Annotated in this window: 39 protein-coding genes and 1 pseudogene (1 of these 40 running past the window's edge); 13 read left to right on the top strand and 27 right to left on the bottom strand. The window is 39.8% G+C overall.

The genetic code is table 11. The features are described from left to right. The 6 genes from L1283_RS20155 to L1283_RS20130 form a co-directional block, all read right to left on the bottom strand. Nucleotides 1-270: the start of a glycoside hydrolase family 2 protein gene (locus tag L1283_RS20155; RefSeq protein ID WP_286848127.1), read on the bottom strand. It extends 1,518 nt beyond the left edge of the window; 270 of the gene's 1,788 nt are visible here — the first part of the coding sequence; the start codon lies at nt 268-270; its stop codon lies off the left edge, out of view. Nucleotides 271-298: 28 nt separating this feature from the next. Then, the gene (locus tag L1283_RS20150) at nt 299-1,879 is read right to left on the bottom strand and encodes a DUF4832 domain-containing protein (protein WP_429626387.1); all 1,581 of its coding nucleotides are present in this window, start codon (nt 1,877-1,879) and stop codon (nt 299-301) included. A 452-nt stretch (nt 1,880-2,331) separates the two neighbouring features. Continuing rightward, nucleotides 2,332-4,890, bottom strand: a complete 2,559-nt coding sequence (locus tag L1283_RS20145; RefSeq protein ID WP_286848129.1) for a tetratricopeptide repeat protein — start codon at nt 4,888-4,890, stop codon at nt 2,332-2,334. A gap of 228 nt (nt 4,891-5,118) precedes the next feature. After that, on the bottom strand, nt 5,119-5,568 hold the full coding sequence (locus L1283_RS20140) for a nuclear transport factor 2 family protein (protein ID WP_286848130.1): 450 nt from the start codon (nt 5,566-5,568) through the stop codon (nt 5,119-5,121). Between the two features lie 348 nt (nt 5,569-5,916). Beyond that, nucleotides 5,917-6,552: a hypothetical protein gene (locus L1283_RS20135; RefSeq protein ID WP_286848131.1), complete on the bottom strand. Its 636-nt coding sequence runs from the start codon at nt 6,550-6,552 to the stop codon at nt 5,917-5,919. Between the two features lie 607 nt (nt 6,553-7,159). Further along, nucleotides 7,160-7,606 carry a nuclear transport factor 2 family protein gene (locus tag L1283_RS20130; protein WP_286848132.1) on the bottom strand — a complete coding sequence of 149 codons (447 nt, stop codon included), beginning with the start codon at nt 7,604-7,606 and terminating at the stop codon, nt 7,160-7,162. Nucleotides 7,607-8,191: 585 nt separating this feature from the next. Here L1283_RS20130 and L1283_RS20125 point away from each other — a divergent pair. Then, complete coding sequence (locus tag L1283_RS20125; RefSeq protein WP_286848133.1) at nt 8,192-11,662, top strand: TraB/GumN family protein; 3,471 nt, start codon at nt 8,192-8,194, stop codon at nt 11,660-11,662. Nucleotides 11,663-11,700: 38 nt separating this feature from the next. Here the strand turns inward: L1283_RS20125 and L1283_RS20120 are convergent, their stop codons facing one another. Beyond that, nucleotides 11,701-12,768, bottom strand: coding sequence for a S41 family peptidase (locus tag L1283_RS20120; protein ID WP_088160526.1), 1,068 nt, complete (start codon nt 12,766-12,768; stop codon nt 11,701-11,703). A 336-nt stretch (nt 12,769-13,104) separates the two neighbouring features. Between L1283_RS20120 and L1283_RS20115 the strand changes: the two genes are divergently transcribed. Continuing rightward, a complete protein-coding gene (locus L1283_RS20115; RefSeq protein ID WP_286848134.1) occupies nt 13,105-15,492 on the top strand; it encodes an ABC transporter permease in 2,388 nt (795 codons plus the stop codon). 38 nt (nt 15,493-15,530) lie between these two features. On the opposite strand, the gene L1283_RS20110 is transcribed toward L1283_RS20115, so the two are convergent. From L1283_RS20110 to L1283_RS20095, 4 genes are all read right to left on the bottom strand, one after another. Continuing rightward, nucleotides 15,531-16,346: a hypothetical protein gene (locus L1283_RS20110; RefSeq protein WP_286848135.1), complete on the bottom strand. Its 816-nt coding sequence runs from the start codon at nt 16,344-16,346 to the stop codon at nt 15,531-15,533. 94 nt (nt 16,347-16,440) lie between these two features. Further along, complete coding sequence (locus L1283_RS20105) at nt 16,441-17,763, bottom strand: BNR repeat-containing protein (RefSeq protein WP_286848136.1); 1,323 nt, start codon at nt 17,761-17,763, stop codon at nt 16,441-16,443. Between the two features lie 69 nt (nt 17,764-17,832). Next, entirely contained in the window at nt 17,833-19,074 is a 1,242-nt protein-coding gene (locus tag L1283_RS20100) for a DUF2264 domain-containing protein (protein ID WP_286848137.1), read from the bottom strand. Between the two features lie 13 nt (nt 19,075-19,087). After that, nucleotides 19,088-20,203 (bottom strand): glycoside hydrolase family 88/105 protein, encoded by a 1,116-nt coding sequence (locus L1283_RS20095; RefSeq protein WP_286848138.1) that lies wholly within the window; start codon nt 20,201-20,203, stop codon nt 19,088-19,090. A 323-nt stretch (nt 20,204-20,526) separates the two neighbouring features. On the opposite strand from L1283_RS20095, the gene L1283_RS20090 reads away from it, so the two are divergent. After that, on the top strand, nt 20,527-24,588 hold the full coding sequence (locus L1283_RS20090) for a hybrid sensor histidine kinase/response regulator transcription factor (RefSeq protein ID WP_083663508.1): 4,062 nt from the start codon (nt 20,527-20,529) through the stop codon (nt 24,586-24,588). Nucleotides 24,589-24,661: 73 nt separating this feature from the next. Here the strand turns inward: L1283_RS20090 and L1283_RS20085 are convergent, their stop codons facing one another. The 5 genes from L1283_RS20085 to L1283_RS20065 all read right to left on the bottom strand — a co-directional run bounded on the left by L1283_RS20085 (nt 24,662) and on the right by L1283_RS20065 (nt 36,007). Further along, nucleotides 24,662-27,844 (bottom strand): glycoside hydrolase family 2 TIM barrel-domain containing protein, encoded by a 3,183-nt coding sequence (locus tag L1283_RS20085; RefSeq protein ID WP_232475694.1) that lies wholly within the window; start codon nt 27,842-27,844, stop codon nt 24,662-24,664. A gap of 87 nt (nt 27,845-27,931) precedes the next feature. After that, nucleotides 27,932-29,686: a family 43 glycosylhydrolase gene (locus L1283_RS20080; RefSeq protein WP_075991415.1), complete on the bottom strand. Its 1,755-nt coding sequence runs from the start codon at nt 29,684-29,686 to the stop codon at nt 27,932-27,934. Nucleotides 29,687-29,843: 157 nt separating this feature from the next. Then, entirely contained in the window at nt 29,844-31,841 is a 1,998-nt protein-coding gene (locus L1283_RS20075; RefSeq protein WP_075991414.1) for a RagB/SusD family nutrient uptake outer membrane protein, read from the bottom strand. An 11-nt stretch (nt 31,842-31,852) separates the two neighbouring features. Further along, the gene (locus tag L1283_RS20070; RefSeq protein WP_088160521.1) at nt 31,853-35,053 is read right to left on the bottom strand and encodes a SusC/RagA family TonB-linked outer membrane protein; all 3,201 of its coding nucleotides are present in this window, start codon (nt 35,051-35,053) and stop codon (nt 31,853-31,855) included. 507 nt (nt 35,054-35,560) lie between these two features. Continuing rightward, on the bottom strand, nt 35,561-36,007 hold the full coding sequence (locus L1283_RS20065) for a nuclear transport factor 2 family protein (RefSeq protein WP_088160520.1): 447 nt from the start codon (nt 36,005-36,007) through the stop codon (nt 35,561-35,563). Nucleotides 36,008-36,637: 630 nt separating this feature from the next. On the opposite strand from L1283_RS20065, the gene L1283_RS20060 reads away from it, so the two are divergent. Next, nucleotides 36,638-37,054 carry a DUF5777 family beta-barrel protein gene (locus L1283_RS20060; protein ID WP_088160519.1) on the top strand — a complete coding sequence of 139 codons (417 nt, stop codon included), beginning with the start codon at nt 36,638-36,640 and terminating at the stop codon, nt 37,052-37,054. A 156-nt stretch (nt 37,055-37,210) separates the two neighbouring features. Here L1283_RS20060 and L1283_RS20055 read toward each other — a convergent pair whose 3' ends face one another. Together L1283_RS20055 and L1283_RS20050 are read right to left on the bottom strand one after the other, a co-directional pair. Continuing rightward, nucleotides 37,211-37,396: a CsbD family protein gene (locus L1283_RS20055; protein ID WP_046672091.1), complete on the bottom strand. Its 186-nt coding sequence runs from the start codon at nt 37,394-37,396 to the stop codon at nt 37,211-37,213. 128 nt (nt 37,397-37,524) lie between these two features. After that, nucleotides 37,525-37,920: a hypothetical protein gene (locus L1283_RS20050; protein ID WP_075991410.1), complete on the bottom strand. Its 396-nt coding sequence runs from the start codon at nt 37,918-37,920 to the stop codon at nt 37,525-37,527. Nucleotides 37,921-38,247: 327 nt separating this feature from the next. Here L1283_RS20050 and L1283_RS20045 point away from each other — a divergent pair, with 327 nt between their 5' ends. From L1283_RS20045 to L1283_RS20025, 5 genes are all read left to right on the top strand, one after another. Beyond that, nucleotides 38,248-38,613, top strand: coding sequence for a hypothetical protein (locus tag L1283_RS20045; protein WP_075991409.1), 366 nt, complete (start codon nt 38,248-38,250; stop codon nt 38,611-38,613). 79 nt (nt 38,614-38,692) lie between these two features. Further along, on the top strand, nt 38,693-39,223 hold the full coding sequence (locus L1283_RS20040) for a sigma-70 family RNA polymerase sigma factor (protein ID WP_075991408.1): 531 nt from the start codon (nt 38,693-38,695) through the stop codon (nt 39,221-39,223). Between the two features lie 42 nt (nt 39,224-39,265). Then, nucleotides 39,266-40,291, top strand: coding sequence for a FecR family protein (locus tag L1283_RS20035; protein ID WP_088160518.1), 1,026 nt, complete (start codon nt 39,266-39,268; stop codon nt 40,289-40,291). Nucleotides 40,292-40,316: 25 nt separating this feature from the next. Then, nucleotides 40,317-43,673, top strand: coding sequence for a SusC/RagA family TonB-linked outer membrane protein (locus tag L1283_RS20030; protein WP_075991406.1), 3,357 nt, complete (start codon nt 40,317-40,319; stop codon nt 43,671-43,673). Nucleotides 43,674-43,683: 10 nt separating this feature from the next. Further along, nucleotides 43,684-45,183, top strand: a complete 1,500-nt coding sequence (locus L1283_RS20025) for a SusD/RagB family nutrient-binding outer membrane lipoprotein (protein WP_075991405.1) — start codon at nt 43,684-43,686, stop codon at nt 45,181-45,183. Between the two features lie 167 nt (nt 45,184-45,350). Here the strand turns inward: L1283_RS20025 and L1283_RS20020 are convergent, their stop codons facing one another. From L1283_RS20020 to L1283_RS20005, 4 genes are all read right to left on the bottom strand, one after another. Next, complete coding sequence (locus L1283_RS20020; protein ID WP_075991404.1) at nt 45,351-46,136, bottom strand: hypothetical protein; 786 nt, start codon at nt 46,134-46,136, stop codon at nt 45,351-45,353. A gap of 151 nt (nt 46,137-46,287) precedes the next feature. Continuing rightward, nucleotides 46,288-47,094: a helix-turn-helix domain-containing protein gene (locus L1283_RS20015; protein ID WP_088160517.1), complete on the bottom strand. Its 807-nt coding sequence runs from the start codon at nt 47,092-47,094 to the stop codon at nt 46,288-46,290. Nucleotides 47,095-47,246: 152 nt separating this feature from the next. After that, a complete protein-coding gene (locus L1283_RS20010) occupies nt 47,247-48,137 on the bottom strand; it encodes a DUF6694 family lipoprotein (protein WP_075991402.1) in 891 nt (296 codons plus the stop codon). A gap of 361 nt (nt 48,138-48,498) precedes the next feature. Continuing rightward, a complete protein-coding gene (locus L1283_RS20005; protein WP_145327723.1) occupies nt 48,499-49,053 on the bottom strand; it encodes a hypothetical protein in 555 nt (184 codons plus the stop codon). A 301-nt stretch (nt 49,054-49,354) separates the two neighbouring features. On the opposite strand from L1283_RS20005, the gene L1283_RS20000 reads away from it, so the two are divergent. Continuing rightward, nucleotides 49,355-51,121, top strand: a complete 1,767-nt coding sequence (locus L1283_RS20000; protein WP_088160515.1) for a hypothetical protein — start codon at nt 49,355-49,357, stop codon at nt 51,119-51,121. Nucleotides 51,122-51,244: 123 nt separating this feature from the next. On the opposite strand, the gene L1283_RS19995 is transcribed toward L1283_RS20000, so the two are convergent. After that, nucleotides 51,245-52,180, bottom strand: coding sequence for a hypothetical protein (locus L1283_RS19995; RefSeq protein ID WP_088160514.1), 936 nt, complete (start codon nt 52,178-52,180; stop codon nt 51,245-51,247). A 251-nt stretch (nt 52,181-52,431) separates the two neighbouring features. On the opposite strand from L1283_RS19995, the gene L1283_RS19990 reads away from it, so the two are divergent. The 3 genes from L1283_RS19990 to L1283_RS19980 all read left to right on the top strand — a co-directional run bounded on the left by L1283_RS19990 (nt 52,432) and on the right by L1283_RS19980 (nt 54,876). After that, nucleotides 52,432-53,028, top strand: a complete 597-nt coding sequence (locus L1283_RS19990; RefSeq protein ID WP_088160512.1) for a porin family protein — start codon at nt 52,432-52,434, stop codon at nt 53,026-53,028. 72 nt (nt 53,029-53,100) lie between these two features. Then, entirely contained in the window at nt 53,101-54,138 is a 1,038-nt protein-coding gene (locus L1283_RS19985) for a histidine kinase (RefSeq protein ID WP_088160511.1), read from the top strand. Between the two features lie 9 nt (nt 54,139-54,147). Beyond that, nucleotides 54,148-54,876 carry a LytR/AlgR family response regulator transcription factor gene (locus tag L1283_RS19980; protein ID WP_198386042.1) on the top strand — a complete coding sequence of 243 codons (729 nt, stop codon included), beginning with the start codon at nt 54,148-54,150 and terminating at the stop codon, nt 54,874-54,876. Here L1283_RS19980 and L1283_RS19975 read toward each other — a convergent pair whose 3' ends face one another. The 4 genes and pseudogenes from L1283_RS19975 to L1283_RS19960 form a co-directional block, all read right to left on the bottom strand. After that, complete coding sequence (locus L1283_RS19975) at nt 54,877-55,785, bottom strand: DUF6268 family outer membrane beta-barrel protein (protein WP_075991392.1); 909 nt, start codon at nt 55,783-55,785, stop codon at nt 54,877-54,879. Nucleotides 55,786-55,923: 138 nt separating this feature from the next. After that, nucleotides 55,924-56,685, bottom strand: coding sequence for an SDR family NAD(P)-dependent oxidoreductase (locus L1283_RS19970; protein ID WP_088160510.1), 762 nt, complete (start codon nt 56,683-56,685; stop codon nt 55,924-55,926). 36 nt (nt 56,686-56,721) lie between these two features. Further along, nucleotides 56,722-57,060: pseudogene (locus tag L1283_RS19965) on the bottom strand (TraB/GumN family protein); the annotation flags it as partial. Nucleotides 57,061-57,210: 150 nt separating this feature from the next. Continuing rightward, on the bottom strand, nt 57,211-57,423 hold the full coding sequence (locus L1283_RS19960) for a hypothetical protein (RefSeq protein WP_075991389.1): 213 nt from the start codon (nt 57,421-57,423) through the stop codon (nt 57,211-57,213). Nucleotides 57,424-57,671 lie beyond the last annotated feature (248 nt).

The following is a 57,671-nucleotide window of genomic DNA, read 5'->3' as shown; positions in this document are numbered from 1 at the left end:
TTGACTGTTCCAATCTGAAGGTACATTTAAACGGAGACCATTCTCGAAAGCGTATTCATAAAAATCAGTCTTGCTTTCGGCTTTTTTATTCAGATAGATTTGGTTTTTTCTTCCCTGGTCGTATAAGTCTACAATAGCGTCCCACTTTCCATTTAAGGATTGAGCTCGCCTACCATACACATTGGCCATATTTTGCTGTGCAACAAGGTTGGAGGTTATCAGGCTAAAAAAAAGGGACAATATCAAAGATAGATTGATCAGCTTTATCATAATAGGTGTTAGTTGTTAATAAAATTTTCTATTTTACCTGCAATGCCGAAAGCTTTATCCAACCCTGAGCCGTCAAATCTCCATCAAGGGCAAGTTGAATAGCCGGCTTATTTTCCTTGGTCGTATCAACAATGGCGACTGCCCAGTTATATATCCCTGCAGGTAGATCTACTTTTGCATTTATTTTATAACTCGCAGCAGCACCTTTCAACCAAGCAGACGGTTCACTCTGACGATCTACAAAAATCTTTTTAACATTCCCTTTGGCATCTAACAGGGCAAAAGCAACTTTATATTTGTAATTCCATTGTGGAATATTATTAGGTAAATAGCCCCAGCCCATATTCTGCCAACGATGGGAGATTTGCGCTATCTTTCCCGACTTGATATCTTGAGGGAGGTTGATTTGGTCTGGATATACACGGTACCCCCCTTCTGTAATAAACCGTTGAACCAAATCAAAGGACTTAAACCAGGATTCAGTTTCTCCCCCCGCTCTAAAGTCCATCATATTGACATGGGCTTCGGCCGACAGGTCGAACTCACCTGTCCTCACATCCTCGTCATGACCTTCTCTATATTTTCCACTGGGGTCTGTCCAATAACGGTGCTTACCTGGGGCAATAATCCAGCCTCCTTCCATAATGATAGGACGCTTAAAATTCCATTTCTTGGCAAAATCCTTTTCCCAATTCTGGTAATAGCCAGTCATGCCAAAAGCATCTTGGCGAAGGCTATACCCCTTATCAATAGCTTTATCCAATAAGCGTTCACTATTCGGGTTGACTGCGCCCCAACTTTCGGGATGACCGACCAGACGATGGTAGTTGATAACCAAAGGAACTTTTGTAAATGTGTTAGCATATAAGCTGGTCACCCAGTCCAGGGTTTCTTCCTTTATTTTTTCAGTACTTTCGGGTGTTGCCATTTTGGGGTCTTCATAGACAACATAATGTGCTTCGCCCCATTTCCCCAAGCCATAGGCATCAATAAAAGAGGTCTTTTCAGGATCATTAAATTCCTTGGCCAAAGCTGTGATAAATTTGGTATAGTATTTTCTAAATACCGCATCCTGAGGATAAGGTGTTTGCCTATCGGGATGATTTTCATTTTCCAAATAATATTTGGCTCCGAGGTCGAACACAAATTTGGGTGTATTTTGACCTTGGTCGCGACCATCTACCACAATACGGAGCGCTATGGGCAACCCTCTCGTTTGTGCGCCTTTAAGGAGCTTTCCTATTTTAGAGTTTGGATCATCCCAGGCATAAACACCGTCACTGGGATTCAGCGAAGACCAGCTCGTGCGTACATAACATGCCGAAGCATAATCAATGACCTTTACCTTTTTACCCAATGCTGGCACAAAATATTCGATATCCCAATACGTATCATCGGCATTACGGGGAGCATACATTACCCAACCATTTAAAGGATTGCGCAAGACTGAATGACCATCGTATTTTGGCTTTAATAAAATATACCCGGTGTTGCCCGAACCGCTTTTCCCTTTATTTTTTTGAGAAAAACCAAGCAATCCAGAAGTGCACAATAAAAGCGTTAAAAAAAAATTTATTATCCAATTTGAGAATAGCTGTTTGTTTATCATTTCGTTTTTGAACATATTTTCAAGTCTATTGGTTATTTTATTCCTGTTGTGCCAGCGACTTCTATAGTTTATCATTTAGTGTGCTGATTCAACAAAACTGATTTATTGGGATACGGTACAAAATTAGCCACGACAGGCTACCGCTATGGTATTGATTTGTTCAGAAATGGTTCGTTTTTGTACAAAAATTAGGATTTAATCCGCTATGAAGGACGATGTGAATAAAATCATTTACTTATGGAGACTAAGTGATAAAGAAACAGCTCTTCTTCTTGGATTTTATACCGTTTATAACTATTAGGGAGGTTTCTTATCAGATTTATAGCAGTCTATTTAATGTAAAAAGCCCGATTGTTCTCGGGCTTTTTAGGTTCATGTTCCATACGATCCTCTTCATTCGAAAGAAATGAAAAATTCTATCACATCTGGCGTATGCCAAATTTTCAGAAGTATTACTTCAACTTCTGTAAGCGTTCTTTCGCTGCAGGCACGATATCATCGTTTTTGTCATAATTGTCAATCACACTTTTCAAGGTACTCTTCGCCTGGAAAGCATTGCCTTTGCGCGCATAGGCATCAGCAAGTACCAGGAAGCTCTTGGCAACCCAGTATTCTTGCGCTTCCCTATTGTTAATCACATCAAAGGCTGTTTCCAGCGCCTTATCATATTCCTTGTTATCGTACTGCAAAAGCGCTACGCGATACCGTGCTTCTGCGCCGATAGCCGATTGACTCTTCAGCGCAGCCAGGTTGAATTCTTTCATGGCAGACGCTACATTTTTTTCTTTCAACAAAGCTTTTCCACTGTACAAATGCGCTTTCGCTATTTCCTCCTCGGTTGCCCCGTTGTAATTTTTGACCAGACTCACATACTTAGCCATTTGCTCCATATCGCCGAGTTCGAAGTAACACACCATCAGGTTCGTTACCGCATAGCCATAGTTCTTTTTATATTCTTCGTTGAGCTCCAATTTTTTGAGGTGCACAATGGCTTCATTGTATTCTTTAAGATCCAGATATAGCGCAGCAACCGTCAGCAAGGTATTCTCTGAATATTTGCTCGTCCAGTCGTTCAATATGATATTTAGATCGTGTAATGCTTCCTGCGGATGCCCGGTGCGGTACGAACTCACCCCACGGATATAACGGGCGAATTTTTCTTGTCTGGGTTTTGGAAATTTATCAAAATAGGCGTTGATCGCTTCTACAGCCGCTCCATATTCTCCCCTGGCGAATAGCGACTGCGCCGCCTGGAAAGCCATGTTATCAAGCTCTGCGGGACTCAGATTACTGACATTGGTACCGACAGCGTAACGAATATAGCTCGAAGCATCCCCTTGATCGAGGTAGATGTTTTCAATGAAACGCATCGCCTGCTCCGCCTCGGCAGTTCGGGTGTATTTCTCCACCACCTTCTGGAAAGTCGCTTTCGCCGCTTCGGGCTCATCATTGTTGTACTGCACGAGTCCTATGGTCATTAAGGCGCGGGGAATATAACTACTGCGAGGGTACTTTTCGACCATTGCCTGTAACCCTTCGATCGCACGGCTATAATCACCCATCGTGAAATAAGTATAGGGAATTTCAAAGGCCGCATCATCTGCATAGTTCGAAGATGGAAATTGTTTCAACACCGACCGCAGCGTACTGAGCTTGGTTTCATTGTCGCCTTGCAGACCAAATAAAACACCGCGCTGGAATAAGGCATAATCCTGATTGGGCGCTTTGCTGTTGATCAGCTGATCGTAGTATTTGTTGGCACGGCTGTAGTCGCGCAGACACAGGTAGGAATCGCCCAGACGTGCAATGACATCATAGCGTATATTTTGATCCACCGCATTTCCTCCAGCAGTCAGAAAGCGTTCAAAATAATTGGCTGCCAACTCAAAACGGTTGTTTCGGTAGGCCGCATAGGCCAGCCCATAATTTGCATAATTATACAGGTCGCTATTCCGAGCGACGGGCAGGCTTAGAAATTGGGAGAAGTTTTCTACGGCTTCACCAAATTTGCGCACTTCATACATGGCCTCTGCTTTCCAATAGGTCGCAAGAGCGGCCATTTCAGCATTGACCGGAAACTTTTCAGATCGCATAAACATGGATATGCTATTTTCGAAAGCACGCTCGTTATAAAACTCCAGTCCGCGGTAGTAGGTGACCTTTTGATAGATCGCATTGACTTCCCGACCGCGCTCTTTTAGCGATTCCAGCATACTAACACCGGCATGGAAGTTGGTGGTCCCACGTAGGATTTCAGCGGATAGTGTTTCGGCACTTTCCTTTCTTTTTGAACCCGGATCGACAGGTTTCACTTCCTGCTCGATATATTTCTCGAGGACTTTTTGTGCCGCTTGGGTGGAGTCCATTGCAAACAAGATTTTAGCATAGTTAAATAGCGCATCGGCTTTCACTTGCTGGTCTAAATCCAGTTTTGTCGCTTTGACAAAAGCATTTCGTGCGGCTTGCTTATCGCCAGTCTCCAGAGCGATATGGCCCAATGTCATGATCGCCCCCTGATAAAAGGCATCCGAAGGTTTTATGGCCTCCAGCATACCGCTTGCTCTTTTATATTCTCCCGCCCCGTAAGCCAGATAGCTGATGCGATAATTATCGATATTACTTTGCGAAGCGTCTGGGTGCCGTTTCATCAATTCGTGATAATAGGCCTGTTTATATTTTTGCTGCGCTAAATAGGTAGCTGTGGCAATTTGACGCAGCTCCGTCTCAATAGCATCGCGGTTGATATGCGTCATATCCGGACTTCGGCGCACCTTGACCGCATCGGCCAGCATAGGCCGGTAGTCGCGTACGACATCAATGGAATCCATGGTTTGAACCTCTCCGCCGCCACCTTGCACACTATGTTGCTGTTGCTGTTGCTGTTGTTTCTCTTTCTTTTCTTTCTGTTGTTTCCCCACTTCCTGCGCATAACCTGTAACCAGCAAAGCCGAAAGCGTCCCAGTAAACAGGTATTTCAGGTAATTGTGACCGATTCTTTCTTTCAATATCATTGTTCGTCCGTATTTCTGAATTGTTCCAAACGTTCCTTTGCCGAGGAGACATAGGGTTATCCCTAACTAGTGTATTCAAAACTAAAGAATTTCAAGCACATTCGGTAATTTACACCTCATAGTTGCTTCGTTTCAACGATTTAGAACAAAACACGCTATTCCATTGCTCTATCGGCAACTGAATTTATACAATAATGGAGCCAAGAAGAAAAAATAAAAGAGTGGTTCTTACTGATAGGAATGGACTGACTTGGATACCTGCCAACTGCCATTCTCATAAACTAAAGTCACTAGGTCAGTCATGCTAAAGCTGTCAAATTTCAATACAATTTTTGCAATCATATAATCTGTGGATTTTTCGACAATCTTGATATGCGTTTTACAGTTCAGAATTTCTCCCTGCTGTTTTTTTAAAGATTTAATCAAAGCCTGGCGTCCGTAGTAGGTCTGTATATTGGAAGCCTGAATCCTTTGGCTGAAATCTTCCGCAAATAATTGCTCTAAACCCACAGATTCTCCAGCCGTCGTTACAGCAACATAATGCTGCAAAGCGAAGTCTGCTGTGGAAAGATTAATGCTAATTTTTTCTGGTTTTGATGCTGGCTTTTCAGCTGCCATGGCAACTGACGATAAGCAGATTAAAGCTGCTGCCGTGAATGTTTTTACGAATGCTTTCATACTATCTTTTTGTTCTATTGTGTTAGTCTATATACCCTTACTTGTTGATCCAAAACTAAAGTTCAATATATCTCTGGCCTATGGACTTTAGACCAACGGTATTTGAATATCGGTGAATGGCGGAAATGTAAAGGTGAATATAACAACCATCTTAGCTGCTGCATGCCAAATACTATACCAGTGGCTACAATAAAAACATTTGTGCCTCTCAGCACATTTAAAGGCATTTTCGAGATTCTTTACGAAAAAGAAAATGTGCGCATACGAACAGTTTCAAAATAGATTGTTCGCATACGCACACCGCATAAAAAGCCTAGCAAAAGATTACTGTCTGCTGACCAAGTTAATTTATTTCGCTTTCTTTATCGGTGTATCGACTGATATTGCAAAAAAATCGTCAGGAAGTTCCCTTGCTTCTATCTTTTGAGCTACCGATTCCATTTTGAATTGCTCATTATCGACCACAATTTTCAATGGAACAGACTTGGCTTTTGATAAATAGTAGTTCCAGTTTCCATAACTATGCATCTGATACTTCGTAAAATCAACAGGGTACTTTGATGTGTAGAAATAGGTTGTCTGCCCACCTTGCGTCTTTAAAATCAAGGCATCACAATCTTCCCCCAATATTTTCTCTTTATTCTTAACGAGCTCATAACTTATAACTGCATCTGATTTCACATCGGCATCAAACCAATAAAGTGTGTCGGATCGGCTCGTCTTATTGTAAAGTCTATTGGTTTCACCAATATATAACTGCATTGTTATACCGACACCATTTGTGCACGATTTATAATTCCCCGATTTAATAAAATATTCTTGCTTATCACCTAGAAGAATCTTCATTTGTTCACTAGTGACGCTTGAATTCTTACTTTGAAAGCTATTTTGATAAATAATTTCGCCTTCAAATGCTTCTTGAGCATAGCCTTTCAATGTGACGGATAGCAATAATAAAAATAACAATAATCTATTTGTGTTCATTTGATATTAACAAGCTTTTTATGCTATAACTATTAAAGTGGGAACTTCAACCGAGTGTCTAAACTAAATTGAATCACTTTTTGAATATAATACAGGTTAATGCCGCAAACTTAAGAATATTCGTCGTATTTCATTGATTTCACTCAATTAACTGATACACCACTATTGGTCAAGATTTAGTTAAAAAAGAGAATTTTTAATGAAATTGCTATGCTTATTCCTTGCTGATTCTTTGCCGGTTCTTTGGTGTTTCTTTGGTGTTTCTTTGCTCTTTGTTCGGGTCTTCTTTGGGATTGGCTTGGGCTTCGTCTGCTATTTCTTTGGTGTTTCTTCGGTGTTTCTTCGGTGTTTCATTGGTGTTTCATTGGTAAAAAAGCAAAGAAACAGCAAAGGGATACGTATCTATAAGATAACTTGGTTCCTGCCATAAGTGAGCATTTGTCCCGAAAGAAGCAAATGATGATTAGCAAATTCACGTATAACGATGCTGAATGTTAGCCCACGTTTCGTAAGTTAGAGTTAGAAAAACGAACTGTCCGCAATAAAATAAAAAAAGCCACATCTCCTGATGTGGCCCTACAACTTATATATTGAATTAAAATGACTCCTATTTATACGAATTGATCGATTTGGACACTTTCCAGTCATTTCCTTCACGGACAAAAGTCACTAGATCGGTCTTGGTGAAATCCTCAAATTTCAAGGTAACCCTGGCCACCATATAAGCTGCTGATTCTTCAAGAACGTCTGTATTCACTGTACAGTTTAGCTTCTCGCCTTTTTGTTTTTTCAAGGACTTAACCACTTCACTACGGCTATTTGACTTCAGGTTTGCCGTTTGGACCTTTTGATTAAAATCCTCAGCAAACAATTGTTCTACACCAGCCGATTCACCTTCAGTCATTACAGCAACATAGTGCTCTAAAGCAAAGTCTGCTGTTGATAGGTTAACGTTTGTTTTTGCTGATTTTGATCCGGGACCTTCAGCTGCCATAGCACATGTTGAAATTGCGATTAAGGCTGCTGCTGCGATTGTTTTTACTAGCGTTTTCATAATATCTTTATTTTATCGTGTAAGTTTTTTCTATTCTTATTTGTTGATTCAAAATTACTGCTCTAGATACTTCTTGCTCACAGACTTTAGATCAACAACGGGTAAAACTCGGTGAATGACTGAAATGAAAAGGTGAACTTCAAAATGCATAAAGAACATAAGATCAATTTTATTAGCTTCGTGCCAAATACTATACCAGTTGTCCTGTGCGTTCAATAACGGCTTCTATAGCCTTTTAAAGCATATTCCATATCTTTTTCAGAAAAAGTCGCTGTACGGAAGCGAACAGTTTATAGCGATATTGTTCAAATGCGTACACCCTATTAAATGCGGGCTAAAAGATGAATTATACTTCCTGAATTACGCTCATTTAATTAAAACTGAAAACCAGGATTCAACAATTGTGAACAAAAGATTTTAAAGGAGGTTCTGTTGCGCATCTACTGAAATTTATTTATTTTTAATAGATTATTTTGATTTTGAATCTTATACGATCAATTCAATTTTCAGCCATAGTAAGATATGCTACCAAGTAAATAGCTTTAGCTTCATTTCTTAGAACCATAATATTGATCTATCAACCAAATGTATAAATCTGTCAGCGCCACAAAATACACGCAACTCCTTTTATGGGTGTTTATTTTTTCCTGTCTCACTTCGTTTATAAGCAACGCTAATGCTCAAGAAACAAAATACACAAGCTTTTTATGGGAGATTACCGGAAAGGGGCTAACTAAACCTTCTTACCTGTTAGGCTCTGTACATTTAAAAGACCGGCGTCTGATCAATAGCAATGATTCTATATTTGTGGCTATTGCTAATACAGATGCACTGGCTTTGGAAGTACACCCCGATACGCTGTATAAACAGATATGGGATTTTCGATACAGCAAAAAATCAACACTTAAAAAGATAGCGCTTACCGAAGTACAAAAAAAAGAGTTTGTAAAACGCTATCAAAAGGAGTATGGTGTGATGCCGGATTCCCAGCAAATGGCTTCTCCGCTTATTGTTAAATATCTCATGAATCCCAGCAACGATAAACCGGACGATATTACCGCCGTACTGGATGCTTATCTCTATGGCCTAGCCAAATCGCAACGAAAATATATTGTTGGCCTCGAGCCAATAGAAAATCAACTGGATGTTGATGGTAGTAACGAATTGGTTCATCTCGCGAACAAAAGTGATAGTACAAAATACTATAAGTATCTGGAGGATATGATGCAACTGTATAGCTCTGGAGACCTGGCTGGTGTTTGGAACGCGATTTCACCCCATATTGATCTTGAAGAAATGCAAAGAAGGAATAACACGATGCTAAAAAATATAATTTTGCAGCTCGATAAAGGTACGCTCTGCGCGGTCGTGGGGGCCGCTCATCTTGCAGGTGACCTAGGACTCATCCACCTTTTACAAAATGAAGGCTATAAGCTCCGCCCCGTTAAGACAAAAAAAACAGATCTGGCTTCTAAATATAAAATAGACTTCAGTACGATGGAATGGATGCCCCAAAAGGACTCTATCTTTGGATATACTGTCCAATTACCAAAAAGTTATATCTACAGGATAAATACATTGGGTGCAACAAACATCATCTATGGTGATCTGAGCACAGAAACAGAACTGATGGTGTCGGCTCAATTTGTTGGTGATCTGAATGGACTTACTGCGAAAGAAATTTTAAAACAAGAATACGAAAGAAAAACTGCCAAAAGCAAGTTCCCTATTGTATCTCAGCAATTTCTTGAAAAAGATGGTGCCCAAGGTATGCAGTTGATCACCGCAAATAATGGCATGGAGGTTAAATGGGAATTCTGGCTAAAGAACAATACATTATATAGCTTATCGGCCTTTACCAGCAAAAGTCCATTAGACAGGTATTTGTCGGACCGCTTTTTCAATGGCTTCACAATCCTTCCTCTCGACCGCCCTGCTGAAATAGATGAATCTGTCAATGACATTGGTGCTTTTGCAATAAAAATGCCGACGCAAATTCAATACCTTTACCAGACAGGTTCAGAGCAGCTTGGAGATAAACAGCTCCAATATGGCATACATAATTATTTTTCAATGGATAGGGATCGAAAAATAAATTATATGGTTCAGTATCACGATTATCCGATTGGCTATATCATGACTGACAGATCCTTGATGCTGAAAACGCTCAAAAACAGCCTTAAAAAAAATCCAGCGCTTACCGTTACCTCTGTTGAGCCAAGGGAGAAGGAGAATATAACGGGCATGGCAATAAAAGCCCAATTGAACAAATCAAACCTATTCGCAGAAACATGGGTCCGCGGGAACCGAATTTATCAGGTACTTCAGGAAAACCTAGATAAGAATAATAAAGAAATGGATAGCGCTTTTTTTAATTCCTTCCGTATGGTTCCTTTTAAGGAAGCCGACTGGAAAGATTTCACCGTAAACAGTATGAAGCTAAAACTTCCTGCTACATCGTTGATAAAGATAAAAAATGAGGATGTAGCTGAGCAACTTGATAGCGAATCTCATATTTATGCCGCAGCCGACAGCAATTCAAGCACATCCTTTCTCTTGGAAATCACTAAACTGCCTAAATATTATCGGCTGGAAAAAACCGACAGTTTATATGCCGAAATACAGGCTACTGCAAAAAAGAAATCTGAGAAAATGGTCCATTACGACACACTACGATCCGACAATATAACCGCTGCAATCTACACAAGTAGCGATTCATTAACAGCTAACTATCATAAAAAAGCGATCTGGATCAGAGGCAATATATCCTATGGATTTGATGCTATCGGCACACAAGAAACAGTTGAAAAAATAGATATAAACAGGATTATCAAATCCGTCCGTTATACAGGTACTACAGCGAACTTTGACGTATATAGCTCAAAAGCAGCAACTCTTTTTGAAGATATCTATAGCGCTGATTCTCTCGTTAGCCAAAACGCAAAAAACACATTAGAGCTCAGTTACAAATTTGATAAAAATGACCTAGCACTAATTTATAAAACATTGGTCCGAAAACAGGTCGATGACGAGCAGAACAGTGGGCTTCGAAGAAACCTGATCTATAGTTTGGTAAAGAATCATGATGAACGGAGCATACCTCTTTTAAAAAATATACTTAAGGATCCGACAACACCAGACCTGATCAAAATCGCAATCTTCCCGACCATCTATGAAATAGATTCAACACAGCTTGAATGGTATCTCCAGGCATTAAATCATCATCGACCCGATGTTGATTACCAAGTATGGCAATTACTACAGCCTTTACGCACTTCCCATAAATACGTAGCTGAGAATTTAGAACAGGTCATTCCATTATTTGCTATCGATAATTACAGACCTACACTATTAAATATTTGTTTAGAAATCGCTAAGGACAGCACTATGCGCAATAGCCGTGAAATGGTAAAGGTTTATCTGCCGAATGTAATGAAATATCTAGCCAAAGACCTGTCCAAATTTACTTCCGAACAGGAATCAGAGGATAGTTTCGATCCTTATTGGATAAGCGATTATGTGAAAATACTGGGTTTATATGATCAAAAAGATTCACTACTAAAATATCAACATCAGTTGCTCGCTAATACACAAATAGGTTATCTGCGAGCCTCCACCGCAACTGAATTTTTGGTTCTCGGTCTGCCATTGAATCAAAAATTAATGGATAGCATCAATGTTAATATATCGCAAAGAGGAGTATTGATGAGGGGGCTTAAAGAGAAAAAACGCGAAGATTTGATAGCCCCCAGGTATAAGGAGCAAATTGAAATTGGAAAAATTGTTGTAAACGATTACATGGAATCCGAATGGGATATGCAGTCGCAACAAATTGATTATCTGGGACAATTGACCGAGAATAATAAAAAGTATTTAGTTTATGCATTTAAAACTGAGAACGATGAGCAAAGTTATCTCTCAATTTATTTACCAGATGACCAAATTAAAGAATGGTCTTATACTTATGAAAACTGTTATTCAGATCTTGAGCCCTTTATCGGAGACTGGAAAGAACAAGCTCTCAAATTGATCCAACAAATGCGTATTGAAGATTAAAACAATAAGCTGATAGCGAAAAAATGTTCTAATAGAAGTTAAATACCTCCAGAGGTTAAAAACTCAAGTGCCTTATTGATAAATATTGATTTATTTTCTAATATATATTGATGTTGTTCTTTACGGCTTTGAATATTCTCCGGATACGTAATCGTTATATCTGGATTTATTCGTTCTCCAACATCATACGATTTTCCTTTTCTATTGTGCAACAAGGCAGTCATTAAATTAATGGAATATCCTTTATCTACATAATAAAGTTCATTACCTGATGTTAAACCAGCTGACTTTGTTCCGATGACGGTCACATTCTTTTGTCCTAAAAAATGACATGCAGCAATCTCTCCTGAGCTTCCCGTTATTCCCGAAATCAAAATAATTACTGGTATCTTATTATTTACAAGCGGTAAGACTTGAACAGTATCAAATTTAAAATACTTTGCTTCCACATCATTGTCTATATATAAACCATTTTGGGGAATCTGAAATTTATCTACCAAAACCTCCTTTCCGTCTTTGTCCAATGTTCCATCAAAATAACAAAAGGTTTGTGTGGTATCTATGAGAGCATGAAAGGGAATGATCATCGGAGCACAACTACCACCTTCATTCTCCGTTAAATCAATAATCCAAGCCTTAGGTTGTTTTCCATCTAGTTCAAGCAACTGCTTTTGTAAAGTGTCAATATACATGCGATGTTCCAGATCAACACCAGGAACGTTAATGTATGCATATTTATCTTCGATCAATCGATGCTGAAAATTTGGCCCAGGCATCCCTAGTTGTGCGTAGGTTGTGGAAGCATACTTTTTAATTAACGCCAATTCATCTGTGGTACCTTTAACTCTATGTACACTCGAATGATGATCATTTAAACCTGCAACTATCTTTTTAAAAGTTGGCATTAATGAATCAGTCGAATTAATATTCCTGACGTTCAACTTTGTTTCTTGACGCATTTTATCGAAATCGACTCTACTACGCATAAAAGAATGAGCCTCTAGTGTATCGATGAATTGATCGACTAATTTGGTTACTTCCTTGTTTTGGGCACGACAGATATTGAATACAGAAAAACATACAATAAAAAAGATAATTTTACACATAAACTAACGATTAATAATTTATCAAAACTAAAAAAAACTGTAAAAACATTTGGTCAATTGTAGAAATTATTTCGTTATTTTCTTGACCTATAATATGTATTTCAGCGTATCTTCTAGAAGTAATCTAATTTTCCATTCTCCGTTCGCAAGCGAACAGTATTGTTCACAATCGAACAATTTAATACGGTTACAAAAACAAACAAAACACTGAACATCAAAAACTTAAAGTTTAGGCAAAACTATTGATGCGTTTAAAACCAATTGATCTCAAGCATGTTGCATGAGATAAAAATGACATGAAATGCAATGAATTTTTAAGATTAAAATTAGGAAATCATGTATAATTACTTAAAAGTCGGTTGGCGGAAATTGTTCAGAAACAAAATCTTCTCCTTAATCAATATACTAGGATTATCGTTGGGCCTAGCCGCATGTTGGATTATCCTCTTATTTGTGAATGATGAATTGAGTTATGATCGTTATTTTACGCAGGCAGACCGTATATATCGCGTTGTTTCTCACGGAAAATGGGATGGCGGTTCCTTTGATATAACAGGAACTGCAGGTCCCCTTGCAAATGTTATTAAAGATGAATTTCCCGGCGTAAAAGAAGCCACCCGATTCGATATCGAGGGCGGAGGCATAATTACCATTGATAATCAACAAACAAAAGTCAACGAAATCTTCCTCGCAGACAAGAATTTCTTCAATCTATTTGACTATAATTTTCTTGCTGGCAATCCTGCAAGGGCATTGGCTAATCCCCAATCTATTGTACTGACAGAAGACTTAGCCGTACAATTGTTTGGATCCGTAGAAACAGCAGTCAATAAAACGCTTTATTTCAATAAATCTGAACCCAGCCTTGTCACGGCTGTTATACAAAATGTACCTCAAAATACACATTTCAGCTTCAGAGCTATCCGTTCCTTTTCAAAAGACTTTAATCCTGATTGGAATCAACTTTACCTTTATACTTACGTACTATTAAAAGATCAGTCATACTTGCCCCAACTTCAAAAAAAACTTCCTTACATCGTAAAAAAATATATTCATGGACGGAATCTCGATTTTGATTATAAAATCGAATTACAACCAATTACGGATATCCATCTGCATTCTAATCTAAGTTATGAGCTCGGCAATAATAGCAATATCAAATATGTTTACATCTTTTCCATTGTCGGTGCATTAGTACTCTTAATTGCGATCGTAAATTATATTAATATCACGACGGCGCAGGCTTCAATAAGGATGAGAGAAATTGCCGTCCGGAAAGTAATCGGATCCAGCACTTTAAATCTAACCAAGCAGTTTCTTGTTGAAACGTCTTTAATCATCTTTTGTGCAGCATTGTTAAGCATATTGCTGGCCTCAACTTTTCTTCCATGGCTAAACCAAATGATCGGTAAGCAATTGGATTTATGGCATTTTGGAATAGGGAAAACCTTACTGTTTGTACTTCCATTTATCGTATTTTTAGTATTCACTACCGGTATTTATCCAGCTTTAATACTTGCAGGACTAAAGACTATTCCTTCGCTAAAAAATCAGATCGGAACACATGGCTTCCAACATCTACTGAGAAAATCACTTGTGGTTTTTCAATTTGTAATCGCAGTATTGCTTATTGTATCCACCATGGTGATTTTTCTACAATTGAATTTTATGACTACAAAAAACCTGGGTTTCGACAAAAATCAGGTCATGGTTTTCCATCTGGACAATGAATCCACTCGCAATAAAGGCGACGAGTTCAGAAATAGCTTACTTGAAGATAGCCATATCACAGAAGTAGCGTTCGCCAGCAATCCAATTGGGAAAAACGACATTGGCGTGGGAACTTTCAATGTTGAAAATAATGGAAAAATTGATCCCAACTTTACACTCGCCAATACCTTAAAAATTGACCCTAATTTTATCCCAGCAATGCATATTCAACTGGTTAAGGGAAGAAATTTCGACAGTACCATGCCAACAGATAGCGCCTCTGTCATTATAAACGCAGCATTTGCAAAAAAACAAGGCTGGACAAACGCGATAGGCAAAAGGATCGAATTTGGAAGAGACACAACTGGAAAATCTATCCTGAAATCTGTTATCGGGGTCGTCAGCGACTTTCATATTTATTCGCTTCAGCACAAAATAGAGCCTCTTATCCTAGAACTTCCAGCTAATAAAATGGAAATGGATAATATTTATATTCGCATGAAATCGACAAATGTAGACCATACAATTTCGCATATAAACAAAGTTTACAGTAAATATGTCCCCGATTATCCTTTAGAATACACATTTTTAGATAAAACCTTTGAACAGCAATACAATTCGGAAATAAAACAGGGTCAAATTCTCTTAATTTTTGCCTTATTGTCTATCGTTATTGCCTGTTTAGGGCTATTTGGTGTAATCACATTCGCTATCCAATTGCGAATAAAAGAAATCGGTATACGCAAAACATTAGGTGCAACACTCAGCAACCTCGTTTATCTACTGTGCTCTGATATGGTTAAACTGGTCGGTATAGCCCTGTTAATTGCACTGCCGATCGGATGGTTATTGATGAATCAGTGGCTGCAAGAGTTCGCTTATCGCATTTCGGTCAGCTGGTGGATACTTGTAGGTGCCGGGATCATCGCACTGGTAATTGCCATTCTAACCCTATGTACCAGAGCAATAGCCGCTGCAAAAGCTAATCCGGTCGACAGTTTAAAAGTGGAGTAAGAATTTGTATCCACTATACTTTCGCGTAATTATGATTGTTATTGATAAAATTCCTTGCGTACAAATTCGTTTTTATTGAGCTTATTTAGCGCTCTTATCAAATAATAGCGATGTAGAAAACCTGTTAAGACGACAATCTTTTTACCTGGATATATTCGAGCTATCTCATAGATGTTGGATGCCATTGTTTGATTTCTTAAATCCCAGAAGTCTGACATTAATCTGAATCCATCTTTATAACTGATCTTGTCTCCATCGGGTTTTGTGACAAACCCTTCTGAAAACTCAGACCTTGCATCTGTAATTTTCAGTAATTCTTGATATTGATAATATTGTCTTTTTTCAGCAATGCTATCCGTAGTATGATTATTGAAATTTTCGGGAGATAACGTGGCAATTTTTATTAAATCTCCCGTGATACGTTGAAATTCTTGGTAAATATTGGCTTGCCCGCCGGTCAATTTTTGAGCACGGTACAAACTGTCGATCAATTTAACGGTTAAGTTATCAGTAGGTACCATGCCTTTTTCTTTACGGTATTTGTTTCTTCCCTCAAAATCAAATGGAAATCTCAGGGTTTGTGGATTCTTCATCAAATAAAGATTGCTTGCTTTTATTTCATTTCCCTCGGGGCTATACTGAGCAGTTTCATATTCCTTCATCCCTTCACGGTCTACTTCATGAAGAATAATATCAGGCTCAATATGGTTAAGAATTCCAACCAAAATTTGAGCATTATAATTTGGAACACTATCGTGAATATTTCCGATTACATATAGGACTGTTTTACTTTTTTGTCCAAACACATGTGTAAAGATTAGAAATAACAAAACAAATACGGTTGAATGTTTCATAACGTGCGGTTTACTTTTTATGATTTTTTAATATTTTAGCGCTAGGGTATTAATAGTATTCTCTAATATAAAAAAAAACACAGCAATCTCTTTCTCAATCACGCCATTCTACTACCCGTATTGCTGTCGCGGGAGCATCAGCGAGTCCCTCGGCATCCTTTTGCACTGTAGACTGCACAAATAAAGCAACTTTACGTTTCTTTTGCCACAACTGGGTATCATATGTAGGTTCCCAAGCCCCTACCGACTGCTCACAAAGATCAATAATGTCATTTGCCTCTTGATGCATGCCATTCAACCTCAGTATCGAAGGTCGGTAACCGCGCTCTTGATCCCGAAAGACCAGCGTCAACATTATTTTATTATCTTTTCCGCGAACCAACACCTGGGGCCTGGCGATTGGAATATCCTTTGTTCCACCACCACTCAAACTAAAAGGTGTTTTTCTAAAATCAAAAGACCGGATCTTCCATTCACCCTCTTGTAAATAGATTACCTTATATTGCGGGATCTGTGTTCCTGCATCACGCCAGTAACTAGCGATAAAAGGATTCCCTTTTTCATCCGCAGCGATAGAGGTTTGATTAATCAATTCGTGCTGCTGGGGTATATGGGCCGCATACTCGACCGTAGATTCTTTCATGGGCAAATCGTACCGCATTCCATTACTCTTTTGCCAGGTTAATCCGCCATCTTTTGAACATGCATAAGCCATATCATGATTGCTTTCCACGTTGGGACTCTCCCGCCAGACCCAAGAAAGATGTATCGTCCCCCGACGATCCACATAACTTTGCCAATAGGCATTTCTCTGTCCCTCGCCATCAATCAGATTGCTATGCATCCGCTCCCATTTTTGCTGCTTACTATCGTACTTATTGACCACAAGATTACCGTGGCCGGATCCGCCGTCACGATATAAAAACAATAACTCGCCACTGGGTAACTTTAAGAATTCGGGGTAGGTTACCTTTGATTCATTTTTTCCTAGCATGGCTTGCTCATAACCCAGCACAAGACTATTGGGGTGAAGGGTACGTGCGTATCTCAACTTGCTGTCATGCTGATCCCAACAAACGTGGAGATATCCAGCCTTATCCACCATAATACTAATCACATTATGAGCATCCTTCACATGCCCGGTATAGCCGGTACGTCGCAACTTCCATACCTTGCCAGAAAGTAATCGCTGGCCTAAAACTACATATCCAGCTTCATCATAATAAGCGATATATTGGTATTTACCATTGCTGGTTAATGAATTTTTACGAAATACGGTTGTGTTGACTGTGTTCTTTGCCCAGCCATTTCCGACAAGCGTATTCTTAATTTTCTGCCCTTGTGCATTGTAAATAAACAAGAGACACGCGCAAGTGAGCATCCCCACTCTTACTAATTGATTTAGATATTGTTTCATTGAATTTTTTATACACTTGTTGAGCCCACCAGATCCTTTTGAAAGGAGACTTATTCCCGGAATTTGGGGTTATTGAATGGCTTTACCCTGATCTTTATGCCAGTCCTGTCCTGACCAGATACGCCGTGCACTCCAGTCGCTCGCTTCACTTGTCCAAAAAGAATCTCTGTCGGGTAATCCCAAAGGCAAAAAAATTACTGAACATAAATAGGGGCTCCCCTGATTATTGTATGGATCACCCAAGCCCGGCTGATTACCATACATACCCAGCGTCAACCAGCCATTTTCATACGTATTTGGGTTTTCGGTCGATTTTTTCAATACCGCAGACAGGGCAGCCTTCACCTGTCCTTCGCTAAGTTCCCCAGGGAGTCGTCTCTTGAACGCCATATCTGCAAGATGATGGAAAGCTGCCGCGCGATAGATTACGGACCTTCCTGTCGGAGGAAAACTACCGTCGGCATTGATCAACCGCTCCTGAATAATGGCATAGCGCTCATTTCGGAGCTTGATTTTTGCAAACATCCCATCATAGTTTTTAGTTTTCAACTGTATGAAATCCATAATTCCGGCCAAGAAGGGATGGATAACATAACTATTATAGTAATCAAACGCATAATGCGGACCATCCATATACATTCCATCTCCAACATACCACTGTTCCAATTGCTGCAGCGCATAATCAACGCGCATCACATCCCAATCATCCGAATATTTCGCTAAAAAAACTTCATTCATTGCTGAAAAGAGTAACCAATTTGAATAAGCCGGTCGAAATTGGCGCGTAATTTTTATAGATGCTACCAAATTCTTTTTTGTCTGATTGTCGATATGATCCCACAACCAAGGACTACGCATAAATCCCAAAGCGATAAACGAGGCATCAACAAGCTGTTGGCCACCGAGATCAAAACGCATAAAATCACGTGCATTGCTGTCCAAAGCATTTTTAAGTGCTTGAACAGTCCATGCTCTATATTGATCGCGTAACTTTATCTCTTCAGCCGAACCGCCATCCAAGGAAAGCCAGGGTGCTATGCCTGACAATACCCTTCCCAAGACTTCAACATATTGTACTTTGATGCGCTGTTCCTTATTATCCACGTGTTTAGAAGTCATTTGTGGCATAGTTAACCGCAGGCTATCATGGGCCAGACTGCGGAGAACGGGACGCAGCATATGATCCATTTCTTTAAGCCAAAAAGCTCTATCCGTCTCTTTTGTTGATGCAGGTTTCTTCTTCAAGCCCTGTCCAAAGACAGTATGGCCTGTCAGAAGAATAACAAAGAACAATAAAATCTTATTTTTCATTTTCAAATCCAATCTATTTTTGAACTAAATAACGATACATTTCCGAGCCGGCTAATAAAAACGCACCTACACCAAAAGGAGCTGTAGAGTTGGTATCCACCACCTGTCCGGGGATAGCTTTTTCACCAATAGGTTGTACATACCCAATTCTGCCATCGGGTTGTAAAGCGATCTCACTAAGATATTTCCAGCCTTTAACCGCAGCATCTTTAAATTTAAAATCGCTTAGCAAGCCATTATTTATTCCCCAGAGCAACCCATAAGTAAAAAAAGCCGTTCCGCTTGTTTCCCTGCCGGGAGCATGCTCGGGATCTAACATGCTTCGAGTCCAGAATCCCTCCTGCTGTTGGCAATTAATGATAGCGGCCGCCATATCCTTAAAGCGCTCCTGATAGTAGGTATAATGTTTATCCTCCTGAGGTAGATCTTGAAGAACCTTTGCAAATGCAGCGAACACCCAGCCATCGCCACGAGCCCAAAAATCCTTTTTGCCATGTAAACTCTGGTGTTTGGGGAAGACATATTTTGCATCGCGGTAATACAATTTCTCTTCCCGATCAAACATGATACTATCGGCATATTGTAAATAAGCATACATCTTATCCAGATAAAGTGAATTGCCTGTCAATTTGTACATTTTAGCCATCACGGGCATCACCATATACAAACCATCGGCCCACCACCAATAGTCCTGTTTATTGGAGTGGATCTGATATTCCATCACTTCCTGAGCACGTGCAATCTTTTCAGGGCTTGGCGATAAATGATAGAGATCGATATAGGTTTGAAAACAAATTTGCCAGTCACCAAAAAGAACGTGTTCGTCTGTTTCCCCATAGTTGTATTTCCAAAGTTGCGTATTGGTAGACTTGGCACCTTTCCAATCATTGTATCTGGCCCAATCCTCAGCATATTTTAAGTCGCCCGCTGATTTTGAAATCTTATAGAATTCCATATTTCCGGTATGATAAGCTGCCTGATCCCAAAAAGCCCAAACCTCGGGCTTATGATGAGACTGCCAGTATTGATTTGCCTTACTTAGCTGAGCAAGTACGGTTTCTTTGTTCAGTTGCTGTCCAAATGAAAAATGTCCTACAAACAATAGACATAAGATTAAATTGATCCGCATATATTTAGATGTATAGTATTTTTTGATAAACGAGCACAAAAGCTACTTTAAATTGGTTTGTACACTATTTAATGGATACACTCATTACTTTCTTCTCGATTTTTTTTGCTTTATAAAGCAACAATGTTAGCTGTAATACAGGCCCTTTTATATAAACGTACAATATACACTTATTTTAAAAAACAATCGTATCTTTAGCCATACAATCTTCAATTTGACTGTTTTCAATTGCAAATAGTCGTTTTCAAGATAATAACCTATGATAAGGATAAATCGATAATTTTACCTGATATCGGAAATACCATACGAACAAAACTGCTAACATGCCTAGTTTCAACAGACTCCCATATTCTCGTCAGGCCTTAATCCTGGTATTCGTTCTCATCCTTGTTCACTCAAGTATGCTGAGCCTAGCACAATTTCCCAAGGAGATGAATAGAGGTTTATCCAATAGTTCGGTGAAATCCATATTTCAGGATAGTCAGGGCTTTATGTGGTTCGGTACCTTCGACGGGCTTAACAGATTCGACGGTTACGATATAAAAACCTATAGAAACCAGCTAAATAACGAAAATAGCATTCCGCATAATTATATCTATTGTATAGCAGAAGACCACAATAAAAAATTGTGGATAGGAACCGGTCAAGGGATTGGAACCTACGACCGAAATTTTGATACCTTCTCCCGTTTAAATTATAGAGACCAAAAATCGAAACGGTTATATCATCTCAACGCTGACACAAAATCCATTCAAATCGATAGTGACAATAATATTTATATAGGCACAAACGGCTGGGGGCTATTTTACAAAAGTCATAAAGAAGCATATGCCATGCAAATCGCTTTTAAAGATTATAAATCGAACCTATCCAGCTTATACTACCATGTATCCGCCACACATATTGATGCGGCAGGCGGGGTATGGGTTTTTATAGAGGGAAGCGGATTATATGCTTTCGATAAAAAAACACAGCAGTTGCATCTTGTATCAAAGGTTATTACCAGTGCAACCTCTATGGTTAGTACAAACAGCGGTGAACTCTTTATTGGTAATTACGAAGGATTATTTGTTTGGAAAATCAAAGACGGCATGCTTTCGACATTGTATCCGCAGGAGCTTAAATCGAGTCAGATCAATATGCTGACGTTGGAAGGACAAAACAAACTTTGGATAGCCACCCAAAACAATGGCATTTTTATACTTAACCTATCTCATGGAAATGCAGAAAACAAAAGTAATCTACAGCCCGTTCAATTTTCACTGAATAGCAAGACCATTTATACGGTTTACATAGACTCCCAGCGTAAAATATGGATCGGCACCGGAAAGGGCGGCATTGAGACGATTGATAACAATGGCTATAAATTTAATTATTTACAGCAGAAACATTATGCGGGATTTAACTTGGCGCACAAATTTGTCCGTTCTTTTGTTGAATATGATAACAAGATCTGGATTGGTACCGAAGGCAATGGTCTTTATGCATGGGATAACAAGACCAATCAGGTTCAGTCATTTCAAAAAGGGCCACAGCAATTGCCAGACAATACGGTAAACCATCTTTTGACTGGAACTAATGGAGAATTGTGGATCGCAACCGAAATGGGCATTGCGCGTTACATAAAGGGCTCGGGTTTTAAATATTATGTTTGTAGAACGCCAACTGGGGTTCTAAATAACAGTATACAGTTACTTTTTAAGGATCAGGATGAAAAGATCTGGGCAGCGACATTTTCCGAGGGAAGAGTATATACATATAATCCGACAAGCGACCAATTTGAAGTATTCAGCGAAGACATCTATGATATCAATTGTATGACTGATGATCAGAAAGGTAATATCTGGATGGGGAATTACAATGAGATTATACAGCTAAACAAGCAGACGAAAAAAATCTCCAGATATTTAATCGGAAAACCTGTTCGTGCCATTCAGCTCGGAAAAAATAACAGACTTTGGCTGGGAACAGAAGGAAAGGGGCTCTTGGCATTTGATATCAGTTTAAAAAAGATTGTCGAAAATTATTCCACAAATGAAGGATTGAGCAACAATGCCGTACTTAATATTTTGGAAGATAAAACTGGAAAATTGTGGTTAAGCACCTTTAATGGGCTTTCGAAGTTCGATCCTTCCACTAAAAAATTTGTACGGTACGAGGAAACTGACGGACTTCAAAGCAACGAATTTTCCTATGGGGCAGCTCTTAAGCTCAAAGACGGCCATCTTCTTTTCGGAGGGAACAACGGTTTTAACATCTTTGACGCCGATAGCATTAAACTGAAAATTTATGAACCTGCCTTAGCTATCACAAGCCTTAAAATTAACAATAAAAAGATTGCCGACCTGAGCGACCGGGTCGATATTGGAAAAGATCATAGCATTCATAAATTGACGCTCCCCTACAATCAATCCACTTTTTCGCTGGAGTTTGCAGCCCTGGAGTTTGATTCCCCACAAAAGATAAAATACAGGTATCTATTGGAAGGATTGGACAAAGGATGGAACGATGCAGGGTCTACCCGATCAATAAATTACAACGGTCTGCATGAAGGCACTTATATCCTTCATATTCAATCGACCGACTCGGAAGGCAACTGGACGAATAAACAGATTAAACTCGAGATTCAAATTCTTCCGCCTTGGTATAGAAGCTGGTGGGCCTACCTGCTTTACACGCTGGCTATTGCCTATATAGGACTATGGTATCTGCGCTATCGGAAAAGGCAAATCGCTTTAAATTACGAGATACAGCTTTCAAAATTTACCATTCAGAAAGAAAGAGAGCTCAATGAGAAGAGGCATGCATTTTTCACAAATATATCGCATGAATTTAGAACACCACTGACCTTAATTATTAATCCGATTAAAGATCTGCTAAAGACCAAAAACGAGTCCAAGGACAGCGCTTCCCTTCAGATTGTGCATAGAAATGCCAAAAGACTGTTGAGCTTGGTGGATCAGCTGCTTGTATTTAGAAAAACAGAGGACGGTGCCGAACAGCTCAAAATCAGTATTTTTGACTGCCAAAGCTTTATGAAAGAAATATTTCTATATTTCGCTGCTCAGGCAAAATTGCAAAATATAGATTACCAGTTTCTGGAAAATTCCGATCCGATTTATGTCAATGCTGACAAAGAAAAAATTGAGATCATCTTATGCAATCTCATATCAAATGCCTTTAAATTTACGCCTTCCAATGGTGCTATCCATATTGCCTTATCGCAACAAAGTCGGGAATTAAGCATTCAGATCAAAGATTCGGGAAAAGGTATCCCCGAACATCTTGGCGATAGGATATTTGACAAATATTTTTCGGATCCACTCAATGGTCCCAAAAAACAAACAGGATTCGGGATTGGGATGTACCTTGTCAAAACTTTTGTTGAAATGCACGCCGGAACAATAAGTTACACGAGTTCAGCAACAGCGGGAACAACATTCGACCTCGTTTTGCCTATCTTAGCAAAACAAACCCCAGCCGAAGAACCTTTGGCAGATGTAGCGCTTTACAACGAGTCGGGAATTCAAATGCTATACGATTCGCAAGTGGCGACGGAAACCGTTCCCTTATTCCCGACAGCGATATCAAGCAAAAAATTCAGTGTCTTATTGGTCGACGACGACGATGCTATCCGCAGCTACCTTACCGACATTTTTAAGGTAGAATACTCGGTCTATAATGCCCATAATGGTGTTCAGGCACTCGATATGATCAAGCAAAAACAACCTGATCTGGTAATAAGTGATATTATCATGGAAGGGATGGATGGATTGTCACTTTGCAAAGCCGTAAAATCTAATGCTGCACTCAACCATATTCAAATCATCCTACTTACCTCAAGTACCTCTGACAGCACTAAATTGGCCGGAATTCAATATGGTGCCGATGATTATATCCATAAGCCATTTGATTCGGAAATATTGTTGCTCCGGGTCAAAACATTACTACAGAACAAGAAGAACCTTCAGGACTTTTTCTTTAAAGCGATTACGCTACAGTCCAATGAGCTAAAGATACCGATCACAGACAAGCTATTGATAGAACGGTGCATTGAGATTATTGAAGAGAACCTGTTGGAAGAACTGACTGTAATAAGTCTTGCCGAAAAAACAGGCATGAGTCATTCTTCACTCTATAAAAAAATTAAAACTATTTCAGGCAAATCGATCAATGAATTTATCAGGTCGGTACGACTAAAAAAAGCAGCCGAAATGCTCATATTGACGGATTCAAAAATTAATGAAGTAGCTAACTTAACAGGTTTCTACGACCAACGCTACTTTAGACAGCAGTTCAGCAAATTGTTTGGCCATACACCTTCCGACTATGTCAAAAAGTATCGAAAAGCGTTTCAGAATGAATTCCATGTCGATCGGCCTTAGTCTGAATTGCCGAAAAATAAAATAAGCCCTGTACAACAATTACGAACAGCTGTTGCTGTACAGGGCGTTATATTTATTCGACTGGTTTTATGATAAAGGAGAATGTATAATTTTTATAAGGCAATGTATATTCATTCAGCGGCCATGCTCCCCAACTATTGATTCCACCCACACCCATTTGTCTGAGGTCAATATTAAGTTGCGTTTGCTTTCTTTTAACAAGGTCAGCTGCATGACGTTGTTGTCGCTTGAGACCATCGTCCAAATCTTTGTCAAAGTAATGCAAAGCGCTCATACTAAATGTAGAATCAGACGTAAAGAACAATCCCCGACCTTGTTTATTTTTTATTTCCATCCATCTGATATCGGTCTTATTGCCGGTCTCCTGTGGCATTACATAGGGGAAATACTGTTGATCAACGGTCTGTTTATAAATTCCGACATGTGATGCAAAATTACGATCGATGTAGTTCTCCTCTGGTCCCCTACCGTAGTAATTAATCGCCTCAAAGCCAGATGGCATAATCCATTGCATACCGAAACGTGGCAGAACTGCAACCTTTTTTGTGGTGTCGGCAAGGAATGACTGAGAAACACGCATTTCACCTAATTGATTAATGCAGTATTTCATTTCTAGTTGCCCATATACCTGAGGCATCTGGTAGGTCGCATATACATAGGCCAGGCTATCGATTAATTCGGATCTAATTTCAAGCAGTTCAATCGAATCCGCAACCAGTTTCCAAGGTTTCAGTTTTTCCGGCGTATTGGCACCGAAATCGTTATCATTCGGCGCACGCCAGAAATTAGTCTTAAATAGCGCATGTTCATCCAAAAAATCCTGTCCTTTATAATGATATTTCGCCAACCATCCTGATTTAAGGTCAAACTCCATCAGTAGCTGTTTTGCCGTGACAATCAGATTTCCATCTTTTCGCGCTGTCTTGATTTTGCCCTGTGCCAAAATAGCTGTTTTAGGCTGAAAAGAGCCCCCCAGAGGTAACTGTTCAGTTGCAATAAGATGCCCCATAGGAAGTAAAGCCTCGGCTTTTTTCAATCGATAAGTCAGATTCAGAAATTTTTCCCCCGGAATATCTGCTTTATAAGGAATCGATAGTACAGCAGATTGTTGAGGCAACACATTCAAATGCTTGATTAAACCAGATTGCGTTTTTTTTCCGTCAACAATAAGCTCCCATTGAAGTTCAACATTTTCAAGTCCAGTAAAAAAACGTTCATTGTAAACCTGTATCTTTTTCTCGTTCAATAGGCTACTATGGATATCTTGATATACTTTTTTCATTTCCCAAGCATGTGGATAGGGTGTTCTATTGGCATAAAAAATTCCTTTGGAAGCATAATTCCAGTCCGTTATGGCTTCTTTAGGTTCATAATCTCCGCCATAGGTATATACCGTATCGCCTTTAGCATTGGTTTTAACAAAACATTGGTCCACAAAATCCCAGATATATCCGCCTTGAAATATTCCTTTGTTTGCCCGAATGATGTCCCAATAATCCTTAAAGTTTCCCAATGAATTCCCCATGGCATGTGCATACTCACATTGAATAAAGGGTCTTTGAGGCTTTGGGTTACGCGCTGCATAATTTTTCATTGCGGATGGACTTGCATACATAGGTACAATCAGATCCGTATTCCAGTCAAATCTTAATTCCCCATAATTATTCACTGCCCTTTCGTATTGTACAGGGCGACTTTTATCGAGCTCTTTCATCCGGAGGTAGGCCCGATAGAAATTGTAGCCATTTCCGGCTTCGTTGCCCATACTCCAAATAATTACGCTAGGATGATTCCGATCGCGCTGAATAAGGCGTTCAACACGAGCAACATGTGCTTTCTCCCAGGTCGGCCTATTGGCCATCGTATAGGACAGGTCATAACCCATGCCATGTGATTCGATATTAGCCTCATCAATTACATACAATCCATATTGGTCACAGAGCTGCAACCAATATTCGGCATTGGGATAGTGGCTGGTACGAACAGCATTGATATTAAATTTTTTCATGAGCTGTATATCGCGCAACATACTTTCTTTCGAGATCACATGACCAGTAACGGGATCTGTTTCGTGCCTGTTTATTCCCTTGACAAGTATAGGCTGTCCATTAACGAGCAACAGACCTTCTTTGATCTCAACCCTACGGAAGCCCACTTGCTGGGGAACGATCTCGCTGAGTTTGCCCTTAGGGTCTGTAAGTTTAACAGTCACCTGGTATAAATTTGGCATTTCGGCCGACCATAGTTCAGGATGGTCTATGGTCTGTTCAATATCCACTTCCTGTCCGTCGACTTTAACAGTTGCAATTGACACAAGCCGACCGTTTCTATGAAGTGTAACCTCTGCCATTAGATCCCCATGACTGGCCTGGTTAAAGATCAGCTTAGTATTTAACTGTCCTTTATCAAAGGCATCATTGAGGGTCGGCGACAATTGAATATCACGTAGATGCACTGGTTGCCGAACCAGCAGATAACAATCTCGCGTAATTCCACTAAGGCGCCACATATCCTGATCCTCCAAATAATTTGCGACTCCCCATCGCATGACACGCATTGTAATTAGATTTTTTCCTTTTCTCAAATATGCTGTTATGTCAAACTCGGATGGTAATTTGCTATCCTCCCCATACCCGACATATTGGCCGTTTACCCAAACAGATAGATTCGATTTGGCTGCCCCAATATGGAGAATTACGGGCTTTCCCTGCCAATCCTCGGGAATAACTACCTCACGGCGATACACAGCCGTAGGGTTGAAATCCATCGGCACAATTGGTGGATTTGGTTTCCCGATTAAATAGGTAAATTCAAAACCGGAGGTAGTATACATCGGGAAACCGTATCCATTGAGTTCCCAGTTTGCAGGCACCTGAAAATTATCCCAATGACGATCGTCATAAGTTAATGATTCAAAGTTAGCAGGTAGTTTTGAAGGGCTATTTACCCATTTAAATTTCCAGGAACCATTCAAACTTAAATACGCAGAGGATTCACGCCAATCGCTGTTGATGATCTGAGACGTATGCGGAAAGGTCACAAAATCTGTATGCATGGGCAGCCGATTTTCTTCGGTAATCGTTTCATCTAACCAAGGGATCCCTTTTCGGACAACAGTATCTTGCTGTTGCATTTTATTCCGCTCATAAGTCAAGGTAATACTGGATTGCGGATACCCCAAAGTGAAGACACAGCTATAGAGTAGAATAAGCACTAATTTATTCAGAGATTGCATTTTTTATTATTTATCGATTAATAAATCATTTCAAAAAAGATTGATTTGTTTAACTGAATCTAGGTTAAATACAGCTATATGATCGAACTAATGAAATACACTTAAATCCCACTGATCCTTCCAATTTATCTGTACTTTTTCATTCTGGAGATCAACCGGTAGCCAGATATATCTGCTATCCATAAGATCTTTGGGATTCCAGCGGTCGGCCATAAAGATAAAGGAATCCTTTTTTCCTGCGACAGGAAGGATAAATGTCGATTGGCCACCATAAGTCAAAGCCGAATTCGGTCCTTGCATTGGATCACCAAGGGATTTCCAAGGGCCAAAAAGATTTGTAGCAACATGGAGTTCTGCACGATTTGGATCCCAGCCAGTACATCCACTGGTGATCAGATAATACTTATCTTTGTACTTGAATAAAGCCGGGGCTTCCCTATGATTCCGGAAGAGTAAGGAATCTTTCGCTGTCACATGCAGGTAATCATCGGTTAATTGAACCAGGCGTAAGGCATAGTTTTCGTCCGATGAATAGATTTGGTAAGCCTTACCATCAGTGTCTACAAATAAACCCATATCGCGTGACATATTGTTATTTGGCCGGAAGCTATGGACAAACTGAAACGGCCCAAGCGGAGAGTCACTGGTAGCAACGGCGGCCCTGGCTGCTGCATAGCCTTGCCCTTTCAACTCAAGATGGAACCACATCACATATTTCTTCAGCTGTTCTTGATAGATAACCTTTGGCCGCTCCATAATACAGCCCCAAGCAATATCGCTTGTAGAATCTGTGCTAGGTGTGAGAGCCAATCCTTCAAACTTCCAGTTATACAAATCATTGGATGAGTACACATTGACTCCCTGGGACGTAGTTCCGCCACGTTTCTCACCATACCAATAATATTTCCCATTTTGATGAAGTACGCCACCGCCATGCGCATTGATCACATGACCGGATTGGTCTTTCCATATTTCCCCTGGCGTAAAACTATGCATCTCAGCATGTTCCTTTTTTTGATAAACCCGGACATAATCAATTTCATATTTTGCAGGAAGTAATTTATCAGCTATCGTGCCGCCATTTATTCCGCCGAGGGCCAAATTTAACAGGAGATAATGCGGTTGGGTAAACGGATTGAATCCTGTACCATCCCGATTGACCAATTGATCCATAGGAACGTGAAGCATTTCTATATCGTCCACATAAAGCGTAATAGCGTCTTCATTCCAAATCATTCGCCAAATATGGAACTGATCTGCCCACGCCTTTCCGCCAAGATCTTTGACGGCTTTCGTCTTACCAAACCAATGTGCTTTCCAGCGTTGGTCAGTACCGGTTGCGATATTAGCCAATATATTGCCACGGTAATATTCCATGATATCTATTTCACCATTGGATGGCCATTCTTTGGTGGTGCCTAATGTCCAGAATGCAGGCCAAAGGCCCTCACCAACTGGGATACGCGCCCGGATTTCAAAAATCCCGTATTTCCAGCTCTGCTTGCCCAAAGTATTTATCGAAGCCGAAGTATAGGTTATTTTTTTACGGCCGGCAATCCAATCATGACTGCCCTGAATAAAACCTGAATGATTACGTTGTTCTTTTTTTGCTTCAATAACCAACAGGCCATTACGACAGGAAGCGTTTTCTTTTTGATACCATTGCTCTTCCCGGTTACGTTTGAAACCTTCTTCGTAACTCCATTTAGCCGTGTCGGGTGCACCATTATAATCAAACTCATCCGACCATACCAATTTATACTGTGGTGGGATGGGCTCTTGACTATATGCGGCAAAACAACTTGACAGCAAACTAAGACAGACAGATAAAAGTTTTTTCATGATTTAGTTTAAGTTTCTTTGAGCTAACAGCTCTTGATGATCAGTAAACAAAAATATCCCCCTTTTTCTGCGTGATCAAGGGGGATATTGAGTCAAAAAGAGGGATATATTCGTATTTGTGTAATAATGAGATGACACATATCTATTTTCATATTTTCTACAGTCCGGTTGGGGCAGTTCCACTGATAAGTGACCATCCTGGATTTTGATAAATAACAGAGTTTTCTGCTGTTCCGTCATCCGAAGCCAACTGGAAATGCTCTGTGGCAATGGGTGCGAGGTAATGCGCCATGGCAAATTTTACACCGGTATAAGACAGGGCATTGCTTCGGATCTCCAATGGTCTGAGGTATTCACTCCGTGCGGGATCTGAAACGACAGATTTGTCATTGGTAGCACCATAAATCAATTGTTCGGGTGTATACCAATCTTTCATCGGTCCCCAAAGTTTAAAACCTTCAAAATGGTCTGCTGTTGTAATCAGTTGATCCATAGCCCGCCAACGCTTAAGATCCATCCAACGTAGACCTTCAGCCATAAGCTCACTTCTGCGTTCGCGACGTATATTGTACAATGTTGGTGATATAAACTGTCCTGCAGAATACGCGCCCCAATCTTTCTTTTCTTTATCCATTTGCGTTGCCGCAATGGTCGCATTGAAATCAGGATCGACTTTAGCCCGTGTACGCAGTGCGCGCCAATAGGCCTGTGCCTTCGTATCTAAATTTTGATTCTTTTCATAACAAGCCTCCATATAATTGAGGTAGGCCTCGGTGGCTCGGAAGGTAATGCTACCCGTAAATCCCTGACCGTTGAGCGTTTGTAAACCGTCGTATGAAATGCCTTTACGAATTGTATAACCTGTTGTGTAACGTCGTTCCCAATCGGTATCGTATACAGTCGGAGTGGGCTCTATGAGCGTGTAGTGAGTACCCTGTCCAATATTGACCAATACATTCTTTTGGCCAGGTTCTTTTAAAAACAATTGTAAACGGCCATCGCGATTCTTCCGAACATCTGCTATGTAATTATCACCAGCATAACCGCTGCCCGAAGCGTAAATAGGCAGTCCATTGGACATCAGAAAGCTTTCGACAAGGCCGCGTGTCAAACCAACCGCATAATTTCCGCGTTGTGCATACACAGGCACATTATGTGTCACCAGGCTTTGATTATATTGACGCCACAGCAATACTTCACCATAACTCGACATATCTACTGCGCCAAACATGCTGAAGTAAGGATTCTCGTTGTTGGCAGATTCTATAATTCCGGTATTATTTTCCAGTTGAATATTGTCAGCAACAGCAGAAGCTGATTCCATGGCCTGCGTTAAAAAGTAGTCGATCTCTCCGGTAATACTTCCAGTCGGGAATGCATAATTGCTATTGTATGATTTTGCAGCACCCGGCCAGTTTGGTCCTTTAGGGACGAATGCGGTTCCGCTGAAGTATTTGAGCCATGTACCCTCATACAAAGCCACTCGGGATTTGAACAGTTGCGCGACATTTTTTGAGATCCGCTGTTTCTTGCCGTCCGGCGAACTTTGGTTCAGCAAGGTAATAGCCGAATCCAAGTCAGAAAGAATAAAACGAGCCACTTCATTTCTTGGCGAACGCTTACTTGCTTCTACCAAAATATTCTTGTCCTTATCCGACATCACATTGCGAATAATTGGGAAATCACCTAAGGCCTGTAATTTCCCAAAGTAAACGTAGGCCCGTAAAAAATAGGCTTCACCGATATAATGTGCAATGTTACTTGAATTTCCGAGAATACGATTTTCTTTCCATTTGGGAACCACCGTATTTATAAAATAATTCATCTGATAAATACTTGAAAAATCCCAGTCGCCGCCATTCGATCCTACGCGCCATTGGCCTGGAATAAACTTGTTATCGAGTGTTGGAATAGCCATATTGTCTGTATTTCCGTCTATGCCGAAAGTGCCAAATGACCAGTTGCCGTGTGAAGGAAATAGGCCCGCATATTGATTTACGGTATAAGCAGCTAGTTGTGACTCCTCATCCAGATAAGCTTCAGGTATAATGGACGAAGGGGGTGCAATATCCAAATATTTATTGCAGGAAGCTAGACCTACCAAAGCGACAAGGCCTAATTGCATCAATCTAAAAATAGTATTATTGAATTTCATAATGAATCGACTTAAAATGTAACACTTAAACCTGCAGACCAGACTTTAGTCAATGGATAAACGGTTCCGTTGCTTCCGCCATCAATAGTTTCGGGATCAAACATTCCCGCTACACTTGAGCCGGTCCAGATATTTTCTCCGGAAACGTATACACGCAAGCGCTCCACACCGAAACGTTTTGTTGTTTCTTTCGGCAAGGTATAGCCCAGCTGAATATTTTTTATGCGGATATAGGCTGCGTTCTGCAAAAAGCGCGTCTGCGTCTGCTGGTTTTTAGCAGTACCAAAAACAGGACGTGCGTAATATGCTTCAAGATTTTCACCCAGGGGATTATCTGCAGTACGGAAATAATCAAGATGATCGACCAAGCCCGTTGACCACCATTTTGAAGTTGCGCCCCAAAAATAGTAGCCCCCTTGCCAATAATCGCGTTTCATGACACCTTGCATGAAAATGCTAAAGTCAAAATTTTTGTAGTCCGCATTCAGATTCAATCCAAAGGAGTAACGCGGTGTGCTGTTTCCAATCACACGACGATCACCTGGATCGGCCTCTGTATTGCTGCCACCATCTATTTTTCCGTCTCCATTAAGATCAGCATACATGATATCTCCTGCCCCCCATTGTGTTCCTAATGCATTTTGTCCACCATTGGGCAAGCTCGCCAAATGCTGGCTCATTTGCTCTTCTGTCTTGGCAATACCAAGGGTTTGATACCCCCATATTTCACCCAGCTTTTGACCTTCACGATAGTTTGATAATGACCCTATTGCGTTAGGATAGCGTGTTACTGTTGTGGTATAATCAGACAAGAGGAACTTTGCTCCATATGCAAAACCACTGGCAGTACGGTCATTCCAGCCCAGGGTAGCCTCAAATCCTCTTGTTTTTAAGTCGGTGTTGTTTGTTTGAGGAACTGTCGTCCCTAATGTATTAGGTAACTGTGGAGCTGGGCCGACCATATTAAATGTTTTCCGTTCGAAGACCTCAAAAGACCCAGAAAGGCGGCTATTTAAAAAGGCGAAATCGACGCCTAAGTTCTTCGTATTGATAGATTCCCAGGTCAATAAAGCACTTACGAGGCCTGGAGCCGATGCAGAATTTGGTCGCGCATTATTGATCAGCCAAGCACCATTGGCTGTCCCCGTTGGTTGCGTAACATAAGTCGGATACCAGACATCGGTATTTTGATTGCCTAGCTCTCCGTAGGAAGCTCTTAATTTCAGCATATTAATAAATGGTGCCGACTCTACAAGGAAGTTTTCTTTGGCGATGTTCCATCCCGCAGAAACTGAAGGAAACCAGCCCCAGCGGCTATCGCTACGGAAACGTGATGAACCGTCATAACGCAGATTAGCTTCCAATAGATATTTTTCAGCATAATTGTAATTCAATCGGCCGAAGAAACCCGCTGTTGCCCATTTTTGATATTCGCCAGATACAGAAGGTACTACTGCTTTTCCATTGATATCTGTGCCGGAAGTCAGATTCAATACCGGTTGATCCGGGATAATGATTCCGTCACGTTGCACACCGAGATTGCGATAGGCCGTATGTTCAATCTGACCACCGACCATAACTTTAAAATGATGGTCGCCCCAGCTTTTATCGTAATCAGAAAAGATATTGATGTTATAATAGTTTTCCTTTAAACCAAATTCGTAGACGTTTGAAGAGTTTTTATACAAATAAGGATCACCATTCACGTCATGATTGTAAAGACGCTGCGAATCCCAGTGACGAAATTGAGTTGTGGTCCTATAGTTAAAATTACCGGTTGTACGCCATCCTTTAATTGGTTCAAGGATCAGCTGTAACTGTTGATAAATGTAATCCTTACTGGATTTATCCTGTCCGCCTTCTTTCATGGCAAGTGCAGGTGAAGGAGAACTGAACAAGTATCCATTCGGATCATAAAGTGGCAGCGTTGGCCAGCCCTGTCTTCCTAAATCATCGTAAAAACTATTGGTCAATGCTGCAGGACGGTCATAGTCTTCACGTACCAACCTAGCGTTGTAATTTACCTGAAAGATGTCAGATACTTTAGAATTGATTTTAGCCGCAACAGAGTAACGGTCGTAATGGTCTGTATTGAAGGCCATCAATCCTTGTTGCTTCATGAAATTGCCAGAAAGGTAATAGGTTGTTTTTTCGGTTCCGCCATTGAGACTTAGGTTGTGCTCCTGGGCAAAAGCCTGATCCCGGTACATGACGTCGAACCAATCGTTATTGTCGTTACCATAGGCATATCCTTCAGCCCAATACAACTTATTATTCGGATCGACAATGGTCGAATTTTTCAGGCTTCCGTTTTGATAATCCAAGATGCGCTGTAGATGCTCCGCGGAGAAATGCGGTGAACCGCCTGCGTTGACTTCGGCCTGATTGAAATATTGAGCAAAAGTGTAAGAGTCCATCATCTTAGGCATCAATGTCGGTGCGTTCATACGAAAGCTATTATTATAATTTACCGAAGTACGTCCAGCCTTTCCAGATTTTGTGGTGACCAAAATAACCCCAAAAGCGGCTCTAGAACCATAAATTGAAGCAGCACCAGCATCTTTCAAGACAGAAACGCTTTCGATATCTTGTGGATTTAATGCCGCCAAAGATCCTTCAGAGCCATCAATTAGGACCAATGGTGCCGAAGAAGATGTGCCGATTGTACCTGTACCCCGGATATTAATAGATGGATTGGTTTCCATCGTTCCCGAGTTTTGGGAAATATTTAGGCCGGGGGCCAGTCCTTGCAGTGCCTGGATAGCATTTCTTACAGGTCTATTTTCCAGCTGCTTGGCATCTACCACCGCAACAGAACCGGTCAGGTTTGTTTTTTTCTGCGAGCCAAAACCAACGACCACCACTTCATCCAAAACATCTCCTTCGGAAGCATCAAGCTGCACGTTAAGCTCGTAGTTCCCTTGGCTGATCTGTTTTAGCTGACTGAATTCAAAGCGCTGTTTCGCATAGCCTAGAAAGGTAAATTCTAATGCCGTGACTGTTGCAGCACTGAGTGTATATTTCCCCTGTGTATCTGTTTGCGCCTGCATTGTGGAACCGATATTTTTAACGGTCACTCCAGCAAGTGGTCTGTTATTTTCGGTAACCTGGCCCCGTACAGTTATTGACTGTGCATAAGCCTGCTGTAAGCTTAAAAGTAAAAAGCAGATAGAACAAAGCCAGCGCTGCGTTAATACTATTTTCCTTTTCATAAGTAAAACTGTTTAGTGATTAAATAATATTTTGATGAAGAGTAACATGGCAATACGAGGTAGCAATATTGCGTTTCGTTAAGAATTCAAGGATCAAACAATCCACTTTTGATTGGTAAATTCATCATAATTAAACTTGGTTATTTAGCTGTTTTTGAGCTTTAGCCAACTTACTTTCCCCACACCTATTTTTTATATAATTTGGAGAGGGTATTCATCTAGTTAGGCAAACACTCTTGGTTATTTAACATCGTCAATACAATAAAATGTCGTATTGACACTTGCAATATTATCAAAAACGTTACAGAGGAAGGGGGGTATAATCTTCTTATTTTAAGGGGTAAATTCGTCAAATTAGGCTTTTTGACCTCATTAAAGGATATTCTGGTTTAGGCAGACAAAAAAAGCCACATCTCCGGATGTGGCTTCTGAACTAAATTTATAAACATGTTATTCACTAGGGATCAGCTTTTGGTATAACTGAGCTGGCCCGCAAATTATGAGCTTCTATTTATAGGAATTGATCGATTTGGATACTCTCCAGTCTTTACCTTCACGCACTAAAGTAACAAGATCGGTTTTGGTGAAATTTTCAAATTTCAAAGTAACCCTGGCCACCATATAATCTGTAGACTGTTCAACTACATCTGTGCTAACCGCGCAATCCAGGTGGATATTCTTTTGCTTTTTCAAGGATTTAACCACTTCATAGCGGCTATATGACTTTAAGGTGCCCGTTTGGACCTTTAGATTAAAATCTTCAGCAAACAATTGTTCTATTCCAGCCGACTCACCTTCAGTGATCACGGCGACATAGTGCTCTAGCGCAAAGTCTGCGGTTGATAGATTAACGCTGACCGGGTTTGATTTTGAACCCGGTCCTTCAGCTGCCATAGCAAATGTTGATACGGCCATTAAAGCTGCTAATGTGAATGTTTTTACGAGAGTTTTCATACTATCTTTTTTTGTGCTTTTTTACCTTGCTTATCTCTTGACTCAAAATTATCGCTCCAAATGCTTGTCGCCCACGAATTTTAGATCAATAACCAGCAGAAGTCGCTGAATGACTGAAATGAAAAAGTAAACTTCAAAATGCATAAAGAACATACTATCAATTTTAATAGCTCCGTGCCAAAGACCATACCAGTTGGCCCCAAGGTTCATTTATGCCTTTTAAAACCCATTATGGACGATCTAAGATTTTCTTCAAAAAACGAAATGTACGCATGCGAACAGTTCTTATCCGAATTGTTCACATACGTACAGCACATTAAAATGAAATAGAAGTTTAATTTTCTATACATTTTGAAGTGAATGACGATATACAGTAAAAAAGAAACGTACTTGTTTGCCTGATCAGAAAGATCAGGCATCAAATTTTTTCGGGGAGACAAACAGGCTAGTAACACGGTACAAGCTCGCGAGACATAGGTTTAACTGGTCATCTTCGAGGGAATATATCGGAATTACAAACTCATTCCCAAGGTAAACGCGACGCCTTTAGATTCCAGGTCCACATTTCCTGCCAGCTCCGATAAGTCTTCGGCAGCAAGCTTTGAAGACTTCAATGATCGATTGAGTTATATGACGCAGCTCATCATTACCCGTAAATTTAGCTCAAATCTATCGCTCGTTGTGGTCCCAACCTTTCTTCACTGGAGCTATACAGCTTATAACGATCAGAATACTGTATTTGCTCTTGGTATTGGCGAGCGGGCCAAGGTCAGCAATAGGATCGCATTAGTAGCAGACTATACATTACCCTTCCGAAAGTCGTCGAACAAAAAATACCGTGAAGATGTAAGCGGACAGCGTTATTATAATGCATTAGGTGTCGGTTTGGAAATGGTTACCGGAGGACATATCTTCCATCTCAATTTTACCAATGCAACCGCAATACAAGAATCTCAGTTTATTAGCGAAACAAATAGCTCCTGGCGTAAGGGACAATTCCGTTGGGGATTCAGCATTGCACGCCGTTTCAATTTTAACAAAAAATAAAAAAGCAATTGCTCCATCGTGTACTTGGAATCAAAATAATCTGTCCAACGTAATAAGAATTCAAAATACTTAAAAGCATCATCGGTTGATAGGTTCTTAAATCAAAAAAGCGGATAACAATGCTGTTATCCGCTTTTTTATCACACAATATTAAATCTACAAATCATTTAACCACTTATTTACCTCATCTTGTGTTTTACCGGTCTTCTTTTGAAGCTTACCTACCAATTCGTCTTCTTTGCCCTCGGCATATAATAGATCATCATCAGTAAGATCTGCATATTGTTGTTTTACCTTACCTTTGATTTCGTTCCAACGGCCTTTCCATGTTAATTCGCTCATAATTATTTTCCTTTCGTTATTTATCAATAGAACAGTTTCATACAGCTAATCGTTTAAAAAATAATGTTATAAAATGTTAATTTCACAACATTCACCTGGTAAACAGGCACTTTCTATTTTTTATATTATTATTTCCGGTTACAATTGGCCGTCCATACCTTGCTGTCTTTTGTATAACCAATTGTCAATTTACCGGCATCAATACGGATAACTCCTGTACCTGCCGAACCAATGTTGACCAAGACGTTATCCTTTTTTTCAAAATCTACGCCGTTGAGATTTGGAATGCCATTTCCAAAAGCGAAATTATAGGTATCGCCAACTTTTGTTACGGTAACTGTTCCTTCTGCAGCGGCAACATCATTGTCATTGTTATTCATATCATCATACGAGATAGTGCCTTCATATTTACCAACAAAAAGATCGTTGTCGGCCGGATCATCGTCTTTGCTACATGATGTAAAGCCTACCAATACCGTTAAAATAAGCATACCGAGTCCCAGTGTTTGAATTAATTTTTTCATACGTTGATGTGTTAATGTGAATATTATATTTTATTACAGCTGGGTAAAATTCAAACTTTATGCCAGTGCAAATGCAACCTTAGAAACACCCGTATCAAACACTTAAGAAGGGGTATAAATACCGAACTAGCGAATAAATACACAACGATCGTATGCAGATATCCGTTAAATACCCCATTTCTATTAATAAGTCATTATGATCTTTTGTATTTTTAAGACCATAACTGGTTTTTCCCTCCACATTGGAGTAATCTAACTCCAATCTAGTGGGAAAAACCTCCGGTATAATGCATGATTAGATCCCATATAAAAAAAACAGCCTTATTTATGAAATTATTTTCCGTCTTTCTATTTTTTATTGCCCTCCAGTCTTGCACCGTTCAGCGGATAGGAAAAAAAGAAAAAGGTTCTTTGTATATCAATACATCAATCCCCGCACATAGTTCCTTAGCCATCTCAACCGAAGATGCCAGTCCATTTTCCATTGAGACTAAAAAAAGCTCGACCGGTCGGCTAAAAATTTTGAATGAATCAGAGGAGATTGAGATGGAGAAGGACAAAACATACACACTGAATGTCAACCAGAAAGGGAACATCGTATTCCTAAATCAATCCGATCAAGGAACTAATATCCAATTGAGAGTCTATAACCATACATCGAAGATCATTCAGAAAACAAATCTCATCCACTAAGAAAGGAGACAAAATATTTTTAAAAAAACTTGGAGCAAAAGCGCATTATCGCTAAATTCATTTATTCCAAGCCTACACTATGGAAATCAATTATGCGCTTATCGTTCGAAGATTCGAGGAATATTTTGACCTATGGAGTTCCAAAGTATACCAATATGCAATCCATAAAACCAAATCTTCTTATCTAGCCGAAGAAACCGTACAGCGTGTATTTATCAAACTCTGGAAAAATATGAGTGACAAAAATATCGATGCCACCATAGAATCCCAGATTTTCTGTATCACCCGAACAGTGGTGATCGATCTGGTCAAGGCAGAGTATAACCGTAAGAAACTTTTGGATCACGATCAAACATTTGTCTTACGCCATAGCCCTCAGGATGATTTTTATGCCAAACAACTTACCTCCACACTCCATGAAATTGTCGATAAACTACCGGAGAAACGCAAGGAGATTTTTATGCTAAGCCGATTTTCTAATCTTTCGCATAAGGAAATTGCGGACAAGCTGGCCATATCAACGAAAACTGTGGAAAACCAATTGACACTAGCACTAAAAACCATTCGAAAGGCTTTACTGTTCGGTATGCTGATGCAAATTATTTTTTAATTTCTTTGGGGGGTACCTCATTTTCAATCGTAATCTTTATACATGAAGATTACAAAAACACTCATCGACAAATACCTAAGCGGTAAAGCCAGTGCGGAAGAAATTGCCGCAGTAGAAAATGCGCTGGCCAATAACGAGTTTTATTGGGAGGATTTTATGCCGGAAACGGAATGGCAAGCATATGAGATGGATTCGGATTTTAAAAACCAAAAGGAAATAAAAGGGCATATTTTCAAACAAATAGGGCAAAAAAATAAGGATCGTTTCAACTGGTTAAAATATGCGGCTATTATCTTCTTCATTGGAATCGGAGCTTGGCTGGGATTAAACCAGATCGATTCTTCTAAATATAACACCGCATATCGTAGCGCAAAGAAAGTCCAGCCCACACCACAAGAGCAACCAAGTAATTTATATTATATCAATTCAGGTAATACCATTCAACAAATTGCAGTTCCAGACGGTTCTACTATCGACCTATACCCCAATTCTGAAGTAAAATTCAGTTCAGATTTCACAACTATTAGCGCGCGGGAAATCCAATTAAAAGGTAAAGCCAAATTTACGGTAGCAAAGGATAAGACAAAGCCTTTTCGCGTTCATACGGCCGATTTGACAACAACCGCACTTGGCACTGTTTTCAGTGTGGAAGAAGGTGGTAGCGCGATTACGAAAATAAAACTCTATGAAGGCCGTATTGAAGTCAAAAGCAATCAGCATTCTGAAAATAAACAGGCCTTAAATCTACAGTTTCAACCCAACGAAGAAATCAGCATTGATAGCAAGCTACAACAGATCATTGCCGAAACCCGAGTCAATACTTCTCAATCCAGCAAAAGGGGATCTTACTTAAAAACTAGCGGACAACTGATCTTTAAAAACCTCCCATTGCAAGATGTACTTCACATCATCAGTCATAATTATGGCCTTAAACTAAGCGTTGAACCTAAAGATATACAAAATAAATATTATAGTGGAACGTATAAAAATACAGCATCTGCATACGTCAACATGTTAGCTGATATCCAAGCACTCCATAAAATAACCATTCATGTACAAACCGAATAACATTCACTCACATAACCCACAAATTATGCACAATTATTTACCTTCCAAGCATAGTATCCTGACTATGCTATTGTTGAGATCCAACATTCGAGCCGACGTAAACTGGGCACTGCGTCTTGGCCTCATGGGGCTTTTGTCAACAAGCTATCTTCTCGCTAATGCCCAACAAAATGCGACCATTAACGGAGTAATCAAAGATGAAACAGGAAAGCCCATCCCCTCGGCGACGGTTACCATACGTAATGCGACGAGCGGAATGAAAAAAACAACAACCAGCAGGCCTGACGGAACTTTTTCACTCGACCAGATTCCTGCTGGACAGGGCTACCAGATCAGCGTATCGTCTATCGGTTTTAAAAGCAGAGAACTGTTGGATTACACCATTACAGACAGGGACAAGCTAGCGATCAATATCAGTTTGGAATCGAGTGCGCAAAACCTACAGGAGGTTGTCGTTACAGCGCTTGGTATCAAACGCGAAAAAAAAGCGCTCGGTTATACGGTCGCTGAACTCAAAGGCGACGAGCTGACGCAGGGTAAGGAAACCAATGTGGCGAATGCCTTATCGGGTAAAGTTGCCGGCGTGCAGGTAAGCCGCGCCGCATCCGGTGCCGGAGGTTCATCCAAGGTCGTGATACGTGGTAACAACTCACTTATCGGTAATAGCCAGCCGCTCTATGTTGTTGATGGAGTACCGATTGATAATCAAAACATTTCATCTCCAAACCAATCTGGGGGAACAGATTATGGCGACGGAATCGGAAACATCAATCCCGAAGACATCGAAACGATGTCGGTATTAAAAGGCCCGAATGCGGCCGCACTTTATGGACAAAGAGGAAGTAACGGAGTTATCTTGATCACAACTAAATCTGGTAAAGCTGGTAAGACCCGTTTTAGCTATGGTACAGATTTTTCATTGGGCAATGGGCTGGTCTTACCGGATTTTCAAAATGCCTATGGACAAGGATTGAACGGAACATTTACACATTTCAGAAAAGATGACGGCACCATTGTTTCTATGAGTGAAGCGCTGAAAAATGGTTACAGTGGTATGCCTAAAATGAGCGCCGGACGTGACCGTACGACACGAGCAAGCTGGGGTGCAAAAATGGAAGGCCAGACTTATGAAGATGCTTATGGCAACATCTTACAGTTAACACCGAAACCAGATACCTACTCGTCGTTTTTTCAAACGGAGAAACAGTTTGTCAACAACCTTAGTATAGATGGCGGAACCGACAAAGTAAACTACCGTTTTTCATTTGCCAATACAGATGTAAAGGGTTATATCCCAACCAATACGCTGAAGAGAAACAATTTCGGTCTGCGCACACAAGCCAAAATAACCGATAAATTTCACATCGACATCAAGGCGAACTATATCGCACAAAAGGGGCAAAACCGGCCAACACTGGCCGATGCGGCAGACAATCCTGCCTACCTATTTATCAGCCAGCCGCGAAGCTTGGGCAACGACATCATGGCACAGTATAAATGGACCGCACAGGAGATCAGCAGACAGCTCGGATTTTCGGGATTGACGGAAGGATTGGAGAAAACCTATGCCACCAATAGTTCCACAGCCAACCCCTTTTGGACCATTCATGAAAACCACAATGAAGATCGTCGGGACCGCATCATAGGGTTACTCCGTCTGAGCTACGACTTTGCTCCTTGGCTTAAGGTCACAGCGACCGGGGGTACGGACTTCTATACCGATCAACGGTTTCGCTACCGTCCTATAAACACCTACCAAAGCTTGAACCGAAAGGGTGATATTCGCGAAGAGGTCATCAGAGCCCGCGAAGACAATTTTGACGTCCTCGCTAGCTCCAACTTCAAATTGACCGATGACATTAAACTCAGTGCCAACTTAGGGGCCAGCCATCAAAGCCGGTATTTGCGTATGACAGGAAATTCAGGCAATCAATTTATTGTTCCGAATCTCTTTGTAATCAATAACACCACGACAAATAGTTACATATTTGACCTGATCGAGTCCAAGATTAATTCGGCTTATCTATCGGGCCAGTTCAGTTACAAAGACTATTGGTTTGTTGATTTCTCTGCCCGTAACGACTGGTCTTCTACCCTGTCAAAGGAAAACAATTCGTTTTTCTACCCGAGTGTAAGTTCCAGTTTAGTCTTATCGGATGCCTTCAAATGGCAATCTGATGCACTGTCTTTCGCCAAAATCAGAGCTTCATGGGCCCAGGCCGGTAGTTCAGGAAACCCATATCAACTGACAGGAGCTTATAGTCTCAACCAGTATACCCATGGTGGTGTACCGATGGCTTCTTATACAGAAATTATTCCTGATCCGAATTTGAAAAACGAATTGACCACGTCGATCGAAGCTGGGGCAGACCTGAGATTTCTAAAAAACAGACTTTCGTTCTCCTTTACCTACTATCAAGCCAAGACAAAGAATCAGATTTTGGACGTACCAATCGCCCCTTCCAGTCTCTATGTAAAGAACAGGATCAACGCTGGAGAAATTAGCAACAGAGGTATTGAATTTGTATTGGGAGCAACACCAATCAAAAGCGAATCGGGTTTTGAATGGAATACAACCTTCAATTACAACCGCAACAGAAATAAAGTTGAATCACTCTATCCCGGTGTAGAAAGCTTTTTACTCGCTACAGACCGCGGGATAAATGTTGTTGCGGAGGTCGGAAAACCATTTGGCCAGCTAATTGGGACACAGTTTGCATGGATCAAAGATGATCAGGGAAATAGGTTGATCGACCCTACCACTGGACTCCCTTTGCGCACAGCCGGACGTGTAGAAACCGATCTTGGAAATGCGCAACCCGACTGGCTGGGTGGTTTTGCCAATACCTTTAAATATAAAGGTTTCAACCTCTACGCACTTGTCGATATCCGTCAGGGCGGCGTGATCTTCTCCCAATCCAATCGTGAGCAGATCATTTATGGTACTTCTAAAAAGACCTTGGAAGGCCGTGATGGCACCTACGTTGCCGAAGGGATGGTCGGACAAAAAGATGGATCAGGGAACTGGACAAGTACAGGAACAAAAAACAGCAAGCAGGTTGCCGCACAAGATTACTGGAACATTGTTGCGAGTGACAAAGAAGTCATGGTATCCGAAGAAATGATCAATGATATGAGTTATATTGCCATGCGCGAAATCAGTCTCTCCTATTCTTTCCCTAAAAAGCTGATGCCACATAAACTTGTTAACTCCCTAAAATTGGGCGTCTATGGGCGGAATCTATTTTATTTTCAACGGAAAACTGATGGATTTTCACCAGAAGCTTCTGCTTTCAATGTAAACAATAGCTCGATTGGTATTGAATCAACTTCACTTCCAATGATGCGCACATTCGGTATTAATCTCACTGTTGGTCTGTAAACCCTTTATCATGAAAAAGAAACTATTTAAAAATACATTCATCGTCGGACTTATTTCTGTGGCAGGATTAGGTTCATGTACCAAAGATTTCGAACGGATCAATACGCCGCCGACATCGGTCACCACTGTAGACCCTTCCTTACTCATAGCCCGCATTCTACGTGATGGCACTTTTCAGGAATCTGGGGAACTACCCAACAACAAGTTCGGCTCTTGGATCCAACATTGGGCCGGGGGACCGGTAGTGCCTGTTTCTCGATATTTTGAAGGACCCGAAAATCTTATTTGGTCGCAGCACTACACCTTGCTCCGCAATATCGTTCAGATCAAACAGGAATTAAGCGGCAAGGAAGACAATGCAGAAGGAAGAAGTAAACTGGCTATTGCCGAGCTTTATGAAGCATACCTCTATCAGCGCCTTACAGATTTGTTTGGTGACATCCCCTACTCTGAGATCACAAAATCCAATAAGGAAATTAACCGTACGCCCAAATTTGACAAACAAGAAGAGATCTATCCGGCACTGGTTCAAAAGGTCGATGCAGCTATGGCAAAGCTTACAAGCGGCGACCTGTCTTACGGCTCTTCAGATTTCTTTTACAAAGGCAGTATTGATAAATGGAAAAAATTTGGCAATTCGCTCAAATTAAAGCTCGGCATGCGCATGCGGTACGCCAATCCTTCTTTGGCCCAGAAAACGGTTACTGAAGCCATGACTTCTGCTATAGGTCTATTCTCCAGCAACAGTGATAATGCCGCAGTACCGACCTACAACGATGCTCAGGCTGAAAACCAGAACCCAATTTTACGTCAAATGACTACCGGAAGTGCCGATCTACGTTATTTGGCTAATACCCTGGTTGAAAAACTCAAAGAATACAATGATCCAAGGCTTCCTTTACTTGCCGAACCGGTCATTAGCAATGGAGTCGCAACCTATCAAGGTATTGGGGTTTCGTTGACCGATAACCAACTGTCACAATTAATTCGTGCCAACTATTCAACGGCGAATAAGTCTACTTGGTTCAGCCTTTCATTTGCACCGATCCCAAGCTATGCCTTTACCTATTCGGATATCTGTTTTTACAAAGCCGAAGCTGCACTTCTTGGCTGGGGTGCTACACCTGCAAATACCCAAACGTTCTTTACAGAAGGGGTCAAAGCTGCGCTGGCACTTCCGCCATACAATATGACGGCAATCCCCTCTGCATACGAACCTGTGCTCAATCTAAGCGGCTTGACTGACGAACAGAAAATGGAGAAAATAGCGACACAAAAATGGATTCACCTATTTGGCCGGGACATGGAAGCCTTTGCCGAATGGCGACGTACAGGATATCCTCGATTAACCCCCGGTCCTAACCCAGGTTCCACCAACGGACAAATACCGCGTAGAGCTATTTATTCCAGTGAAGAGGCTGAGTTAAACGCAGCAAATTTAAAAGAGGCTGCAGCACGCTTGACAAATGGTGACTCGTTCCTATCCAAAGTCTGGTGGGACAAGAAGTAACTGCACTTTTTTAGCCGAGATTATAGACAGACAAAGCTGTTCACAATCATTCAAAGAAGTGCTAATAAGTAGGGCCCTGATATTAATATCAGGGCCCTACTTATTTCTTCTCATCTCCAATTCGCATGGTTGTCAGGTCATACCAATACAATATAAGTCAAACGATACTATCGGATCCTCTTAAATAGTTCCGTTTTATTGTGCTGTATAATTTTCAACTCATTACCGCTGATGGAAAATTTTCCGGAGTAATAAATTAAGCTGTCTTTCCCCAAGTCATCATTCCCCTTTGGAGGGTAAAACAACAATGAGTCCGCTGAAACACGATAAGATCCGTCAGTTGCATTTTTTACCGAACAGGGTAATTTTGACTGAAAATGCTGGGCTGCCTCAAAATATAATCTTTCCTTCGTAATCGCATGTTCCCAGGCTCCATACAATTCATCTTTCGCGAGGTACTTGTTTTTCAATACCGCCAATAATGTAACAATTCCAATCGCTGCCAATGGAATATAGATGAATTTAATTTTACTGACTTTATTGAACCAATTAGGTCTATCTGCATCGGTAAATAAAGGGGCGCTGTCAATAAAAAAGGCATAAAAAGCTTTATAATCTGATAAAAGCACGAAAACAGCCATTAAGGTAAGAACGGTTGCCATACCTTTTGCACCCTGAATGTCAAAGGCAAAATCCATCAATAAAATATTGACGATAAAGGTCAGAAAAAGGATCACACCGATTCTGGCAGTTTTGCGAAAAAAGAGCAATAGCGCGCTGATAAGCTGCGCAACAGCAATTGCATTGCCGTACCATTTGGAATAGCCAAAATAATACCATGTCAATTCGAATCCTGAAAGCGCTGAAAGCGGTTTATCAAACACGCTGGGTTGTGAGGTAAATTGTGTTTCCAGGAGCTTAGCGGCAGCGTACGAAATGATTACAGTTGCCATAAAATACCGGCAAAATGTATACAGATAAAGATGTAGTGTCTTCCAGTTCATGTTGTGGGAATACGAGGTTAAATTAAAGTGAAAACAGATGATGCACATCTGATCATCAAATTTATGGTTTTAGAAAAGAGTAAAATTGTAAAAATGGAAACTACTCTACAATTAGCCAAACATTTTCTTTATTCACATCAACATCTTTAAAAAAGCTATTCGGGTTTAAAGCTGTAAATGCCTTGAAGTCCTTAATATAATGCGATTGATCGTAAAACCCTGTATTTAACAAAAGTGAAAATCGCTTGGATTTATGTTGCATTTTCAAGGCCTGTCTAAAACGATGTATTTTTTTGTATTCAGAGGGGGATTTACCTAAATTCCGCAAAAATAATCTGTTAATATACTGTCGGGAGAAATGATACTTCTTAGCTAATTGATCGACCGTAAGTTCGTTTTCGAGATCTGTCAGCATTTGTCTAAAGATCGTAAGATCTTTATCCGCTTTGAGTTTAGACAATAAGTAAGACTCTAGTTCAATAATTTGAGACGTTCTATCCAAAGAAAAGAGTGTCCTCATTTTATCATTAAATCCATCCAAAAAATTTATATCAATCTGTGTTTTCCTTATAAAGAGCTTTGCAGGATCTTCAATGAAATGATTGATGCCTAAGGGATGAAAATAAATAGTCAATTCATCAACAAGTTCCTTATAGAAAATCTGCATCGGTTTGGTATACCTAGAGACAACGCAAGTCATAATATTATTTGTTTCAGAAGAACTTATCGTGACGAGGTCCCCTTTATCTTCCACCTCAAACTGCTGATTCACTGTTAAAATACAGTAGTTATTTGGAAAAGTCCAATACTTAATAGGCCCACTATCTTGATTTTTAGTAATGAAATAATATCCTTTAATGTATTTTCTTAATGTTTCGTTAATCGGCTTATAAAAGTCTAATTTCATGCTTTTAAAATGGTACTTTCCTCAAAAATAAGACTGTAATTCATGTCCCTTTTTTAATTCAGGGACATTTTTACGAAAATAGGATCGACAAATGTATTAAACGGGAAATTGGGCAGCGATTTGAAAAAAAGATTTTACGTACTCTACTCAAATTACGTCAATTCCAAATCGTCAAGGCTAATTTTCTCTTTCTTTACTTCAGTAATTTCCTTTTCTAATTTTTTTAAGTTTTCATCAATCAATGCTATACTACCTTCAGGAAGAACTGTCTCCCGGTCATTCGATTTGATCGATTGCGTCGTCACAACTAATTCCAGATCGTAATCTGTCAGATTGATTCCTTTGACGGGATAGCGAGGAAAGCTCCAGAGTTTAGGATAATCTTTTTTTTGCTGATTGAAGACTATCGTATTGACACGAAACTCACCTGGCTGGAGCACACTGTCAGATTCGCCAAAAACAGCCTGCTCATTACTGATAATAGTTTGTGAAGAACGTTTTTTCAGCACATACGAAAAGCCCTGACTTCCTTTTAGCGGCTTTTTACCCATATACTTCATAGTCACTATAATTCTGGGAACAGGTTCGCCAAAGAAATCTTCGAGTCCCAGTTCAATCGGTTCCAACTGAAAAACAGCCAGCTCTTTCTTTACCTGTTCAAATTCAGTTTTATGTTTTTGTAGACTATCGATCTCATTTTGAAGATGAGCTATTTTCCTTTCCTGTTGTTTTTGAAGGATGTCATCGGCCAGGTCCAATACTGCACCGTAAGATTTTCCATCGATCATACCCAACGAAATACGATTTATTGATTCCTCATTATATTTTTGAGGTTCGTTCATTTTGAGCCACATCGCTTCGGATAGTGCCACTCGCAAGGCCTTTTCCAAGTTCGCTTTTTCTTTGTCATTCAGCTTTGCTTCTACCTTTTTACGGGAACTGTCAAAGGACGACTCGTCCTTTCCACTTAGTCTTTCGCTACAAGAGCTTATAGATAATGTCAAGAATAGTCCGATCAGTGCGATTTTTATGCATTGTTTCATTTTAAATAGTTTTAGTATACAAGATATCGGCTAAGCTTGCATAAAGCTAATGCTTAGGTAACGCTGTTCTTAAATCAATTGAACGTCCTCTTACTGCTAATTCCATCATATCGTTCAAGCTGAACATAAGAACGCAGAATTTAACATTCAGTTTTTTTATGAGCTGTTAAAAATATACAAAAAACGTTATCTTAAAAATTAATTCAACACAAAAAGCTACATTTCACAAGATAGCCCCCAACTGACACTTTCCAACTGTCGCTATTGATAACAGCCCGCTGACTCAGCGATATTTGTACTAGGTATTTTGGCCAAACACCTTAGAACAATCTGAAAATAAAGGAATTCGAAAGGTGAAATTTTATTTCCCCCTGAGTAAAAGATGCAATTTATCGTAATCTTCCCAATCACCGAAACCTGCGAAATTTGGTTTTTCGCTCCATGAAACCATAGCTTTACAATCAAAACAGATCTTAGCGATCCCAATGCATTGCTTATTTTTATAGAACACAAGGATATCTCGAAATTCATAAATACAAGAGGTGTCGACATGATCTGTTCTTGTTTTTAAGAAAAATAGTGAGTCGACAGCACGATAGAGAGATTGATCCAGTGAGCCTCTAACATAGCCTATATTCTTCAAATGAGATAAAAGGGAAAGATCCAACTTATCATCTTCCAGTACTGATAACAAAAGACGCTCTTTCTCAGATTTATTCTTTTTGTCCTCCAATTCACCTATTTTAAATAAATCAATATCCACAAAATAATACTCCAGTGAATCAAAATTAGATGGTATCGGGACCGAGGATTCTTTTCTCCGCCGTTCTATGGTACTTCCACTATTCATGCAACCTTGCAGATAAATAGCACTGAAAAGTAGGCATCCAACGGTAAAATATATTATTCTTTGCATACAAATAATTTACAGGCTTTTGAATGGTTTAACTATTTTCAAAATTATCAATTTCATTTCATAATCTAGTCGAAGAGAAAACCACATTTCTTAAGCACCCCATTACACAGCTGAAAGGGAGCTGTTGCGAGCGTTACAGATGCTAAACTTAGTTGAACATGCAATGGGAAAATTTGTGTTCAGCCGAAGTTTATACAACATAAAATGTAGTAGTAAAACAACTACAGCTTTATAAAAATTAACCGCAACAAAACTTAACTACAAGATTTTTGGTTTACTTTTGTGATAGATATATAATATTATGAAACAGAAATTTTACCTGCCACTTTTAGCATTGAGTTTGACTACTATTATTAGCTGTAACAAAAACAATGATACCATTGATGACCCTAAAAATAATCAATCTGTTGTTATCGACAATAATGCAAGTCAATTGAATGCACGTTTAGATCATCAAAATGCTGGTTTATTGCCGTTATCTAATCTTTTAGCATCCGGTAAGCGCGCAGCCAATGGTTCGACAGTAACTGCCACTCAAAACCCAGACTTCTCATTAGCTTTGGTCGCACAAGTCGCTCCTCCGGATTATGAAGGCAATAAGCTTCGGGCAACCCATGTTGCTGTTTCGGGCAACTACGCTTATGTAAGTTACAATACCGAAGGCGATCGCTATCTTGGTGGTGTCGATGTCATCGACATTTCAGATATTAATAACCCACGTCTTATCGTAAATGCTAAATTGCCGAATATCGACATTAGCTCATTGGCAGTTGATGGCAATAGCCTACTCTTAGCTGGAGCAGCAGATGAAGGTGTATTGGCAAAAATGACCTCACCTGCAGTTCTTATTGTTTTACCACTTCAGAATGGATTACCTACCGATGCTTATCGTTATACAGGTCTGCCAAGCTATGTGGCAACAGATGTTACTTTTAACAACGAAAGCCAGTATGCTGTTTCAGGTAATGCGGGTGCTATTTCTAAAATCAATAAATCTTCGGGTGCTATCGAAAAATCGGTAACTATTGCGGATCTCCTATCTGTAAGAACATACCAGAATCAAGTGTATGTGCTTTCAGGAACACAGGGGATAAAAGTTGTATCCAATAATCTTGATCCGGTTAAAACAATCAATGTGAGTCAAAATCCAAGTTCAGCAAAGCGTACTATCGATTTTTACAGCAGTTATCTTTTAGCTTCTGAAGGCGCTCAGGGCTTGGGTATTTATAATATAAATACAGGAGCTCTAGATAAACGCATTAGTATTCCAGTAAGTCCTGATGACAGCAACATGGATCCGGAAGATATTGTGACCAATGCTGTATCTACAAACGACAAACGTGTATTTGTTGCCAACGGTGGTGCTGGTATCGCAGCCTATCAATTTGATACACAAAACAACTTTAACTATATCGGTAGTGCAAGTTTCAATGCGATTGACAACAGTTCAAGTAATTTTGTGATCAGTAGAGATAACTATGTTTTTGTAGCAACGGGAAAAGGTGGCTTAAAAATTCTTAAACTCATCGATCTGAAACCAACAACTCCAAGCTGTAATGGTACTTATCCAGCTTTCACAGGCAGTACACAAGGAGACCTGAATGTCAATAATGAAGCGAGCTACTCAGATACAAAAACATTTGCCTCAAATGTCAATATCAACCGGAATTTTAACTGGTGTGGCACACTTAATATCAATGGAAATTCTGTTAACATCAACAGCGGTGTATTCAATATGTATGGTTCAATCGCTTTGAAGCAAAACATTAACGTCAATTCAACAATGAATTTGGTGGGCTCAGGTGTTATTGGTGGAACTTTTACCGTAAACGGAAGCGGTATCTTGAGTGTAACAGGTTCACTTTCTCAGGGAACTGTCGGATCAAAATCCACTTCATTTATCAATGGTAAGATGGTTATTGACGGTGAAGTTGTCGTATACGGTAACTTGACTATTAATGGTAGCGGAAAGGTAGAATTTGCCAACAGTAAGTCCAAATTAATTGTTTATGGAAGTCTTACAAATTGGGGAAGCGTTACTAACGGAACAATTACACAAGTCAAATAAGACATTGTATAGCCATTAAGCAGAACACAAAAAAGCCACATCAGATGATGTGGCTTTTATATTTACCGAGAATTACAAAAAGGTCATTATATTGTTGTTATGCTTAAAACCTCATAAATAATCTTATTGCAAAATAGTCCGTGGGGTCAGCGGAACCTTTTGCTTCCAGGTACCCTTCACTTGGAATTCGTGTCCGGATGTTTTATTCTTGATCGTGAAGATATAATTGCAAGTTCTTTCGAGGTATTTGAATTCACCTCTCGCGGTTATCTGGGCATTGGGCTTGAGCAGCAGTTCTTGTTTATCTCCAGATTTAATATAATTTTCAAAAGTTTTGCCTTTGCTGTAAGGAACTTTACCTTGCCAGCGAACTCCACCATTTACCATTAATTCATCCATGAAGATCGTAGAGTCTGTTTTATTGAGCCAGTCAAAAGCGCCGTAGCTGTCACTTATGAATTCGGAACTATACTTTACGTCCTTAAAAATGGCAGTGATATCGACTTTTCGCTCTCTATTTGAGCTATTTACCAGATTCATCGCAGTACACCCTTCGGTACTGACATAGATTTTCCGGCTTTCTTTCACTTCTTTGATTTCTTTTTTGACCAACTCATATCCGTCAGCCCTAGTTTGAATAAAATTCACTTCATCCATTTTATCCGCTGATAATATGCCAATAGCAAAATTCCTAGGCTGATCACTAAAATTTTCCAATAAGGTCAATTTAAGCTCGTTATTAATTGTTTTTTCCAACTGTAGCCACCCGCCGTCAACCCCAATCGAGCCCGTACGCTCCAACTTGAGCTTTTTTCCAGTGGAATCTTTCAATATTTCTCCTGTAAGGGCATCTTTGACATAGGATACATACCATAAATCCGCTTTGATCGGAATTACATTTTCCTTGATTCCGGTTTGTAAGTTGACAGCTTTAAAACCGGGATCTATTAGACCTCCTTGTGAATTAAGTCCCTCTTTAGAACAGGATGTTAGTATAAGCAGACAAAAGGGCCATACCAGATAAGAAAAGGAAAACGTTAGCTTCAATGGATTTTTCATGAAATCGATTATTTATACAACACAATTTACCAAACAAAATCTATCTTGTAAGTTAAAAAAAACAATAGACCTTTCCCCATCAATCCCAAAAAAAAATACGCTTAGGCCAGAAATCTTGACAAATAAATAGACATCTTGACAGACTAATCATCGCTATATTAACTTTCGTCACTACAAAAATGCCGTTCGTCAAACTCTTTTTGCCAAGGAATTGATCTTTCGTTCTTTTGAACAAATCAAAACAATATAAAATGAATAACAAAGCAATTTTATCATGCATCGTATTATTTGCCATGATGTTTAGCAAAAAACTGTTTGCTCAGGAGCAACCTTTCATTCAATTGGGTATAAAAGGGGGAAGTAGTCTCAACAAACTCAACACCGAATTAGCAGACTTAGATGACAAATATGCCATAGGATTACACATAGGGGGTATGGCAAGAGTTAATCTTGGAAGAGCCTATATCCAGGGTGAAGCTCTTTTCAATAAACGAAAAGCAGCACTTAAACCGCAAGGGCAAACCGAAAGCAAACTCAAATGGAATGCGATTGATATCCCCGTCGTTGCAGGCTACAAAATCTACCAAAATCAGGACATCAATTTCCGGGTAATAGCTGGTGTAATTTACAGTTATACGCTAAACGACAACTTGCCGCCTCTAAAAGCAATACAACAAGGAATCAAACATTTTGACAAATCAAACTTACAAGTTACCGGCGGTCTGGGAGTCGATATTCAGCGATTTACACTCGATGTTCGTTATGAACGCGGTTTTTCTGACCTTAATAAATCTTTTAAATCCAAACCACAGGCATTTTCTATTGGATTGGGTTACTTTATCTTCTAAAACAATGAATAAGTTTTACCTTTGGAGCTACCTAGGAATCAGGCTCCAAAGGTATTTTTTTTAAATCGTCATATGTTCAAAAAAAACTATTTAAATAAACATCTTTTTCTCATTTCTTTTTGGTTCGTTCTTGGGTTTGCTGTATGGATTCAAATAAAAGGCGAGTTCGATTCGCTCCAGGCTTTACTGCACACCTCGCTAATCATGGCTTCTTCGATTATTGTATCGCAGTGGCTGAGCGACCGGGTTCTACCGCGAGCGATCAAGGCTCAACAAATGAAACCTTTTGTACTAAAAGCAGTGCTTTTTGTAGTTATTTTAGCTATTTTAATTGGAAGTATAGATTTCTATTTCATTCTCACCAAAGAAGGAATAGCTAACCATGAACGGACAGAGCTAATACTCACTCATTTCTATCAAGCAATTCCATCTTCCCTACTGATCAATGGTACGGCCTGCGGAATTAGATTTTATCAGGAACATGCAGATATTCAACGTATCCATGGTCAATTGCAGCAGAATTTTCTTGAAAGTCAGGTAAAATTTTTACAGGATCAGGTCAATCCTCATTTTATGTTTAATGTCTTGAACCATATTCATATCCTCATGAAAAAGAATGTGGAAATGGCCGATTATTTGCTTCTGAAATTTTCGGACATTCTGAGGTATCAGCTCTATGAATGCAACCAACCGCTCGTACTTTTAACACGCGAACTGCAATATTTACAGGATTTTATAGCCATAGAAAAAATGCGGTGGGGTAACGAACTGGATGTAAGCTGTTCATGGAATCAATCTTCAAAGGATTTATATATTGCACCATTGATGCTCATCTGTTTTGTCGAAAACGCATTTAAACACGTAAACCGTCTTCCAAATCAAAAAGGGAGCATAGCGCTATCCTGTGCTGAGGAAAAAGGAAAACTTCAATTCAACATCAGTAATAGTTATCAGGACTGTCCGCAATTAGCTTCGACAGGACACTCGGGCATAGGGCTGGAAAATGTAAAAAAAAGACTGGAACTGCAATATGAAAACAACTATTCGTTAACAATCCATAAACTTGACGACAGTTTTACTATACAACTGACCATCGATCTTAACAGCTAACTATTGACAATGGAAGAAATTAAAATGAAATGTATCATCGTAGACGATGAACCTATGCTGCGCCAACATATTGCCGAAATGACCGAGCAGATCGATTTTTTGGATTTAGTGGAAACATTTCCTTCAGCACTAGCTGCAACTTCGAGGTTACAGCAGGGCGATATAGATCTTATTTTTTTAGATATTAATATGCCCTACCTCAATGGTATAGACTTTTTAGACTCCCTTGACAACCCGCCTTTATGCATCTTCATCACAGCTTATTCAGAATATGCGTTGGAAGGATTCAGACTTCAAGCTGTTGATTACCTCCTCAAACCTATAATTTTCCAGCGTTTCTATCAGGCCAGCTCCAAAGCTTATCAGCTTTTTGTACAGCGGAACAAACCCTTACAGGAAAGTAGTCCGAATGACAATATGTTATTTGTAAGACAAGGGGATGCTTTTGTTAAAATCTCCTGGACAGATATTCTGTACGCGGAAAGTATGCAAAATTATACAAAACTTCACTTTAAAGAGCGTACAATTACAATCCATCAAACCATGTTAGCTTTGGAAGAGGCATTACCCGGCAACCATTTTTTTCGTATTCACAAATCCTACCTAGTCAATGTAAACCACATTGATATTATTACTGGAGGGAGAGTATATATACAGGAACAAGAATTACCGATATCGCGTACAAAAAGAGAGGAGCTTCTCCAAAATGTTGTTTTTAAGAAGCTCCTCAGCAGATGATTAAGGCATATTCCATTTAAGTGCTACGGAAGTATAGAAGGTTGGAGAAAACCGGGGATCCGCCTGACTTTTGTTCTTGAATAAACTTTTCAGCGACCTATCATTTTCTACATACAATCTGGCAAGTGTGCTTCCGCCGGTCAGCTGGAGCTTCAGGCTCTTGCCCAAATTGAACTGAGGCTGAAGCCCAGCTGTCAATAACATAAAACCGGCCAAAGTAGATTTCCCATTTTTTTCTCGCTCTGCAGTCATACCATCTAGATTAACGACAGCACGAAGATCAACCATTTCATTGAGGTGATAGGATGCGGAAAGACCCTGTGGGAAATTCACATTGAACTTCACTTTTCCATTTGTTTTCCAGTCAAAATACAAGCCAGGTAAGATCATTGGCACGCCAAAACTATTGCTCAACACAGGGCCAAAACCAAAAGCTAAATTCGGTCTAAATTTTTTGATAAAAAGCACTCCCCCCTGCCCCAGTACATCCTTACCATTTACTTTAACGAGGTCTGAATAAATCCCAACGGAGGCAAAAGTCAATAGAGACCAATTTTTCCTTAATGAGGTCAGGTATTGAAGTCCCATTTCAGCATTGAGCATTTCAGTCGGGAATAAGGGCTCTTCGTACCCTCTATTTTCCATCTTTGCATAAGCTGCCCCTATCTTCCAGGACCAGCGTTTTATATTGCCAGAAGAATCTATTTTGGTAGATAATGGAACTTCCAGGTTAAACTGTATTCTCCTAAAATCGCTCTTTGAACCTGTCTTAACACTATCTTCAGGGCGAATATAATTTGATAGTGGGACATAATCCACAGCAACCTGTCCCGATACTGCATTTTGAGCATGTGCAGCCAGCGTAGTAAAACCGCTGAGTATAACTGCACATAATACTTGTTTCCTCATGTTTTTTCAACAAAGGAAGCTTTTGGACGGATCAAGCACCAATCTTTTTGATATAGTGCATGTATACGTTGACCAAATGCAAATTTATCGCGATGTCAAAAAATTTATAACGGCAAGAAGTGCGGATCAAAAGCAATGTTATAGATTAATATCACACATTGCCGGCATATTAATTTCCTTTACACAGCTTGCCGCCGAAGTAGAGATAATAAATCGTAATGCTTGGATTACATCTTGCAGGGGAATAAGATTACTTTGTGTTTGTACAATAACGTTTTCTATGGTTTCATTATGATCAAATTCTGTCGCTAAATAGCCCAAATTTAATATGGAAACACCTATTTTATCTTTTCTAAGGTTTTCTCGTAAGGAATGGACAACACCACGTAATGCAAACTTTGTCGCAGAGAATGCAACTTCTTTTCCACTGTGGTTATCTAAACCCCAAGTAGAACCAATCAATATAATCTTAGCGTTGGACGATTGTCTTAAATTATCTATTACCGACTGTACATTTAAAATGCAAGACGTAATATTCGTATTGATTAAGTTTATTATTTCGGAGGCGCTGCTATCTGCAAAATTATACGCTTCCGTAAATGCATCTTTTTCCCATATCCCAACATTATAGATAAAATAATCAATCCGCTGATTTCCTATTATCGCCTTTATCGTCTCCGAAGATTCTTTCGGTTGGGATAGATCGGTAGCAATCCATCGGATGTCTGAATTGGCACTTAAATAATTTGGTTCATTCCTGGAAATACCAAATATTAGATCATTCTGACTTGGCAAATTCAACGCTATAGCTCTGCCTAATCCCCTACTTATCCCAAAAATCAAATATGTCTTGCCACCTGTTTTCAATATCTCTACTGTTTTGTTGTGCTCGGATGCCATTTTTTTCTTAGTTTTAAATATCCACTAAGATAAGATTTATTTTACGGCCTCTACTTTGAATCCTTTTTCTCGGAGTAAGGTAATTAGCCCCTGATCACCGACCAAATGCCCTGCGCCAACGGCAATAAAACAGGATTCTTCATTGATCATAGGGGGTATCAGGTTACTCCAATTCAAATTTCTCCCAATTAACAATTTTTCTTTTTGTTCTTTCGTCATCCAGGCTGGATCTTGGAGCAATTTTGTCAACTCTTCCAAATTCTCTGATTTATAAGCTTGAACCATCTTAACGGTCAATGCAGGGTATTCGTCCAACTGAAAAACAGATTCGATGAACAATTTAGGTGTAATGAGATCCTTCAGCAAATTAAATTGAAAATCAGGTGTCTACAACTCTCCTATTACCTTTCCTTGGCTGGTCGCAAGTGCTGACAGCTCAACCTCATAAGACTTCATCTTTGTCGGATCCGGGCAATTAAATCCTTTCATCGAGAACAAGGATATAACAGCAACAGGTTTATGGTATTAAATGCTAGTCCCCAAAAATTCTCGCTGCTGTTTTTCGCTTTTAATATCTTCGATATTTTTTTCAATCAACCAGGCTCTAAAATGCTCAGGATCTTGTGGTGTAAAATGGATTACTTCACCACATTTTAAAAGTAGGGAAAAGATTCCGCTAGCGGCAGCGAATTTTACGATTTCGTTAGAATGGTATCCAAGTTGGGAAAAATACTCCATTGTTTTTATTCAATTCTAGAAATACTTATCTTACAAATCGATACAGGTCTTATAGGCCAGCAATCGTTCAGAAAGCATGTTAATTTTTATTTTCTTGCAGTTTTATAATTCATTCAAATATCGTAAATAATTTTAAATATTTCATTAATCAGACATATGTGTCCTAAATAAATTTTAGGATTGGATTTCTGTGGTACAAGCATAGCTTTTTTCATCATTTCGATATTGACCCCTATTTTTCAATCTGC

Source organism: Sphingobacterium sp. HSC-15S19 (genome assembly GCF_050433745.1).
Classification (GTDB): Bacteria; Bacteroidota; Bacteroidia; order Sphingobacteriales; family Sphingobacteriaceae; genus Sphingobacterium; species Sphingobacterium siyangense.
This window is presented reverse-complemented; position numbering and strand designations above follow the sequence as displayed.

Coding starts and splice junctions, on each gene's coding strand:
- L1283_RS20065 (WP_088160520.1), bottom strand. CDS start 36,007: ATGAAAACTCTCGTAAAAACATTCACATTAGCAGCTTTAATGGCCGTA.
- L1283_RS19975 (WP_075991392.1), bottom strand. CDS start 55,785: ATGAGGAAACAAGTATTATGTGCAGTTATACTCAGCGGTTTTACTACG.
- L1283_RS20090 (WP_083663508.1), top strand. CDS start 20,527: ATGCCTAGTTTCAACAGACTCCCATATTCTCGTCAGGCCTTAATCCTG.
- L1283_RS20000 (WP_088160515.1), top strand. CDS start 49,355: ATGAAACAGAAATTTTACCTGCCACTTTTAGCATTGAGTTTGACTACT.
- L1283_RS20070 (WP_088160521.1), bottom strand. CDS start 35,053: ATGAAAAGGAAAATAGTATTAACGCAGCGCTGGCTTTGTTCTATCTGC.
- L1283_RS20055 (WP_046672091.1), bottom strand. CDS start 37,396: ATGAGCGAATTAACATGGAAAGGCCGTTGGAACGAAATCAAAGGTAAG.
- L1283_RS20120 (WP_088160526.1), bottom strand. CDS start 12,768: ATGTGTAAAATTATCTTTTTTATTGTATGTTTTTCTGTATTCAATATC.
- L1283_RS20010 (WP_075991402.1), bottom strand. CDS start 48,137: ATGAAACAATGCATAAAAATCGCACTGATCGGACTATTCTTGACATTA.
- L1283_RS19960 (WP_075991389.1), bottom strand. CDS start 57,423: ATGGAGTATTTTTCCCAACTTGGATACCATTCTAACGAAATCGTAAAA.
- L1283_RS20105 (WP_286848136.1), bottom strand. CDS start 17,763: ATGAAACAATATCTAAATCAATTAGTAAGAGTGGGGATGCTCACTTGC.
- L1283_RS20030 (WP_075991406.1), top strand. CDS start 40,317: ATGCACAATTATTTACCTTCCAAGCATAGTATCCTGACTATGCTATTG.
- L1283_RS20140 (WP_286848130.1), bottom strand. CDS start 5,568: ATGAAAGCATTCGTAAAAACATTCACGGCAGCAGCTTTAATCTGCTTA.
- L1283_RS20085 (WP_232475694.1), bottom strand. CDS start 27,844: ATGCAATCTCTGAATAAATTAGTGCTTATTCTACTCTATAGCTGTGTC.
- L1283_RS19995 (WP_088160514.1), bottom strand. CDS start 52,180: ATGAAAAATCCATTGAAGCTAACGTTTTCCTTTTCTTATCTGGTATGG.
- L1283_RS19980 (WP_198386042.1), top strand. CDS start 54,148: ATGGAAGAAATTAAAATGAAATGTATCATCGTAGACGATGAACCTATG.
- L1283_RS20050 (WP_075991410.1), bottom strand. CDS start 37,920: ATGAAAAAATTAATTCAAACACTGGGACTCGGTATGCTTATTTTAACG.
- L1283_RS20150 (WP_429626387.1), bottom strand. CDS start 1,879: ATGATAAACAAACAGCTATTCTCAAATTGGATAATAAATTTTTTTTTA.
- L1283_RS19985 (WP_088160511.1), top strand. CDS start 53,101: ATGTTCAAAAAAAACTATTTAAATAAACATCTTTTTCTCATTTCTTTT.
- L1283_RS20020 (WP_075991404.1), bottom strand. CDS start 46,136: ATGGCAACTGTAATCATTTCGTACGCTGCCGCTAAGCTCCTGGAAACA.
- L1283_RS20040 (WP_075991408.1), top strand. CDS start 38,693: ATGGAAATCAATTATGCGCTTATCGTTCGAAGATTCGAGGAATATTTT.
- L1283_RS20135 (WP_286848131.1), bottom strand. CDS start 6,552: ATGAACACAAATAGATTATTGTTATTTTTATTATTGCTATCCGTCACA.
- L1283_RS20125 (WP_286848133.1), top strand. CDS start 8,192: ATGTATAAATCTGTCAGCGCCACAAAATACACGCAACTCCTTTTATGG.
- L1283_RS20130 (WP_286848132.1), bottom strand. CDS start 7,606: ATGAAAACGCTAGTAAAAACAATCGCAGCAGCAGCCTTAATCGCAATT.
- L1283_RS20045 (WP_075991409.1), top strand. CDS start 38,248: ATGAAATTATTTTCCGTCTTTCTATTTTTTATTGCCCTCCAGTCTTGC.
- L1283_RS20095 (WP_286848138.1), bottom strand. CDS start 20,203: ATGCGGATCAATTTAATCTTATGTCTATTGTTTGTAGGACATTTTTCA.
- L1283_RS20100 (WP_286848137.1), bottom strand. CDS start 19,074: ATGAAAAATAAGATTTTATTGTTCTTTGTTATTCTTCTGACAGGCCAT.
- L1283_RS20035 (WP_088160518.1), top strand. CDS start 39,266: ATGAAGATTACAAAAACACTCATCGACAAATACCTAAGCGGTAAAGCC.
- L1283_RS20145 (WP_286848129.1), bottom strand. CDS start 4,890: ATGATATTGAAAGAAAGAATCGGTCACAATTACCTGAAATACCTGTTT.
- L1283_RS20115 (WP_286848134.1), top strand. CDS start 13,105: ATGTATAATTACTTAAAAGTCGGTTGGCGGAAATTGTTCAGAAACAAA.
- L1283_RS20005 (WP_145327723.1), bottom strand. CDS start 49,053: ATGCAAAGAATAATATATTTTACCGTTGGATGCCTACTTTTCAGTGCT.
- L1283_RS20015 (WP_088160517.1), bottom strand. CDS start 47,094: ATGAAATTAGACTTTTATAAGCCGATTAACGAAACATTAAGAAAATAC.
- L1283_RS20110 (WP_286848135.1), bottom strand. CDS start 16,346: ATGAAACATTCAACCGTATTTGTTTTGTTATTTCTAATCTTTACACAT.
- L1283_RS20025 (WP_075991405.1), top strand. CDS start 43,684: ATGAAAAAGAAACTATTTAAAAATACATTCATCGTCGGACTTATTTCT.
- L1283_RS20080 (WP_075991415.1), bottom strand. CDS start 29,686: ATGAAAAAACTTTTATCTGTCTGTCTTAGTTTGCTGTCAAGTTGTTTT.
- L1283_RS20075 (WP_075991414.1), bottom strand. CDS start 31,841: ATGAAATTCAATAATACTATTTTTAGATTGATGCAATTAGGCCTTGTC.
- L1283_RS19970 (WP_088160510.1), bottom strand. CDS start 56,685: ATGGCATCCGAGCACAACAAAACAGTAGAGATATTGAAAACAGGTGGC.
- L1283_RS19990 (WP_088160512.1), top strand. CDS start 52,432: ATGAATAACAAAGCAATTTTATCATGCATCGTATTATTTGCCATGATG.
- L1283_RS20060 (WP_088160519.1), top strand. CDS start 36,638: ATGACGCAGCTCATCATTACCCGTAAATTTAGCTCAAATCTATCGCTC.